Origin of the sequence: Dankookia rubra (assembly GCF_004355005.1) — a bacterium.
Lineage (GTDB): Bacteria > Pseudomonadota > Alphaproteobacteria > Acetobacterales > Acetobacteraceae > Paracraurococcus > Paracraurococcus ruber_A.
Window position 1 is genome coordinate 1 of the sequence record NZ_SMSJ01000020.1, and the last position, 55,484, is coordinate 55,484.

55 protein-coding genes (1 of these 55 running past the window's edge) are annotated in these 55,484 nt (G+C 70.9%); 19 read left to right on the plus strand and 36 right to left on the minus strand.

What is annotated here, in order from left to right:
* The first annotated feature begins 61 nt into the window (after nt 1-61).
* Nucleotides 62-793 carry an ABC transporter ATP-binding protein gene (locus E2C06_RS16135; protein WP_133289645.1) on the plus strand — a complete coding sequence of 244 codons (732 nt, stop codon included), beginning with the start codon at nt 62-64 and terminating at the stop codon, nt 791-793.
* 9 nt (nt 794-802) lie between these two features.
* On the opposite strand, the gene purD is transcribed toward E2C06_RS16135, so the two are convergent.
* Nucleotides 803-2,071 (minus strand): phosphoribosylamine--glycine ligase, encoded by a 1,269-nt coding sequence (gene purD, locus E2C06_RS16140; RefSeq protein WP_133289646.1) that lies wholly within the window; start codon nt 2,069-2,071, stop codon nt 803-805.
* Between the two features lie 74 nt (nt 2,072-2,145).
* Here purD and xseA point away from each other — a divergent pair, with 74 nt between their 5' ends.
* The 3 genes from xseA to E2C06_RS16155 all read left to right on the plus strand — a co-directional run bounded on the left by xseA (nt 2,146) and on the right by E2C06_RS16155 (nt 5,364).
* A complete protein-coding gene (xseA, locus tag E2C06_RS16145; RefSeq protein WP_133289647.1) occupies nt 2,146-3,612 on the plus strand; it encodes an exodeoxyribonuclease VII large subunit in 1,467 nt (488 codons plus the stop codon).
* A 158-nt stretch (nt 3,613-3,770) separates the two neighbouring features.
* Nucleotides 3,771-4,532: a M23 family metallopeptidase gene (locus E2C06_RS16150; RefSeq protein ID WP_241671313.1), complete on the plus strand. Its 762-nt coding sequence runs from the start codon at nt 3,771-3,773 to the stop codon at nt 4,530-4,532.
* Nucleotides 4,533-4,611: 79 nt separating this feature from the next.
* Nucleotides 4,612-5,364, plus strand: a complete 753-nt coding sequence (locus E2C06_RS16155; RefSeq protein WP_133289648.1) for an SDR family NAD(P)-dependent oxidoreductase — start codon at nt 4,612-4,614, stop codon at nt 5,362-5,364.
* A gap of 3 nt (nt 5,365-5,367) precedes the next feature.
* Here E2C06_RS16155 and E2C06_RS16160 read toward each other — a convergent pair whose 3' ends face one another.
* The 13 genes from E2C06_RS16160 to E2C06_RS16220 form a co-directional block, all read right to left on the minus strand.
* Nucleotides 5,368-7,392 carry a TonB-dependent receptor gene (locus E2C06_RS16160; RefSeq protein ID WP_206664559.1) on the minus strand — a complete coding sequence of 675 codons (2,025 nt, stop codon included), beginning with the start codon at nt 7,390-7,392 and terminating at the stop codon, nt 5,368-5,370.
* Nucleotides 7,393-7,454: 62 nt separating this feature from the next.
* Nucleotides 7,455-8,477 carry an amino acid ABC transporter substrate-binding protein gene (locus E2C06_RS16165; protein WP_133289650.1) on the minus strand — a complete coding sequence of 341 codons (1,023 nt, stop codon included), beginning with the start codon at nt 8,475-8,477 and terminating at the stop codon, nt 7,455-7,457.
* Nucleotides 8,478-8,553: 76 nt separating this feature from the next.
* Nucleotides 8,554-9,282 carry an ATP-binding cassette domain-containing protein gene (locus E2C06_RS16170; protein WP_133289651.1) on the minus strand — a complete coding sequence of 243 codons (729 nt, stop codon included), beginning with the start codon at nt 9,280-9,282 and terminating at the stop codon, nt 8,554-8,556.
* On the minus strand, nt 9,282-10,559 hold the full coding sequence (gene devC / locus E2C06_RS16175; protein WP_133289652.1) for an ABC transporter permease DevC: 1,278 nt from the start codon (nt 10,557-10,559) through the stop codon (nt 9,282-9,284). Before devC ends, E2C06_RS16170 begins: the two co-directional genes overlap by 1 nt.
* The gene (locus tag E2C06_RS16180; protein ID WP_165982432.1) at nt 10,556-11,596 is read right to left on the minus strand and encodes an HlyD family efflux transporter periplasmic adaptor subunit; all 1,041 of its coding nucleotides are present in this window, start codon (nt 11,594-11,596) and stop codon (nt 10,556-10,558) included. Before E2C06_RS16180 ends, devC begins: the two co-directional genes overlap by 4 nt.
* Nucleotides 11,597-11,603: 7 nt before the next feature.
* A complete protein-coding gene (locus E2C06_RS16185; protein ID WP_133289654.1) occupies nt 11,604-11,828 on the minus strand; it encodes a hypothetical protein in 225 nt (74 codons plus the stop codon).
* Nucleotides 11,825-12,394, minus strand: coding sequence for a TetR/AcrR family transcriptional regulator (locus tag E2C06_RS16190; protein ID WP_133289655.1), 570 nt, complete (start codon nt 12,392-12,394; stop codon nt 11,825-11,827). The genes E2C06_RS16185 and E2C06_RS16190 overlap by 4 nt, the downstream gene beginning before the upstream one ends.
* 109 nt (nt 12,395-12,503) lie before the next feature.
* Nucleotides 12,504-13,373: a lysophospholipid acyltransferase family protein gene (locus tag E2C06_RS16195; RefSeq protein ID WP_133289656.1), complete on the minus strand. Its 870-nt coding sequence runs from the start codon at nt 13,371-13,373 to the stop codon at nt 12,504-12,506.
* A 10-nt stretch (nt 13,374-13,383) separates the two neighbouring features.
* A complete protein-coding gene (lpxK, locus tag E2C06_RS16200) occupies nt 13,384-14,373 on the minus strand; it encodes a tetraacyldisaccharide 4'-kinase (RefSeq protein ID WP_133289657.1) in 990 nt (329 codons plus the stop codon).
* An 86-nt stretch (nt 14,374-14,459) separates the two neighbouring features.
* A complete protein-coding gene (locus tag E2C06_RS16205) occupies nt 14,460-15,836 on the minus strand; it encodes a 3-deoxy-D-manno-octulosonic acid transferase (protein WP_133289658.1) in 1,377 nt (458 codons plus the stop codon).
* A complete protein-coding gene (locus tag E2C06_RS16210; RefSeq protein WP_133289659.1) occupies nt 15,833-16,588 on the minus strand; it encodes a lysophospholipid acyltransferase family protein in 756 nt (251 codons plus the stop codon). The genes E2C06_RS16205 and E2C06_RS16210 overlap by 4 nt, the downstream gene beginning before the upstream one ends.
* A gap of 137 nt (nt 16,589-16,725) precedes the next feature.
* Complete coding sequence (locus tag E2C06_RS16215) at nt 16,726-17,730, minus strand: glycosyltransferase family 4 protein (protein ID WP_456305183.1); 1,005 nt, start codon at nt 17,728-17,730, stop codon at nt 16,726-16,728.
* A 73-nt stretch (nt 17,731-17,803) separates the two neighbouring features.
* A complete protein-coding gene (locus E2C06_RS16220) occupies nt 17,804-18,613 on the minus strand; it encodes a UDP-2,3-diacylglucosamine diphosphatase (protein WP_133289660.1) in 810 nt (269 codons plus the stop codon).
* A gap of 254 nt (nt 18,614-18,867) precedes the next feature.
* Here E2C06_RS16220 and E2C06_RS16225 point away from each other — a divergent pair, with 254 nt between their 5' ends.
* Both E2C06_RS16225 and E2C06_RS16230 read left to right on the plus strand, forming a co-directional pair.
* Nucleotides 18,868-19,803 carry a diacylglycerol/lipid kinase family protein gene (locus tag E2C06_RS16225; protein WP_133289661.1) on the plus strand — a complete coding sequence of 312 codons (936 nt, stop codon included), beginning with the start codon at nt 18,868-18,870 and terminating at the stop codon, nt 19,801-19,803.
* Nucleotides 19,804-20,158: 355 nt separating this feature from the next.
* Nucleotides 20,159-20,614, plus strand: a complete 456-nt coding sequence (locus E2C06_RS16230) for a hypothetical protein (RefSeq protein ID WP_133289662.1) — start codon at nt 20,159-20,161, stop codon at nt 20,612-20,614.
* 178 nt (nt 20,615-20,792) lie between these two features.
* Here E2C06_RS16230 and E2C06_RS16235 read toward each other — a convergent pair whose 3' ends face one another.
* Nucleotides 20,793-20,993 carry a hypothetical protein gene (locus E2C06_RS16235; RefSeq protein ID WP_133289663.1) on the minus strand — a complete coding sequence of 67 codons (201 nt, stop codon included), beginning with the start codon at nt 20,991-20,993 and terminating at the stop codon, nt 20,793-20,795.
* A 164-nt stretch (nt 20,994-21,157) separates the two neighbouring features.
* Nucleotides 21,158-22,117: a TIM44-like domain-containing protein gene (locus tag E2C06_RS16240; protein ID WP_133289664.1), complete on the minus strand. Its 960-nt coding sequence runs from the start codon at nt 22,115-22,117 to the stop codon at nt 21,158-21,160.
* A gap of 117 nt (nt 22,118-22,234) precedes the next feature.
* On the opposite strand from E2C06_RS16240, the gene E2C06_RS16245 reads away from it, so the two are divergent.
* The 3 genes from E2C06_RS16245 to E2C06_RS16255 all read left to right on the plus strand — a co-directional run bounded on the left by E2C06_RS16245 (nt 22,235) and on the right by E2C06_RS16255 (nt 25,840).
* Nucleotides 22,235-23,824, plus strand: coding sequence for an ABC transporter substrate-binding protein (locus E2C06_RS16245; protein WP_133289665.1), 1,590 nt, complete (start codon nt 22,235-22,237; stop codon nt 23,822-23,824).
* A 125-nt stretch (nt 23,825-23,949) separates the two neighbouring features.
* The gene (locus E2C06_RS16250) at nt 23,950-24,513 is read left to right on the plus strand and encodes a hypothetical protein (protein ID WP_206664560.1); all 564 of its coding nucleotides are present in this window, start codon (nt 23,950-23,952) and stop codon (nt 24,511-24,513) included.
* Nucleotides 24,514-24,598: 85 nt separating this feature from the next.
* On the plus strand, nt 24,599-25,840 hold the full coding sequence (locus E2C06_RS16255) for an MFS transporter (protein ID WP_133289666.1): 1,242 nt from the start codon (nt 24,599-24,601) through the stop codon (nt 25,838-25,840).
* Here the strand turns inward: E2C06_RS16255 and E2C06_RS16260 are convergent.
* The 5 genes from E2C06_RS16260 to thrC all read right to left on the minus strand — a co-directional run bounded on the left by E2C06_RS16260 (nt 25,791) and on the right by thrC (nt 31,633).
* A complete protein-coding gene (locus tag E2C06_RS16260; protein WP_133289667.1) occupies nt 25,791-26,198 on the minus strand; it encodes a hypothetical protein in 408 nt (135 codons plus the stop codon). The two genes, E2C06_RS16255 and E2C06_RS16260, sit on opposite strands and share 50 nt — an antisense overlap.
* Before the next feature lie 15 nt (nt 26,199-26,213).
* Nucleotides 26,214-27,542 (minus strand): TldD/PmbA family protein, encoded by a 1,329-nt coding sequence (locus tag E2C06_RS16265; protein WP_133289668.1) that lies wholly within the window; start codon nt 27,540-27,542, stop codon nt 26,214-26,216.
* Nucleotides 27,543-27,649: 107 nt separating this feature from the next.
* Nucleotides 27,650-28,915 (minus strand): M16 family metallopeptidase, encoded by a 1,266-nt coding sequence (locus E2C06_RS16270; protein WP_133289669.1) that lies wholly within the window; start codon nt 28,913-28,915, stop codon nt 27,650-27,652.
* A gap of 117 nt (nt 28,916-29,032) precedes the next feature.
* A complete protein-coding gene (locus tag E2C06_RS16275; protein ID WP_133289670.1) occupies nt 29,033-30,103 on the minus strand; it encodes an SDR family oxidoreductase in 1,071 nt (356 codons plus the stop codon).
* Nucleotides 30,104-30,223: 120 nt separating this feature from the next.
* Complete coding sequence (gene thrC / locus E2C06_RS16280; RefSeq protein ID WP_133289671.1) at nt 30,224-31,633, minus strand: threonine synthase; 1,410 nt, start codon at nt 31,631-31,633, stop codon at nt 30,224-30,226.
* A 200-nt stretch (nt 31,634-31,833) separates the two neighbouring features.
* On the opposite strand from thrC, the gene E2C06_RS16285 reads away from it, so the two are divergent.
* The 7 genes from E2C06_RS16285 to E2C06_RS16315 all read left to right on the plus strand — a co-directional run bounded on the left by E2C06_RS16285 (nt 31,834) and on the right by E2C06_RS16315 (nt 38,111).
* On the plus strand, nt 31,834-33,360 hold the full coding sequence (locus E2C06_RS16285; protein ID WP_133289672.1) for an FAD-dependent monooxygenase: 1,527 nt from the start codon (nt 31,834-31,836) through the stop codon (nt 33,358-33,360).
* Nucleotides 33,361-33,434: 74 nt separating this feature from the next.
* Nucleotides 33,435-34,424, plus strand: a complete 990-nt coding sequence (locus tag E2C06_RS16290; protein ID WP_133289673.1) for a tripartite tricarboxylate transporter substrate binding protein — start codon at nt 33,435-33,437, stop codon at nt 34,422-34,424.
* 41 nt (nt 34,425-34,465) lie between these two features.
* Nucleotides 34,466-34,711 carry a hypothetical protein gene (locus E2C06_RS16295; RefSeq protein WP_133289674.1) on the plus strand — a complete coding sequence of 82 codons (246 nt, stop codon included), beginning with the start codon at nt 34,466-34,468 and terminating at the stop codon, nt 34,709-34,711.
* Nucleotides 34,708-35,061 carry a type II toxin-antitoxin system PemK/MazF family toxin gene (locus E2C06_RS16300; protein ID WP_241671314.1) on the plus strand — a complete coding sequence of 118 codons (354 nt, stop codon included), beginning with the start codon at nt 34,708-34,710 and terminating at the stop codon, nt 35,059-35,061. The genes E2C06_RS16295 and E2C06_RS16300 overlap by 4 nt, the downstream gene beginning before the upstream one ends.
* A complete protein-coding gene (locus E2C06_RS16305; protein WP_133289675.1) occupies nt 35,061-35,666 on the plus strand; it encodes a DUF938 domain-containing protein in 606 nt (201 codons plus the stop codon). Before E2C06_RS16300 ends, E2C06_RS16305 begins: the two co-directional genes overlap by 1 nt.
* A 38-nt stretch (nt 35,667-35,704) precedes the next feature.
* Nucleotides 35,705-37,297: a GMC family oxidoreductase gene (locus E2C06_RS16310; protein WP_206664561.1), complete on the plus strand. Its 1,593-nt coding sequence runs from the start codon at nt 35,705-35,707 to the stop codon at nt 37,295-37,297.
* A gap of 58 nt (nt 37,298-37,355) precedes the next feature.
* Entirely contained in the window at nt 37,356-38,111 is a 756-nt protein-coding gene (locus E2C06_RS16315; RefSeq protein ID WP_206664562.1) for an SIR2 family NAD-dependent protein deacylase, read from the plus strand.
* Here E2C06_RS16315 and E2C06_RS16320 read toward each other — a convergent pair whose 3' ends face one another.
* Together E2C06_RS16320 and E2C06_RS16325 are read right to left on the minus strand one after the other, a co-directional pair.
* Nucleotides 38,112-40,097, minus strand: coding sequence for an HWE histidine kinase domain-containing protein (locus E2C06_RS16320; RefSeq protein ID WP_133289677.1), 1,986 nt, complete (start codon nt 40,095-40,097; stop codon nt 38,112-38,114).
* A gap of 143 nt (nt 40,098-40,240) precedes the next feature.
* On the minus strand, nt 40,241-41,029 hold the full coding sequence (locus tag E2C06_RS16325; RefSeq protein WP_133289678.1) for a MaoC family dehydratase: 789 nt from the start codon (nt 41,027-41,029) through the stop codon (nt 40,241-40,243).
* Between the two features lie 213 nt (nt 41,030-41,242).
* Here E2C06_RS16325 and E2C06_RS16330 point away from each other — a divergent pair, with 213 nt between their 5' ends.
* Nucleotides 41,243-41,809 (plus strand): DUF1643 domain-containing protein, encoded by a 567-nt coding sequence (locus E2C06_RS16330; RefSeq protein WP_133289679.1) that lies wholly within the window; start codon nt 41,243-41,245, stop codon nt 41,807-41,809.
* On the opposite strand, the gene E2C06_RS16335 is transcribed toward E2C06_RS16330, so the two are convergent.
* The 11 genes from E2C06_RS16335 to E2C06_RS16380 form a co-directional block, all read right to left on the minus strand.
* Nucleotides 41,788-43,050 (minus strand): cation:proton antiporter domain-containing protein, encoded by a 1,263-nt coding sequence (locus E2C06_RS16335; protein ID WP_133289680.1) that lies wholly within the window; start codon nt 43,048-43,050, stop codon nt 41,788-41,790. The genes E2C06_RS16330 and E2C06_RS16335 overlap by 22 nt on opposite strands.
* Before the next feature lie 42 nt (nt 43,051-43,092).
* Nucleotides 43,093-44,577, minus strand: a complete 1,485-nt coding sequence (locus tag E2C06_RS16340; RefSeq protein WP_133289681.1) for a carboxypeptidase M32 — start codon at nt 44,575-44,577, stop codon at nt 43,093-43,095.
* A 64-nt stretch (nt 44,578-44,641) separates the two neighbouring features.
* Nucleotides 44,642-45,346 carry an SURF1 family protein gene (locus E2C06_RS16345; protein ID WP_133289682.1) on the minus strand — a complete coding sequence of 235 codons (705 nt, stop codon included), beginning with the start codon at nt 45,344-45,346 and terminating at the stop codon, nt 44,642-44,644.
* Complete coding sequence (locus E2C06_RS16350; protein WP_133289683.1) at nt 45,343-45,708, minus strand: DUF983 domain-containing protein; 366 nt, start codon at nt 45,706-45,708, stop codon at nt 45,343-45,345. Before E2C06_RS16350 ends, E2C06_RS16345 begins: the two co-directional genes overlap by 4 nt.
* Complete coding sequence (locus E2C06_RS16355) at nt 45,708-46,553, minus strand: cytochrome c oxidase subunit 3 (RefSeq protein WP_133289684.1); 846 nt, start codon at nt 46,551-46,553, stop codon at nt 45,708-45,710. Before E2C06_RS16355 ends, E2C06_RS16350 begins: the two co-directional genes overlap by 1 nt.
* Nucleotides 46,554-46,668: 115 nt before the next feature.
* Complete coding sequence (locus tag E2C06_RS16360; RefSeq protein WP_241671315.1) at nt 46,669-47,334, minus strand: cytochrome c oxidase assembly protein; 666 nt, start codon at nt 47,332-47,334, stop codon at nt 46,669-46,671.
* Between the two features lie 2 nt (nt 47,335-47,336).
* On the minus strand, nt 47,337-47,489 hold the full coding sequence (locus E2C06_RS37605) for a hypothetical protein (RefSeq protein ID WP_165982431.1): 153 nt from the start codon (nt 47,487-47,489) through the stop codon (nt 47,337-47,339).
* The gene (locus tag E2C06_RS16365; RefSeq protein WP_133289685.1) at nt 47,486-48,421 is read right to left on the minus strand and encodes a heme o synthase; all 936 of its coding nucleotides are present in this window, start codon (nt 48,419-48,421) and stop codon (nt 47,486-47,488) included. Before E2C06_RS16365 ends, E2C06_RS37605 begins: the two co-directional genes overlap by 4 nt.
* A 97-nt stretch (nt 48,422-48,518) precedes the next feature.
* Entirely contained in the window at nt 48,519-50,123 is a 1,605-nt protein-coding gene (ctaD, locus tag E2C06_RS16370) for a cytochrome c oxidase subunit I (RefSeq protein ID WP_133289686.1), read from the minus strand.
* A 47-nt stretch (nt 50,124-50,170) separates the two neighbouring features.
* The gene (coxB, locus tag E2C06_RS16375) at nt 50,171-51,097 is read right to left on the minus strand and encodes a cytochrome c oxidase subunit II (protein ID WP_241671316.1); all 927 of its coding nucleotides are present in this window, start codon (nt 51,095-51,097) and stop codon (nt 50,171-50,173) included.
* A 182-nt stretch (nt 51,098-51,279) separates the two neighbouring features.
* Nucleotides 51,280-51,618 carry an ArsR/SmtB family transcription factor gene (locus E2C06_RS16380; protein WP_133289687.1) on the minus strand — a complete coding sequence of 113 codons (339 nt, stop codon included), beginning with the start codon at nt 51,616-51,618 and terminating at the stop codon, nt 51,280-51,282.
* A 178-nt stretch (nt 51,619-51,796) separates the two neighbouring features.
* Here E2C06_RS16380 and E2C06_RS16385 point away from each other — a divergent pair, with 178 nt between their 5' ends.
* Nucleotides 51,797-53,158, plus strand: coding sequence for an Nramp family divalent metal transporter (locus tag E2C06_RS16385; RefSeq protein ID WP_133289688.1), 1,362 nt, complete (start codon nt 51,797-51,799; stop codon nt 53,156-53,158).
* Between the two features lie 32 nt (nt 53,159-53,190).
* Nucleotides 53,191-53,859, plus strand: a complete 669-nt coding sequence (locus E2C06_RS16390; RefSeq protein ID WP_165982433.1) for a transglycosylase SLT domain-containing protein — start codon at nt 53,191-53,193, stop codon at nt 53,857-53,859.
* 53 nt (nt 53,860-53,912) lie between these two features.
* Here E2C06_RS16390 and E2C06_RS16395 read toward each other — a convergent pair whose 3' ends face one another.
* Both E2C06_RS16395 and E2C06_RS16400 read right to left on the minus strand, forming a co-directional pair.
* Nucleotides 53,913-54,551, minus strand: a complete 639-nt coding sequence (locus tag E2C06_RS16395; protein WP_133289690.1) for a class I SAM-dependent methyltransferase — start codon at nt 54,549-54,551, stop codon at nt 53,913-53,915.
* Between the two features lie 103 nt (nt 54,552-54,654).
* Nucleotides 54,655-55,484: the 3' portion of a DMT family transporter gene (locus E2C06_RS16400; RefSeq protein ID WP_133289691.1), read on the minus strand. Its footprint extends 40 nt past the window's final position; only the last 830 of its 870 coding nucleotides appear in the window; its start codon lies beyond the right edge, outside the window; the stop codon is at nt 54,655-54,657.

Consider the following 55,484-nt stretch of genomic DNA (forward strand, 5'->3'; position numbering starts at 1 on the left):
CCCTGGCCTTCTTCATCCGCTTCCGCGGCCGCATCGCCTTCTGGGTCTGAGGCCCTCACCCATGCCCCATATCCTCGCCAACCAACTCACCATCGAATTTCCACTGTATCACATGGGCGCGAGGTCGCTGAAGAAGCGCATCCTCGCCAAGTCGCCCCTGCGGCTGCGGGAGGATGCCTCCCACCGTGTCGTCGTCTCGGCCCTGCGTGACCTCACCTTCCAGGTCGGCCGGGGCGAGCGGGTGGCGCTCGTCGGCGGCAACGGCGCCGGCAAGACCACGCTGCTGCGGACCCTCGCCGGCGTCTACCAGCCGGTCGGCGGGCGGCTGGAGGTCGCCGGTCTGATCGGCTCGCTGATCGATCCGTCGGCCGGGATGGACCAGGAATCCACGGGACGGGAGAACATCGTCCTGCGCGGTCTGTTCCGCGGCCTGTCGGAGGCCGAGAGCGAGGCCATGGCCGACGAGGTCGGCGCCTTCTCCGGCCTCAACGAGTTCCTCGACGTCCCCGTCCGAACCTATTCGGCGGGGATGCAGGTGCGGCTGTCCTTCGCCATGGCGACGGTGATGGAGCCCGAGGTGCTGCTGATGGACGAGTGGTTCCTGGCCGGCGACGCCGCCTTCATGGCCAAGGCGCGGGAGAAGCTGGCCAAGCTGGTCACCGATGCCGAGATCCTGGTCCTGGCGACGCACGACATGGCGGTGGTGCGGGAATGGTGCACCCGCGCGATCCGGCTGGAGGCCGGGCGGATCGTCGCCGACGGGCCGGTGGAGGCGGTGCTGGAGGACGCCTGAACCGGGCTGCTACAAGGCCCGGTAGGCAATGTCCCGCCGGCAGAACCCTTCCGGCCAGTCCAGCGCATCGACCGCGGCATAGGCGGCATCGCGCGCCGCCTGCACACTCCCGCCGGTTGCCGCGATGCCCAGCACCCGGCCGCCATTGGCCAGCACAGCGCCATCCGCCCGCCGGATGGTGCCGGCGTGGAAAACCTGCACGCCGGGGATGGCCGCGGCGCAGTCTAGTCCGCGGATCACCGTCCCCTTGGCATAAGCACCCGGGTAACCCTTCGCCGCCATCACCACGACCAGGCTTGGCCGAGGGTCCCACCGCAGGTCGAAATCGGCCAGTTCGCCGTCGTAGGCGGCCAGCAGCGCCGCCAGCAGGTCGGAGCGCAGCCGCAGCATCAGCGCCTGGCATTCCGGGTCGCCGAAGCGGACGTTGAACTCGATCAGCTTCGGCCCGCCCTCGGTGATCATCAGCCCGGCGAAGAGCACGCCGCGGAAGGGCGTGCCGCGACGCGCCATCTCGGCCAGCGTCGGGCGGATCACCCGGTCCATGATCTCGGCATGCAGTGCCTCGGTGAGGATGGGCGGCGGGGAATAGGCGCCCATGCCGCCGGTATTCGGCCCGGTATCGCCGTCCCCCACCCGCTTGTGGTCCTGCGCCGCACCGAGGGCCAGGGCGGTCTCTCCGTCGCAGAGGGCGAAGAAGGAGACCTCCTGGCCGACCAGGCATTCCTCGATCACCACGGCGGCGCCGGCGGCGCCATGCACGCGGTCCTCCATGATCTCGGCGATGGCGGCCTCAGCCTCCTCGACGGTCTGCGCCACCACCACGCCCTTGCCGGCGGCCAGCCCATCGGCCTTGACCACGATCGGCGCGCCCTGGGCACGGATATAGGCGCGCGCGGCGGCAGGATCGGTGAAGCGGGACCAGGCGGCGGTCGGCACGCCGGCGGCGTCCGCGACCTCCTTGGTGAAGGTCTTGCTGCCCTCGAGCTGCGCCGCGGCGGCGGACGGCCCGAAGCAGCGCAGCCCGGCCGCGGCGCAGGCATCCGCGAGTCCGAGGGTCAGCGGCGCCTCCGGCCCCACCACCACCAGGTTCACCGCCTGCGTCTGGGCGAAGCCGACCAGGCCGGGGATGTCCTCGGCGCCGATCGCCACGCACTCCGCGACCTCGGCGATGCCGGCATTGCCCGGGGCGCACCAGAGCTTGGTCAGCAAGGGGGAGCCCGACAACGCCCAGCACAGCGCATGTTCCCGCCCGCCGCCGCCGACCACGAGGACCTTCATGGCACATCAGCCCTGATCTGAATCATCCGGGGAAGAGCCTCCCCCGCGGGCGGCCCCTAGCATATCCTGCCGGCATGGACACCACGCCGCCGGTCGCCAAGGCCGCCCCGAACATCCCGGAATTCGCCGTCTCCGAGCTCGCCGGCGCCATCCGCCGGACGCTGGAGGACCGCTTCGGCCGGGTCCGCGTCCGCGGCGAGATCACCGAGCTGAAGCGCTACCCATCTGGGCACATCTACCTCTCGCTGAAGGACGAGAGCGCCAAGCTGGAATCGGTGATCTGGAAGACCAGCGTCCCCCGCCTGGCGATCAAGCCGGAGAACGGGGTCGAGGTCATCGCCACCGGCAAGATCGGCACCTATGCCGACCGATCGAAGTACCAGCTCGTCATCGACCGGCTGGAATATGCCGGCGAGGGCGCGCTGCTGGCGCGGATCGAGAAGCTGCGGCTGCGCCTGCTGGAGGAAGGGCTGTTCGACCCGGCGCGGAAGCGCGCCCTGCCGGTGCTGCCGCGGGTGATCGGCGTCGTCACCTCCGAACGCGGCGCAGTCATCCAGGACATCCGCACCACGATCCTGCGCCGCTTCCCGCGCCGGCTCATCCTTTGGCCCGTCCCAGTCCAGGGCAACGGCGCGGCCGAGCAGATCGCCGCCGCCATCCGCGGCCTTGGCGCGCTGCCGCCGGACGGGCCGGTCCCCCGCCCCGACGTCATCATCGTGGCCCGCGGCGGCGGCAGCCTTGAGGACCTGATGGCTTTCAACGAGGAGGTCGTGGTCCGCGCCGCGGCCGAGAGTCCGGTCCCCCTCATCAGCGCCGTCGGTCATGAGACCGACACGACGCTGATCGATTTCGCCTCCGACCGCCGCGCGCCGACGCCGACCGCCGCGGCCGAGATGGCTATTCCGGCACGGGCCGACCTGCTGGCCGACCTGTCGCAGACCGGGGCGCGGCTGCTGCAGGCTGGGCAGTCGCTGCTAGACCGCGCCCGGCGGCGGTTGATGATGGCGGAGCGCGGCCTGCCCGACCTGCCCGGCATCCTCGGCGCCATGCGGCAGCGGCTGGAAGATCGGGGCGAGCGGCTCGCCGTCGCCCTGCCCGGGCTGATCGAGCGGAAGCGCGGCGCCCTCGCCCGCATCGCGCCCCGCCTGCCCCACCCGCGGGAGGGGATGGCGGCGCGCCGCGCCGCGCTCGGCCTGCTGGACGCGCGGCGGAGCGCGGCACTGCACCGGGCGGTGGCCCGGGCGCAGGCGGCGCCGGCGCTTGCGCGCTTCTCCGCCACGCCCGTCGCGGCGCTGGTGCGGGAAAAGCGGGCGCGGCTGGATGGATTGGTGGCGCGGCTTGAGGGCGTCTCCTACCAGGCGGTGCTGGCGCGCGGCTTCGCGCTGGTCTCGGACGCCGAAGGCGCGCCGCTGACAAACGCCGCCGCGGTGCCGGCGGGCGGGCGGCTGGTGGTGACATTCGCGGATGGCACGGTAGGCGCGACGGCGGACGGGGCGAAGCCGAAGCGGAAGGCCGAGCCGAAGCAGGGGGCGCTGCTGTGACGGAGGACAGCGTAGGCCGGGGGAAAGTATCCCCCCGGTCCCCCTTCTATTTCCGTGAGTTTGGCACCCGACAGCTCAGCCTGCGGACTCACAGAAATAGAGGGGAGCGCGAGGGGATAGTTTCCCTCGCTCTTTCTCGCCGTTCCTTGCTCAGCCTGTTGCTGATCCCGGCCACGGCCCGCGCCGCAAGCTACTCCCAGGGCATGCTCGTCACCGGCCGCGTTCCCCCGGGCACCAGGCTGGCCCTCGACGGCCGCCCGCTCCGCGTCGGGCCGCGCGGCGACTATGCCTTCGGCTTCGGCCGCGACCACGGGCCCGAGGCGTTGCTGACCGTCACGCCGCCCGGCGGCCGGCCGGAGGCCCAGCGCCTGGCCGTGGCGAAACGCGAATGGCAGGTGCAGCGGCTGCAGGGCTTGCCCGGCGCCATGGTCACCCCGCCGCCCGAAACCATGGCCCGCATCACTCGCGAGCGCGACCACCTGGCCGCTCTCCGCAAGACCGACAGCGCCGAGCCGCACTTCGCCGCCGGCTTCGTCTGGCCGGCCACCGGCCGCATCAGTGGCGTTTATGGCAGCCAGCGCATCCTGAACGGGGAAGCGCGGGCGCCGCATGTCGGGCTCGACGTCGCGGTGCCGGTCGGCACGCCGCTGCGCGCCGCCGCGGCCGGCCGGGTGCTGCTGGCGATGGACCTGTACTTCACCGGCAACACCGTGGTGATCGACCACGGCTTCGGCGTGCAGACGCTCTATGCCCACCTGTCACGGCTGGATGTCACCGAGGGGGAGCCGCTCGCCTCCGGCCAGGGCATCGGCCTCTCGGGCGCCACCGGCCGCGTCACCGGGCCGCACCTGCATTTCGCGATGAACTGGTTCTCCACCGCGATTGATCCCGCCAGCGCCTTGCCCGCGACGCAGGGATGAGTTTGCACGCCTCCGGCGGGAGGTTGAACTTCGGCGCGCCCCGGACACTTGAAGCCGGACCTGATTCGGGAGGATCCCCATGGCCGACAGCTTCGCCCATTATCCGAGCCTGAAGGACCGCACCGTCCTCGTCACCGGCGGGGCCAGTGGCATCGGTGCCGAGATGGTCGCGCAGTTTGCCGCGCAAGGGTCGCGCACCGCCTTCCTCGACTTAGATGACGCGAATGGCCGGCTGGTGGCGGAACGCACCGGCGCGCTCTTCCTGCATTGCGACCTGCGCGACGTCGCCGCGCTCCGGGCCGCGGTGGCGGAAGCCGCATCGCGGCTCGGCCGCATCACCGTGCTGGCCAACAACGCCGCCCGCGACGACCGCCATGGCTGGGAGACGGTGGAGCCCGACTACTGGGACGAGCGCATGCACACCAACCTGCGCCACCAGTTCTTTTGCAGCCAAGCGGTGGCGCCGATGATGCAGGCGGAGAAGCGGGGCTCGATCGTCTTCTTCGGCAGCGTGTCCTGGATGAAGTCACAGGGCGGCATGCCGGCCTATACCACCGCCAAGGCGGCGGTGCATGGCTTGGCGCGCGGCCTGGCGCGCGACCTCGGCCCCGCCGGCATCCGCTGCAACGTGGTGGTGCCGGGCTGGATCTTCACCGAGCGGCAGGAGCAGCTCTGGGCAACGCCCGAGGCGGTTGCGGCGGCGCTCGAGCGGCAATGCCTGAAGGAGAAGCTCTACCCACCCGATATCGCCCGCATGGTGCTCTGGCTGGCCGCCGATGACAGCCGGATGGTGACGGCGCAGACCTTCGTGGTGGATGGCGGGTCACTGTAACTTCTATAGCGCCGCCGCCACGGTGAAGCGCACCGCCAGCGGCTCGACCGGGTGGAAGTGCCGGTCCTCCACCCCCGCCGCCGGTTCCCCCGGCAGGCGGGAGGCGTACCAGTAGTCGATCTGGCTGGCCTTGGTATTGAACAGGTTGAAGGCGTCCAGGCGCAGGGTGACGCCGTTTTCCAGCCGGTAGCCGGCACGGGCATTGACCAGGGCGGTGGTGCGCGACCGCTCCTGCCCGTCCTCGGTCAGCGGCCGCGGGCCGAAGACCCTGAGCCGCGCCGCGCCGAACCAGCCGATCCCCTCGTCCCAGCTTGCCCCCGCCGCCAGCACCAGGTTGGGCGCGCCGGGCACATGGTTGCCGGCCGGGTCGTATTCAGTGAAGCGCGTCCGCGTCGCCGCGACGTCGAGGTCGAGCGCGAGCGCCGGTGACGCCTGCCAGCGGTTGTTCCATTCGACGCCGATGCGCCGGCTCGCGCGGCTCGGCTCGGTCGTTCCGGCATCACCGAGGAAGAGGATCTCCGAACCCACCTCCAGTACGAAGGCGGCCAGCCGGCTGTCGAGCCCGGGCATCGCCTGGGTGGCGACACCGAGTTCCGCCCCCTTGGCCCGCACCAGCAGCGGCACGCGGGAGGCCGGGGTCAGCCGGTCAGCCGGCTCGACCCGGATTGTGGCGCCGCGCAGGTCGTTGCTGTGGAAGCCGCTGCCGGCATTGAGGAAGACCTCCGTCGCCCACCATGGCCCGAGCACGACGCCGGCCTTCGGGCTGGCAATCCATGCGCCGGCCGCGCCGGAGTTCGCCGCCGTGTCGCTGCGCACCCGTCCGCCCATCCAGTCGGCCCGCAGGCCGCCGGTCAGCCGCAGCCAATCCTTCGGGCGTAAGGTGGTATCGGTGAAGAATCCAAGGCTGTCCTGCCGCACCGCATCCTGCCGCACCGTCGACAGCGCCGTGCGCGCCTGGGTTCGGAACAGGCCGAGGCGGATGTCGTCGTGCCGGGTCTGGACGCCGAAGCGGGTCTCGGCCGCGCGGCCGAAGGCCGCCCAGGGCAGGCTCTGCACCACTTCCCCGCCCAGCACCCAGCGGCGGTCGGTCTGGTGGAACTGGTCGCCATTCACCGGATCGTCGAGGAAGTAGGTGAAATCGTTGTAGAGGTCGAGCGTCGAGCGGATCGCATAGGCGGAGATCCGCATGGTGCCCCAGTCCCCAGTGGTGGCGTAGCGCCCCGAAAGGCTTGCCCTCTGCGCCCGACCGCCATCGGTCGGGTCGATCGCGCCGAAGCGGTTCACCAAGCCGGCGGAGACGCCCCGCGCCGGCACCTGATCGGTCGAATCCCAGCGCCCGCCATAGCCCATCCCGGTCAGGATGAAGCCGTCCAGCGCGGTGCCCTGCCTATACCGCAGGACGCCGTTCAGCCGGCGCAGGTCGTCGCCGTTTCGCCACGGCCCCTGGTAGGTCGCAACCTCCCCGGCCGCCAGCAGCGTGCCGGCACCGAGGTCCTTCGACCCGGCGGCAAGCCCGCGCCAATAGCCGAAGCTGCCAACGGTGCCCTGCACGAAGGGGCGTTCAAGCGCATCCACCAGGTCCAGTCGCAGTGCGCCGGCGGTGGCGAAGTCGCCGTCATCGGCATAGTAGGGGCCCTTGCGCACCCGCAGCCCGCCGAGCAGCTCGGGGATCAGGAAGTTCAGGTCGGCATAGCCCTGGCCGTGCGCGTGCGTCCGCATGTTGACCGGCATCCCGTCCAGCGTGATTGCCAGATCGGTCCCATGGTCGAGGTTGAAGCCGCGCAGGAAATACTGGTTCGCCTTCCCCTCACCGCTGTGCTGGGTGACGACCAGGCCCGGCGCCGCTTCCAGCGCCTCCGCCGTACGGGCGATCGGGCGGGCGAGGAGTTCGGCGCGCGGCACCTCGAGCTCGCTGGCCGCGGCGGCGGGGCCTGCGGCCGCGCCGGTGACCAGCAGGGCCGGCAGCTCGGCCTCCTGTGCCTGCGCCGCCCCCGTCAGCAGCAACGCGCCGAACCACCCCAACCGCAACGCCGCCGTTCCCCGGTTCCCGCGGCGCAGTTAGGCCGGGAGCGGCGCCGTAGGCAACCGGCCTACCGCATCGGCAACGCGTAGATCAGCCCGCCCTGGGTCCAGAGCCTGTTCGGCCCGCGCGCCAGGTCGATCTGCGTGTCGGGGCCGAAGGACCGGTCGTAGATCTCGCCGTAATTCCCCATGGCCCTGACGGCGTTGAAGGCCCAATTGCGGTCGAGCTTCAGCGATTCGCCAAGCTCCGGCGTCACGCCCAGCAGCCGGCGGGTGTTCGGGTTCACGCTGGTCTTCCGCATCTCCTCCGCATTGGCGCGGCTGATGCCCTGCTCCTCCGCCTCGATCAGCGCGGTGGTGTACCAGCGCACCACGTCAAACCATTGCTGGTCATCGCGGCGGATATAGGCGCCGTAGGGCTCCTTGCTGAAGCGCTCAGGCAGGATCACCCAGTCCTTCGGGTTGGCCATGGTCGACTTCACCCCGGCCAGCTGCGACGCGTCGGTGCCGAAGCTGTCGCAGCGGCCGGCCTGGAGCGCGGCCGCGGCCTGGTCGGTGCGTTCGTACAGCACCGGCTTGAAGGGCGTGTTGATGCTGCGGAAGTAGTCCGCCGTCACCTGCTCATTGGTCGTGCCCTGCACCAGGCAGATGGTGGCGTCGCGCATCTCGGAAACCTTGGCGACGCTGTCCTTCTTCACGATGAAGCCATGCCCGTCGTAGAAATAGGTCACCACGTGCCGGAGGCCGAGCGTCACGTCGCGCAGCATGGTCTGGGTGCTGGTGCGGAACAGCACGTCCACCTCCCCCGCACCCAGCGCGGTGAAGCGGGTCGAGGAGGACAGCGGCGTGAAGCGCACCTTTTTCGGGTCGTTGAAGATGGCGGCGGCAAGGCCGCGGCAGAGATCCACGTCCATGCCCTGCCAGACGCCCTTGCTGTCCGGCAGGCCGAAGCCGGCGACGCCGGTGCCGATGCCGCAGACCAACTGCCCCCGCGCCTTGATCGCCTCCAGCGTCTGCTGCGCCGAAGCGGCGCCGGCGTTGAACAGCGTGGCCACCATGGCCGCGGTGGCGAGGAAGGCTCGTCCCAGCATGCTCCGGATCCTTTCGTTGGTGGAGGGATGCTGTCTGCCACGCGGCGGCGGCGTCAACCGGCACGCATGGGCGGAATCAGGCTGCGGGGACGCCTTCTGCCTGTTTCGTAGGCACGATCCGCCCATCCTCCATCGAGACAATGCGGTCCGCGAGGTCGAGGATGCGCGGGTCGTGCGTCACCAGCAGGATCGGCACGCCGCGCCGCTTCGCAAGCTCCCGCAGCAGCCGCACGACCTCGCCGCCGGATTGCCGGTCGAGCGCCGCGGTCGGCTCGTCCGCCAGGATCAGCCCGGGCTCGCCGGCGAGCGCCCGCGCCACTGCCACGCGCTGCCGCTGCCCCCCGGAGAGTTCGCTCGGCAGGCTGGCGCCGCGGTCACCGAGGCCCACGGCCGCCAGCATCGCAGTCGCCCGCTCCAGCCGCCCGGCCTCGGTGGTGCGCGGGTCGAGCTCGATCGCCATGGCGACATTCTGTTGCGCGGTCAGGAAGCCGAGCAGGTTGTGCTGCTGGAAGATGAAGCCGATCTGACGGCGGAGCTGCACGCGTTGCGCCTCGCTCGCCCCCATCAACTCCTGCCCGAGCACGCGGCAACTCCCTTCCTGCATCGCCCTGAGCGCGCCGATCAGGGTCAGCAGCGTGGTCTTGCCGCTGCCGGACGGGCCGGTCAGCAGCACGATCTCGCCGGGGCGGATGGTCAGGTCGATGTCGCGCAGCACCGGCCGGCGCAGTTCGCCCTCACCATAGGCATAGCCGAGGCCCCGGATCTCGACGGGCGCAGGCCTGACGGCGGACGCATGACCGTCCATCAGAACATGTCCGCGGGATTGGCGTCGCGCAGCTTCCGCATCGCCAGCAGCCCGGCGAGGCCGCACATGGTGAAGATCATCCCGAAGACCGCCAGCGCCCGCGGCGCATCCATCGCCAGCGGCAGGAAGGTGCTTTTCCCCACCACGTCGTAAAGAAAGGTGGAAAGCGCGAAGCCCGGCAGGAAGCCGAGCAGCGCCAGGATGAAGGCGGCCGAGAGCACCGCGCGGCCGAGATAGAAGTTGGAATAGCCCATCGCCTTCAGCGTGGCGTATTCCTTCAGGTGGCTGGCGATGTCGCTGAACAGGATCTGGTAGACGATCACCATCCCGACGATCAGCCCCATGATGCTGCCGAACATGAAAATGAAGCCGATCGGCGTCGCGCTCTCCCAGTAGTCGCGCTCGTGCTTCACCAAGTCGGGGCCGCCCAGCACCGTGACGTCGGGCGGCAGCACCTGCCGCAGCCGGGCGACCGCCGCCTCGCGGTCGGCGCCGGGCACCAGCCGGATGGCGATCAGGTCGACCTGGCTGACCTGGCGTTCCTTCACCAGCCGGCGGAAATTCGTCTCCGACATCACCACGTTGCCGTCGGCGCCGAAGGAGGGCCCGATCTCAATCAGCCCGACCACCTCCATCTGCCGGTTGGCGACCTGCACCTCGAAGGGCCCGCGCTCCGCCAGCAGCTTCGGCACGGGGCCGAATTCGGGCCGCGAGCGTCGGTCGAAAACCATGGTGTCCGGCCGCTTCAGCGTCTCGATCAGCGGGGCGAGGCCGGGGAAGTCCATCACCCCCGCCTCGACGTCGAAGCCGACCAGCTGCACCGCGCGGCGCGCGCCGCTCTCGGGGTTCCGCCAGGTCGCCTGCGCCAGGTAGACCGGGACCGTCGCCTGCACCTCGGGCAATGCCAGGGCCTGGCTGGCCCGCACCCGCGGCAGCATCTCCGGCTTGAAGCTGACCTGCGTCATCGGGTGCATCAGGAAGACGTCGGCGCGGAAGCTGGCCAGCAGCGCCGTCGCGCTGTCGAACAGCGCGGAGCGGAACCCGAGCTGCATGAAGACCAGGACGCAGGCGAACATGACGCCGGCGATGGCGGAGGCGAGCCTCGCCTTCTCCGCCCGCAGCTGCCGCCAGGCGAGGCGGAGCGGCAGGTACAGCGCCGCGCCCGGCCGTCCCCGCGGCGCGCGCGGCTCGGGCGGCGGCCCGGCCTCCCCGGTCAGCTCCGGCGCCCAGGGCAGGAATCCGGGCGGCGCCGGCGCTTCGCGCGCCTGGACGTTCATGGCCGGATCGCCACCTGGACCTGCATATTGGTCCGCCGCTCCAGCGCCGCCCGGCCTTCCTCGCCGAGCGCGAGCCGCACCTCGACCGTGCGGGCATCGACGGCGGCGACCGGATCCGTGCCGGCCTGGGTGGTGCGGCGGACCATCCACCCGATCTCGCGCAGGGTCGCGGCGTAGCGGCGCGGCTCGCCGGGCACGACGACCTCGGCCGGGGCCCCCTCGCGCAGCCGCGGCAGGTCGGTCTCGAAGACGTCGGCGACGATGTCGAGCCGCGTCAGGTCAGCGAGATCCAGCACGCCGTCGCTGCCGACCTGGTCGCCCGGGCGGGCATAGATCTTCAGCACGGTGCCGGCGATCGGCGCGGCGATGCGCGACAGCCCGGCATCGGCGCGCGCCCGGGCCGCCGCCGCCTCGGCCGCGGCCAGCTCGGCCTCGGCCACCGCCAGGTCCTCGGGGCGGGGACGCAGCAGGCGGGCCAGGTCGGCCTCGGCCTCGGCCCGCTCGGCGGCGGCGCGGCTGGCAGCGAAGCGGTTGCGCTCGGCGGTGGCGATGTTGCCGGCGCCGGAGGGCAGCAGCGCCTCGGCCCGCTCGGCCTCGCGCCGCGCGCTGGCCTCGGCGGCGTGCAGCGCCTGGATGCGGGCGCGCTGCGCCTCGATCTCCTCCGGCCGCCCGGCGGCGCGGATGCGCTCGAGGCTGGCGCGGGACTGCCGGGCGCTGGCCTCGGCCTGCAGGGCGGCGGCATCCTTCTGCGCGGCATCGGCGAGGATCGCGAGCACCTGGCCGGCCTCGACCCGGTCGCCCTCGGCGACCAGCAGCCGGTCGAGCCGGGCGACGTTGAAGCCGCCGGGCTGGTTCAGCTTGCGGATGCGTGACGCCGGCTCGACCCGGCCGAGCGCGCCAACGCCGACGGGGCCCGCAGGGACGGCAGCGATGGGTGGCGGGGCGCGATCGGCACTGCCATCACGGCTCCAGACCAGGGCGCCGACGCCGATCCCGGCGAGGAGGAGGACGGCAAGCAGGAGCCCCTTGCGGTTCATGCGCGGCTCACTGGCCGGCCTCGGCGGCGGGGGCGCCGAGCTGGGCGATGAACTCCGCCTCGTCCAGCAGGTCGCGCGAGAGCAGAGCCGCATCCTCGGGGCTGCCGCAGCCGAGCAGCTGGGCGAGGACGCCGAGCAGCCCCGGCGGCTCCGTCACTTGAGTAGTGGCGGCGGCGGCGCCGGCCAGCAGCAGGGTCATGGCCGCGCCGGCCAGGGCGGGAACCAGCTTCATGACGCAACCTCCAGCAGGCGCGAGAGCGCGGCGTGCATGGCGTGACGCTCCGGCTCCGTCGGCGCGTAAAGGCCGAAGACCCGGGCCATGAACAGCCCGTCGCCGGCCGCCATGATGGCGTGCCCATGGCCGGGCGGAAGGCCATCCGCCTCAACCGCCTTTCGCATCCGGGCGATCACCGCTCGGATCGGGCCGAGCAAGGCGGGGTCGTGGTGGAAGGCGGCGAGGAAGACCGCAGCGGCGCGGTCGCAACGCTCGTTGATCGCGTCGGGGGTCAGCTCGAAGGCCCAGGCCAGCATGGCGCGGGCGACCCGGCCGGGGCCTTCCGGCTGGCCGGCGACGCAGCTCTCGAAATCGAGTGCCATCCATTCGGCCATACGGCCGAGCAGGCCGGTGATCAGCGCTTCCTTGGAGCCGAAATGATAGAGCAGCCCGCCCTTCGACACGCCGGCCTGCCTGGCCGCGGCATCGAGGGTCAGGCCGCTGACGCCCCGGGCGCGGACAATCGCCTCGGCGGCGTCGAGGATGCGAGTGCGGGCATCGCCGGAGACGGAGCCATCGGGCATGCAACGAGACTATACCGGCTGGACGGTAAGTCAACCGTCCAGCCGGTATAGTCACGTCGATGTATGCGACAAAGATGATGCCGCCGGCCTCCGCCCTGATTGCGCCCGTTCAGCTTTGCTTCGGCCAGCGCCGGTGCAACCAGAGCCATTCCTCCGGTCGCTCCCGGATCCAGGCCGAGAGCCGGTCGTTGATCGCCCCGGTCAGCACCTGGATCGCCGCCTGGCGGTCGGTGTCGAGGGGTAGGGCCAGGGGCGGGTCTACCACCAGCCGGAAGCGACAGGGGCCGAGCCGCTGGATGCGACCGGGGATGACCGGGCAGCGGAAGCGTAGGGCCAGCTGCGCCGGGGCCGCGGCGGTCATCGCCGGCACGCCCAGCAGCGGCACGGCGATGCCATCGTTCAGCTTCTGGTCGGCGAGCAGGCCGAGCACGCCACCCTGGGACAGGAACTTCAGCGCCGCCCGTGCCCCCTGCGCTCCCTTCGGGAAGAGCGGCAGCGGCGCACCACGCACCGCTCGGGCGCGCAGCCTGTTCACCAGCGCGTCCACCTGCGGATTGTCCGCCGCGCGGTAGACGCTGCCCATGCGGATGCCGAGGCGCTCGAGCGCCGGCGGCAGCACCTCCCAATTGCCGATATGGCCGGAGACCATGATCGCCGGCCCACCTTGCGCGGCGATCGGCGCCAGGTGCTCGGCCCCCACGATCTCCCAGTCCAGCGCCGGCAGATGCGGCAGCTCCCCCACCGTGCGGCCGAGATTCTCCCACATGTCGCGCAGGATGCGGGCGCGCGCGGCGGCGTCGCGGTCCGGCAGGGCGAGCGCCAAGTTGGCCCGGGCGACGCGGGAGACCGGCAGCAGCGGACCCAGCCCACGCGCCAGCGCGCCGCCGACATCGGAAGCACGGCGCGGCCCCAGCCGATGCGCCAGGGCGAGGACCGCGCGGACCGCCAGGGTCTCGGCGGCAAATTGCAGACGCCTCACGCGGGGCTGCTCAGGCAGGGATCGGTACCCGCTGCGCCAGGGGGTCGAGCAAGCCCTCGATCGTCGCCGGCTCTTCCCATTCCAGCCGGATCGTCACCACCGTGACCCGGCTGCGGAAGCCAGGGGGGATGCGGACGAAATCCTTCCGCGTGGTGACCGGGATGGCGCGGAGACGGTCGGCCTCGGCCAGCAGGTCGCGCATGTCGCCCTCGTCGAAAGGATAATGGTCGGCGAAGGGCATCCGCCCCGCCAGCACCGCCCCGGCCTCCTGCAGCGTCGAGAAGAACTTGCGCGGGTTGCCGATGCCGCAGAAGGCATAGACCGGCTGGCCCGCCAGCAGTGCCGCCTCCGGCCCCGGCACCAGCTTCGCCCGCAGCACCGGCAAGCGCGGCGGCAGCCGGGCCAGCGCGCCGTATTCGTCTTCCCCGATCAGCACCGCGGCGCGGCAGCGCGCGGCGGCGGCCTCCGGCATCTCCCGCAAGGGCCCGGCCGGAATGATGCGGCCATTGCCGAAGCCGTAGGTGCCGTCGATAATCAGCAGCGAGAGATCCTTCTCGAGGGTGGGATTCTGCAATCCGTCATCCATGACGATGCACTGCGCCCCGCCGGCGACCGCGGCGCGCGCCCCGGCGGCGCGATCGGCCGAGATCCAGGCGGGACGCTCGGCCGCCAGCAGCAAGGCCTCGTCGCCCACAGCCTGGCTGTCATGGGCACGCGGGTCCACCCGGGCCGGCCCCTTCAGGTGGCCGCCATAGCCGCGCAGCAGGAAATGCAGGCCGACGCCACGGTTCGCCAGGCGCTGGCCGAGATCAAGCGCGACCGTGGTCTTGCCCGAGCCGCCGGCAGTGGCATTGCCGCAGCAGATCACCGGCACCGGCGCCGTCCAGCCATGCCGCCGCATCCGGCGCGCGGTGACGGCGGCATAGACTGCGGCGGCGGGGGACAGGAAGAGGGGCAAGAATCCACCACCGTCCCCGGTCCAGAATTCGGGGGCACGCATCAGGCCTTGACCAGTCCTTGGTTCATCCGGCGTTCATCCGACCGGGTCCGTGCCGGCGATGCCAGTCCGGAGCCGCAGCCCAGGCCTCAACGCACCCCGCCCCGCCGGGGTTGGCCGGCCGGCGTCGCTGCCGGATCAGCCTCGGGTCGCGTCGCGGCCGCGTCATCCGGCCCATACCCCGGCCCGGCGCCGAGGATAAGCCCGATCAGCAATCCCGCGAGGAGGTCCGGCAAGCCGGCCTCCGCAGCAAGCGCCGCGGCGGCGGCATTCGCCATGACTCGCCCGCGGTCCGGATCGGATAGCACGGCGCCGGCGGCAGCCGCCAGCGCCCCCGGCTCGGGTGCCACGCGGGCGGCGCCGCCGGCGGCCAGCAGCCGGGCGACCGGCTCCTCGAAGTTGTGGGTATGCGGGCCGAGCAGGATGGGGCAGCCGAGCCGGGCCGGCTCGCGCGGGTTCTGCCCTCCATGCGGGACCAAGGAGCCGCCGACCAGGCAAACCCCGGCCAGGCGGTAAAACAGGCCAAGCTCGCCGAGGGTGTCGGCGAGGTAGATCGCGGTTTCCGGCGCCGGCAGGATGCCTTCCGCTCGACGGGCGACCGGCAGGGGCGCCAGTTCGGCGGCGATCGCCGCGCCGCGGTCCGGGTGGCGCGGCACGATCACGGTCAGCAGGCCGGGATGGCTCGGCGCCAGCAGTGCATGGGCGCTGGCGACGATCGCCTCCTCCCCTGGCTGGGTGCTGGCGGCGAGGAAGACCGGCCGGTCGTCAACCGCCTCGCGCAACGCCGCCAGCGCGGCGACATCGGCGGGCAAGGGCGGCGAGGCATCTTTCAGGTTGCCCGGCGTCAGCACCGCTGCCGCACCGAGCTCGCGGAGCCGCGCCGCATCCGCTGCGGATTGCGCGGTGACCAGGCGGAAGGCGCCGAGCAGCCGCCGCCCGAGGCCCGGCGCCAGCAGCCGCCAGCGTCGGGACGAGCGCGCGCTGAACCGCGCATTCACCAAAGCGAGCGGCACCCCGCGCGTGGCGGCGGCCGAGATCAGGTTGGGCCAGAGCTCGGATTCCACCAGCACCGCGCAATCCGGCCGCCAGCCATCGAGGAAGCGCTCCACCCAGCGCGGGACGTCGAGCGGCACGAAGCGGTGCAGCAGCCGACCGTCCAGTCCGCCCGGCAGGCGCTGGGCCAGCAGCACGGCGGCGGTCACGGTGCCGGTGGTGACCAGCAGGGTCAGGTCGGGCGCGCGCGCCGCCAGCGCCTCCAGGAGCGGGATGACCGAGAGCGTCTCGCCGACGCTGGCGGCATGCAGCCAGAGCAGCCGGCCGGGCGGCCGGGCGACACCCTCGCCCCGGCGCTCGCCGAGCCGGGCGGCGACCTCCTTGCCGAGCCGGGCCCGCCGGCGGAGGTGCAGCGGCAGCAGCGGCGCCACGGCGCCGGCCGCCAGCCGCCAGAGCGCGAGGCTGACGGTCATGCCATCGCGGCGCGGGCGGCCGCCGGCGCCGTGACCCAGGCATCCGCCGCGGCGCAGGCGGCGGTCAGCCCGGCCTCGATGGCCGGGAGGGCGGCGAGCGGGTCGTCGCGGTCCACCGGCACCGCCGGCTGCACCACCAGGACGCCGCGGCCGAAGGGCAGCGGCAGGACCATGCGGTCCCAGCTCCCCAGCACATGCGCCCGCGTGGTCCGCGCGGCGCAGGGCAGCACCGGCAGGCCGGAAACGGCCGCCAGCTGGGCGACGCCCGGCGCGGCGACCCGGCGCGGACCGCGCGGCCCGTCCGGGGTGATCGCCACCATGTCGCCCTGGGCCAGCATCCGCAGCAGAACCCGCATGCCCGTGGCCCCGCCCTTGCTGGCGCCGCCCTTGGCGGCGGCGCCCCCGGCACTGGTAGAAGCGTGGACCATGTCGAGGTCGAAGCGCCGCACCACCTCGCCGATGAAGCGGCCATCGCGGTGGCGGGATACCAGGACATGCGCCTTCATCCCCACCATCTCCGGCAGCCGGGCGCGCGCCTGCTGCCAGAGCATCGGCATCATCGGCAGGCGTTCGTGCCAGAAGGCGGCAATGACGCTGCGGGGCCGGCCTTCGGCGTCGCGGAAGGCGGCGCGCAGCGAAGCCTCTCCCAGCAGGGTCCAGCGCGTGGTGCGGTAGACGCAGGCCAGGTACAGGCCGAGCGCCCGGGCAAAGGCCGCCTGGACGGCGGCGGAGCGGATCAGCCGCCGGAACATGGATGCGCGCGCATATCGAGAACCGGCGGGTAGCACGGGCGGGCGCCCGGGAACAGGCGGGCCGGCCCCCGGGGGAGGCGTGTCGCCGGCGAAGCGGCGTCACGCCTCCGGGCGGTTCCGCCCTTCGGCCATCCGCATCAGCCGATCGGCACCAGCTGGCGGCGGAAGCCGGCGGCGCAGCCCTCCCAGGAATAACGCTCGGCGTGCCGCCGCGCCGCCGCCCGCTCGCAGCCGAGCGCCGCCAATGCCGCCGCCCGCAGATCCTCGTTCACCACCCCGGCGCCAGAGCCGGGGATGACGTCGAGCGGCCCGGTGACCGGATAGGCGGCGACCGGCGTGCCGCAGGCCATCGCTTCCAGGATCACCAGGCCGAAGGTGTCGGTCCTCGAGGGGAAGACCGAGACATCCGCCCCGGCATAGCAGCGGGCGAGATCGGCGCCCTGCTGCCAGCCGGCGAAATGCGCAGCCGGGAAGCGCCGGGCAAGGGCCGCTCGCTGCGGCCCGTCGCCCACCACTACCTTCGACCCCGGTAGGTCGAGTGCCAGGAAGGCCCCGATGTTCTTCTCGACGGCGACGCGGCCGGCATAGAGGAAGACGGGGCGCGGCAGGCCGGCCCAGGCCTCGCGCGGCTCCAGCGCGAACTGCGCGAGATCGACGCCACGGGTCCAGGGGCGGATCTTGGTGAAGCCGCGCGCGGCCAACTCGGCGCGAAGCGAGGGCGTCGCGGCGAAGGTACCGTTCCCGGCTTCATGGAAGCGGCGCAGCCAAGCCCAGGCGAAGCGCGGCGGCAGGCCGGTGCGGGCCTGGAGGTATTCGGGGAACTTGGTGTGGAAACTGGTGGTGAAGGGCCAGCGGCGCTGCAGGCAGAGCGACCGCATCGCCATCCCGAGCGGGCCCTCGGTGGCGATATGCACCGCGGTCGGCCGGTACGCATCGACCATCCCGCGCAGCGCGCGGGCCGGAAGCAGCGCCAGACGGATCTCCAGATAGCCCGGCATGGGCAGGGTGCGGAAGCGGTCCGGGCCGATCACCTCCACCGTGTCGCCCAGCGCCTGCAGCCGCGCGGCGACGGTCGACAGCGTGCGCACGACGCCATTCACCTGCGGCGCCCAGGCATCGGTGACGATCAGCAGCCGCAGCATCTCGGTATCGGGCAGCACCGTGGGCGCGCCTTCCGGCGCGTCGGCGAGATCGATGAACATGGCGATCTTCCGTTCAGGCCGCGGCCACGGCCGGGCTTCCGAGCCGACGCCAAACGGAAAGCCGGTTGTCCGCCGCCCAGTCCAGCAACTCGAACCGTCCGTCGGCATGCTCGACCAGCGCGGTGCAGCTTTCCACCCAGTCGCCGTCGTTCATGTACATGACGCCCTGCACCATCCGCATCTCGGCATGGTGGATGTGACCGCAGACTACGCCGTCCAGGCCGCGCCGCCGCGCCTCCGCGGCCAGCGCCACCTCGAACCGGTCGATCGCCTTGACCGCACCCTTGACCTGACGCTTCAGCCATTGCGACAGCGACCAATAGGGATAGCCGAGGCGGCGCCGGGCGCCATTGAAGACCCGGTTGAGCGTCAGCGCCCAGTCATAGGCCCAGTCGCCCAGATGGGCGAGGAACTTGGCATAGCGGATCACGCCGTCGAACTCGTCGCCGTGGATCACCAGGTAGCGCCGTCCGTCGGCGCCCTCATGCACCGTGTCGCGCGCCATCCGCACTCCGGCGACCTGGAAGCCGAGACCGAGCCAATCACGGAACATCTCGTCGTGGTTACCGGGGATGTAGGTTACCGCGACGCCGCGCCGCGCCATGGTCAGGATCTCGCGCAGCACCTCGTCGAACTCGGCGGTCCAGTACCAGGACTTGCGGAGCCGCCAACCGTCGAGGATGTCGCCGACGAGGTAGAGCTGGTCGCATTCCGTCCGCCGCAGGAAGTCGAGCAGGAAGTCCGACCGGCAGCCCCTGGTCCCGAGATGCACGTCCGAGAGGAAGATCGTGCGGTATCGGCTTTTCGGATCGGTGGTCTGCATCGCACCTGCCTTCGGTGGCCGGCCTCGTCGCGGGAAGGATACCGCGCCGGGCAACCGGCCGTTGCGCGCCCTCGCAGTAACGCAGGGGAACGGCAGCGGTCGTGAATCTTGCGTGACGCGGGGCCGCAAGCGGGCGCCGGGTGAAAGATTTCATCCCGCCGCAATATCGGCGACGCGGGGCTGTCGCCGAACCTCCGCAGTGAGGTGACCCGCCCAACCCGGCAGGCACCGCCACCCCGATCGCCAGGAGCCGCATGCTCATCGTCTTCAACCCTGCCGCCGGCAGCCGCCGCCGTCGCCGCCTGGCCCGCGCGCTCGGCACCCTGGCCGAGGCCGGCATCCTCGCCCGGGTGGCGGAGACGCTGCATCCCGGCCATGCGACGCTGCTGGCACGGGGTGCGGCGGGCGAGGGCATCGGGGTGGTGGTCGCGGCCGGCGGCGATGGGACGATCGCCGAAGTCGCGGCGGGCTTGGCCGGCAGCGCGGCGCGGCTCGGCATCCTGCCCTTTGGCACGGCCAACGTGCTGGCCTGGGAGCTCGGCCTGCCGCCACGCCCGGAAGCCGCGGCGGCGGTGCTGTCCGGCGGCCAGGCGCGGCGGCTCTGGCCGGGGCTGGCCCGGTTCGCCGACGGGTCGGAGCGGCTCTTCGTGCAGATGCTCGGCGCCGGCTTCGACGCGGAGGTGGTGGCGCGGCTCGACCCCGGCCTGAAGCGGAGGATCGGGCGCGGCGCCTACGTCCTGCAGGGGATGCGCGAGCTGGGACGGTACCGCTTCCCGCGCTTCAACGCCGTGCTCGACGGGCAGGCGGAGGAGGTGGTGAGCGCCATCGTCTCCAAGGGCCGGCTCTATGCCGGGCGGTACCTGCTGGCACCGGCGGCACGGCCGGGGGAGGCCGGCTTCGAGGTAGTGCTGTTCCGCGGCGGGGCAATGGGCGCACGGCTGCAGGCGGCACTCTGCGGCGCCGCGCTGCCGCTCGACCTGCTGCCGCGGATGCCAGGCGTGGAACTGCGTCGAGCGTGGCGGGTCGAGCTGCGGGACGGGCCCATGGCCGGATACGCGGCAGGGTCCATCGGCAGGACGGTCCCGGTCCAGGCGGATGGCGATCCGGCGGGAATGCTGCCGGTGATGCTGGAGAGTGCCGCGGGGCCGATCGAGGTCATGCTGCCCTGCGCACGTGTCGCAGAGCGATAGGGGACAATTCAATCCGCAGATTATATCACTGCTTCGACATGGAAAGCTGGCCCGCTCCAAGCCGCCTCAAGACTCAAAAACGTACTTTCGCAACAAAAACGAGGACGGCACTTCACCATTATCCTTAGAGGTTAGCAGTCACCCCCGTTCGTAGGATCTCCTCCGGCAGTATGAGATTTTCGTTTTTTAAACAATATCAGAAACGAGAATAACACCCACGAAATCGGTGATAACTGGCGGCTTGCTGATGCTGGTAGCCGATGGCCCAGCCCTGGCTCGATCAGCGGTCCCTATCTCAGGGCCAGGGCCGGAGCGAATTTCCGTCAAGATTCCGGTCTGACCCTGAAGACGCCCAGTGCCGACATGGACCGGGCCATGGGTTACTGCCACCACCGGAAAGCTTGGCTTCGACGGGGCCGGCCAGGCGCCTTGGGCAGCCTCAGGCTGGGGCTTTGGCCAGGGCCTCCGGGCCGAGGTTGAATTCGGCTATCGCAGCAGCGGGGTCGGCAAGACTTCGGCCGTCGGCTACTCCGCGCATGCCCAGCTTACCGGTACGACCAGCACCTCGGCGGTAATGGCCAAAGTCTTCTACAACGTGCCTCGGCTGGGTTGGCGGCTGGGCGTGCCGGTGACGCCGCAGGTCGAACTCAGTGCCGGCTATGCCTGGTCGGCTTACGACCGGATCATGATCCGTAGCGGCAATGACGAGTCGATGACATCGGCGTCGACGGGCGCTTCGCCTGACCAAGCGATTCTCGGCCTGGACCGGGACCTCTCGAGCCTGGTGCGGAGCCTCTCGCTCTCGGCCTAGACCGCTACTTCGCCGTGCTGGACCCGCAGGTGGAACATGGCGTCCGAATCGGCCGGGCCGGCTTCCGTCACGCCAAACTCGAGATCACCAATCACAACCACGCATTCATCATTGGGCTGCGCTATGCCTTCCGTAGCCCGGGCATGCCGTCGGCGTGCTCGCCCAATGCCGGCCGTGCCTAGGCTTGGCCACGCCCTTGGGCCTCACGGCGGAGCGCGACCGCGGTGGCGGCGAGGCCCGCGGCCAGCGAGACCGCGCCGAGCGCCGGCGCCGCGAGCAACGCCGCGGGCGCCAGCACGGCGGCGGGGCCGAGAGCCAGACCGACCGCGGCAAGCCCACCAACAGCGGCCAGGACGGCCAGGAAGCACAGGGCGATCATGGGCGGAACCTCTCCGGCTGACAGCGATGCGGCAGCGCGCTGCCACGATGATGCCATGATTTGGCCCAAGTCCACCCTAATTGCGAGCGCGCCGTCCGGGCCAGTAGCCCAGACGGCGCAAACGTGACCGAAATGCGGCAGTCGAAACGGCCGGAAGGTTCGGCTCAGCCGGTCTGCTGAATGGCCGAGAGCATCCAGGGGCCACCCTGGGTGCGAACGAAGGTCCACAGCTCCGTCGCGGTGACGCGGCGGTTCGGGTCACCCTCCACCACCGCGCCGTCACTGATCCGGCGGGTGACGTCGACCTGGGAGAAGCGCATCGCCACGGTCGCGTATTCCCGGGCACCTTCACGCCAGGCCTCAGCCAAGTCGCCCTTCTCCAGCACCACGTCGCGCGTCTCGTTGCGCCAGCCGCGGCGGGCCAGGTCGGCCAGGTCGCCGCCGAAATACTGCATCATCTCTGGCGTGGCGACTGCGCGCATCCCCTGCTCGTCCTGCCGCGACCAAGCGGCATTGACCACCTTCAGGACATTCTCGAAGGCCTGGAAATCGGCCGGGGTCAGTTGAATCGGCGCACCCGCTGGGGCGGCACCACCGCCCCCGCCGCCATAGATCGGGCGTGGGCCATGCTGGGCCTCGCGCGCCATGCCCGCGGGCATCCCGGCCAGGGCCGGCTGCTGGCGCCGGCGGAACCAAGCCATGGCAAAACGGACCAGCAGCACCACCAGGCCGATCTGCAGCAGCAGGCCGAGGATGCTGGCGAAGCCGCTCAGGCCGCCGAACAGCCCATGGCCGAACAGCAGGCCACCGATGCCGGCGCCGATCAGGCCGCCCATCAACCCGGCCATGAGCGGCGAGCGGGAGAAGAAGCCGCCCGCCGGGTTCGGCTGGAAGGGCCGCGAGGGCTGGGCATAGGGCGCGCCGGGCCGCGACGGCTCGGTGATCGTCCGGTCCATCTGGCGGGCCGTCCCTGGCGCCGTCTGGGTCGAGGGCGGCGGGCTATAGGTGCGGGCACCGCGGCTCCCCATCGAGGAGCCGCCGCCCGGCCGCGCATCGGCGATCGCCGGCGCGAGCGCAAGGGCCGCGGCAGCGAAGGCCGCGAGCAAGAAGGCGGGACGACGCATGGTCTGGATTCTCTCCGGCATCATGTTACTTGGCGTCCATATAGGGTGCCGCCTGGAGGATTGCGACAGGGCCGGCAAGCCTTCACCCTGCCCCCGTAGCGGCTGGGAAACAACGGGATGGCGCAGGCGTGGATCAGGGCGGCGGCCCTGAGTGGGCTCCTGCTGGCGGCAGGCACCGCCGCGGCGCAAACGCCGGCCAAGGTCTTCCGGTTCGCCACCAGCACGGATGCGGCGACGCTCGACCCGCATGCGACCAACGCGCTCTTCACCTACCTGATCGTCTCCCAGGTCTATGAGCCGCTGACCCATCGCGGCGACGACCTGACGCTGCATCCCGGCCTGGCGGTGCGGTGGGAGCAGGTGGATCCCACCCGCTGGCGCTTCCATCTGCGTGACGGGGTGAAGTTCGCCGGCGGCGAGAGCTTCGGGGCGGAAGATGCCGCCTTCTCCATCGCCCGCGTCCGTGCGCCGACCAGCAATTACGGAATCTACGTCGACACGGTCTTGGGCACCGAGGTGGTGGACCGGCTTACCCTCGACGTCATCACTCGCACGCCGGACGCCACCATCCCCGACAAAATGAGCCGCGTGCTGGTGATGGACAAAGGCTGGTCGGAGGCCAACCGGAGCGCCGCGCCGCAGAATTTCGGCCAGCGGGAGGAAACCTTCGCCAGCCGCAACACCAACGGGACCGGCCCCTTCGTCATCGCCCGGCGGGAGGTCGACCAGCGCACGGTGATGGCCCGCAACCCGCAATGGTGGGGGATCGAGGCCAAGGCGGCGCCGGGCAACGTCACCGAGTTCCACTACGTCGTGCTGAACTCGGATCCGACGCGGGTCGCCGCCCTGCTCTCGGGCGAGGTCGACATGGTGCATGTCGTGCCCGTGCAGGACATCGAGCGCATCCGCCGCGACCCGCGGCTGCGGGTGCTGGAGGGCCAGGAGAACCGCACCGTCTTCCTGGCGATGAACCAGGAGGCCGATGACCTGTCCTCCTCCGACATCCGCGACCGGAACCCCTTCAAGGATGTCCGCGTCCGCCAGGCCGTCGCCCATGCCATCGACGTGGAAACCCTGAAACGCCGCACGCTCCGCGGCCAGGCGGTGCCGACCGGGTCGATGTGGACGCAGTTCGTCAACGGCTGGACGGCGGAGACCGACAAGCGGCTGCCCTACGACCGCGACCGGGCGAAGGCGCTGCTGGCCGAGGCCGGCTACCCCCTGGGCTTCGCCATCGGCTTCGACTGCCCGGTCGGCACCTATGACGAAGCCTGCCAGGCGATCACTGCCATGCTGGCCCAGGTCGGCATCAAGGCCAGCCTGAACCTGGTGCCGAACAGCCAGTTCATCGGCCGCATCCAGCGCCGCGAAAGCCAGTTCTATGCGCTATCCTGGGGCGTGCCGACCTTCGATGCGCTGTACACGCTGCGCGCGGTCATGGCGTCCCGCGCGTTGGGCGGCAGCGCCAGCTGGAATGCCGGCGGCTATGCCAATGCGGAATTCGACGCGCTGGTGCGCCGGGTGGAATCGGAGACCGATGCCGAGACCCGTCGCGGCCTGATCGCCCGGGCGCATGCTCTCCACAATGCCGAGCTCGGCCACATCCCGCTCTACCACATGATGATTCCCTGGGCGGTGCGACAGGGCGTCGGCGTGACCCACCGGGCGGACAACCAGGTGCAGGTGCGGGAGATCCGGCTCGACTGAGCGCCGCGACCGCGCCGGCTGGTCCAAGCGCGACCGGCCTGGCAAATCCGCTACCCTGCCATTTGTCTTTTGGCGGTGGGGAGCGTCCGGTCGCAGTCTCTGATGCCCCGACAGGGGAAGCTGCCATGAGGACGATCGTGCTGCTGTCAGCGACGATGTTGTCAGCAGGCCTGCTGCTGCCCGCCACGCCATCGGCGGCACAGCCGGGCAAGCAAGCCGACGAGAAGCTGATTACCAGCGCCAGGTCTGCGGGGCCGAAATCCGTTGCCCTGAACGCCACCGTGGTCGCCATGGAAGCCGACGGCACCCTGCGAACGCTGCGCCAGGGCAGGAACGGCTTCACCTGCATCCCGGACGATCCCGCCTCTCCCGGCCGCGACCCGATGTGCCTCAATACCAACGGGATGGAATGGCGGCATACCTGGATGAACAAGACGCTGCCGCCCGACAAGGTCGGGATCGTCTTCATGCTCGTCACCGGCGGCGATGTCAGCAACACCGATCCCTTTGCCACCAAGCCGGAAGCGGGGCGGCGGTGGATCAGCACCGGGCCGCATATGATGGTGGTCGGTGGGCCGGCGGTGAATGCCACGGCCGGCTATCCCCGCACGCCCGACCCGGACCCGGGTAAGCCCTTCATGATGTGGATCGGCACACCTTACGAGCATGCGATGATCCCGATCCGCTGAAAGACGGGCGCGGCGGCGCCGCGCCAACCGAACCCCGGCGATGGCGGCAGCGTTGGCGCGGCGCCCTCCCGGAGCCGCGCCGCCGATGTCCCTGCAGAGCATCCCCGGCGCCCGCGCGCTGGACGGGCTGAACTTCGCCCTGGCCGATGTCCGGGACGGGCTCGGCCCCTATCTCGCAGTCTATCTCCTGGCGCTCGGCTGGGACCCGGCGCAGACCGGCCTCGTCCTCGCTACCTCCGGCGTCGCCGGGCTGCTGGCCCAGGCACCGGCCGGGGTTCTGGTGGATGCGATGTCGGCGCGGCGGGCGGTCCTGGCCCTGGCCGCCCTTATGGTCACCACCACCTGCCTGCTGATCCCGGCTTTTCCCGGCTTCTGGCCGGTGGCGGCGCTGCAGGCGGCCAGCGGCATGGCCGCCGCGGTCTTCGCCCCGGCGATCGCCGCGCTCACCTTGGGACTGGCGGGCCGCGCCGCCTTCAGCCGCCGCACCGGGCGGAACGAGGCATTCAACCATACGGGCAACGCTGCCTCCGCCGCTGCGGCGGGCGGGCTCTCGCTCTGGTTCGGGCCAGTCGCGGTGTTCTGGCTGCTGGGCGGGATGGCATTGGCCAGCATCGCCGCCGCCCTGGCGATCCCGGCCAGCAGGATCGACGAGCGGCTGGCGCGCGGTGCCGACGAGAATGGCGGCGAGCACGTCTCGGCCTGGCGGACGCTGCTGACCTGCCGGCCGCTGCTTGTCTTCGCGCTGTGTGTCGCGCTGTTCCATCTGGCCAATGCGGCGATGCTGCCGCTGGTCGGGCAGAAGCTGGCGCAGCAGGACCTCAACCGCGGCACGGCGCTGATGTCGGTCTGCATCGTCGCGGCGCAGCTGGTGATGGTGCCAATGGCGGCGCTGGCCGGCGCCCGGGCCGATGCCTGGGGCCGCAAGCCGCTCTTCCTCGCCGGCTTCGCCGTGCTGACGCTGCGTGGCGTGCTCTACACCCTGTCAGATGATCCCTGGTGGCTGGTCGGGGTGCAGGCGCTGGACGGGGTCGGCGCCGGGCTGTTCGGCGCCCTGATGCCGATGATCACCGCCGACCTGACGCGGGGCACCGGGCATTTCGGCGCCGGGCTCGGTGCCGTCGCCACCGCGCAGGGTCTCGGCGCCTCGATCTCCAATGCCGCGGCCGGCTGGGTGGTGGTGCAAGCCGGCTATTCCGCGGCCTTCCTCGCCCTGGCCGCGACCGCGGCGGCTGGGGCGCTGCTGTTCTGGTGGGCGATGCCGGAGACGGCCGCGACGGCTACTGCGGCTTCAACGAGGCCAGAGTGGTCTCCTTCTCCGCTTCGCTGAGCGGGACCATCTGCTGCCAGACCGCGGCGGCCCAGGCCTGCGCATGGCGCGACAGGCGCTCCAGGTCGTGCTCGTCGAGGCCTTCGACGTATTCCGCGACACTCTCGCCCTCGTCGTCCCAGCCGGAGGCGATGTCGACGACGACGGCGGTCGCGTTCATCGCCTCGTCATCCAGGTCTCCCGCCTCGAAGGCGCCCATCTCCACCAGCTCAGGCACTTGGTGAGCGGTGACGACGGCAAGCGCCGCCGCCTCGCGCAGCGGCAGGCGGCCGTTCTCGTTCACCACCAACTCGGCCAGTGCCGCGATCGCCTCGCGCTCCATGTGTTCGCGCGCCTTGCGCCATTCCTGGATAGCCATGCGCCGCTCCCCTGCTCAGCCGCCGGCCATCGTCAGGCCCTCGACGCGGATCGTCGGGCTGTCTGTGCCGCGGCGGAATTCCAGGTCGTCCGCCGGGATCAGGTTCAGCAGCATCTCCTTCACATTACCGGCGATGGTGATCTCGCTCACCGGCTCGGCCAGGGCGCCGTCGCGGATCATGAAGCCGGCGGCGCCGCGACTGTAGTCGCCGGTCACGCCATTGACGCCCATGCCGATCAGCTCGGTGACGTAGATGCCCTCCCGGATATCGGCCATCAGCGCCGCTGGCGTCACGCTGCCGGGCTCGAGCCAAAGATTGGTGGTGGAGGGCGAGGGCGGGCCGCCGGTGCCACGGCTGGCATGCCCGGTCGAGACCATACCGAGTTGCCGGGCACTGCGCCAATCGAGGATCCAGGTGGTGAGGATGCCATCCTCGACGATGGCGCGACGGGTGCCCTTCATGCCCTCCCCATCGAAGGGGCGGCTGCGCAGGCCGCGCCGCCGGGTCGGGTCGTCGACCACCGTCAGCCCGGCCGCCATGACCCGCTGACCGAGCCTGTCGCCCAGGAAGGACGTGCCACGGGCGACCGCGGCGCCGTTGATGGCGCCCGAGAGGTGCCCGAGCAGCGAGGTGGCGACGCGTGGGTCGTAGATCACGGGGATGCGGGCGGTCTTCGGCCGGGTCGGGTTCAGCCGCGCCACCGCCTTCTCCCCGGCGCGACGACCGAGCATGGCGGCGTCCTCCAGGTCCTCCAGGTGGACGGTGCTGGAATAGTCGTAGTCGCGCTCCATCGCCGTCCCCTGCCCGGCCAGCGCGGTGACCGAGATGGAATGGCTGGTGCGGGCATATTCGCCGGCGAAGCCGTTGCTGGCGGCCATGGCGATGGCGTAGCGGCCCCAGCCGGCGGAAGCCCCTTCCGAGTTGCTGACGCCGGCGACGGCGAGCGCCGCATCCTCGGCCGCCGCGGCGCGGGCGATCAGCGCCGCGGCGTTCGGCTCCTCGGCATCCGCCAGGTCGAGATCGACCGCGACCAGCCCGTCCGGCGCGTCGGCGAGGCCGGCATGGGGGTCCTCCGGCACCACCCGTGCCATGGCGACGGCGCGCTCGGCCAGCGCGGCGAAGCCCTTCGGCGAAGGGTCGGTCGAGGAGACGATCGCCTGGCGCTGGCCGAGGAAGACGCGGAGGCCGAGGTCGAAACCCTCGGACCGCTCGAGCTGCTCGATCGCGCCGAGCCGGCGGGAGACATGGAGGGAAGCATTGCTGACCAGGATGGCGTCGGCGGCATCCGCCCCGGCCCGGCGGGCGGCAGCGACGAGGTCCTGCAGGGTATCGGCGTGGGTCATCCTGGTCTCCTCGGAGCCATGGCGGATGCCGGCTCCTCCGCGTGATCGGGGCGGCAAAGCGCTGCCGCCCCCGCTGGGTCAAGCGCGGGCCCGGCCCGCCGGATGGGTCAGGCCGCGAGCCCGTTGGCGATCTCCTGCAGGCCCGGCACCTTGCCAGCCGGGCCCAGCGCCGCGAGCGTCGGCGGCGCGCGGAAGGCCGCGCGTGCGGCTTCCTGCACGTCCGCGATGGTGACGGCGGCGATGCGGGCCTTGGTCTCCTCCACGGGGATGATGCGGCCATGCACCTGGATCTGCCGGGCGAGCTGTTCCGTTCGGCTGCCGGTGCTCTCCATCGACATGAGCAGGCTGGCGCGGAACTGCGCCTTGGCGCGGTCCAGCTCGTCCTGCGTCACGTCGGTCTGCACCTTGCGCAGTTCCTCGACCGTCACCGGGACAAGTTCCTCGGCCTCCTTCTCCCCGGTGCCGGCATAGACCGCGAAGAGCCCGCCGTCCTGGAAGGGATGGGCGAAGGAATAGATCGAATAAACCAGGCCGCGCTTCTCGCGGATCTCCTGGAACAACCGGGACGACATGCCGCCGCCGAGCAGCGTCGAGAGCAGCAGGGACGGGTAATACAGGCGGTCCTTGTAGCCCGCGGCCGGGAAGCCGAGAACGATATGCACCTGCTCGAGGTCGTCCTCCTCGCGGAACTCGCCGCCCACGTAGCGAGAGGCCTCGGGCGGCGGCGGCGCCACCTGCGGCAGGTCGGCGAAGTGGCGCTGCACGAGGTCGAGCATGGCCTCGTGCTCCACCGCACCGGCGGCGGCGACCACCATGCGCTCCGGCCCGTAGTGGTGGCGCATGTAGCTGGTCAGCGCCTCCCGCTTCATCCCCTTGATGACCTCCTCGGTGCCGAGGGTCGGGCGGCCCATGGGCTGGCCGGGATAGGCGGTGGTCTGGAAGTGGTCGAAGATGATGTCGTCCGGCGTGTCGTTCGCCTGGCCGATCTCCTGCAGGATGACGCCCCGCTCCCGCTCCAGCTCTTCCGGGATGAAGGTGGAATGGGTCAGGATGTCACCGATGATGTCGGCAGCCAGCCCCACATCCTCCTTCAGCACCTTGCAGTAGTAGGCGGTGTTCTCGCGGGAGGTATAGGCGTTCAGGTGGCCGCCCACATTCTCGATCTCGCGGGCGATCGCCAGCGCGTCGCGCTTCTCGGTGCCCTTGAAGGCCATGTGCTCGAGGAAGTGGGAGACGCCGTTCTCGGCCGCGCTCTCGTGCCGGGTACCGGCGGCGACATAGGCACCGAAGGAGACGGTCTCGACCCGCGGCATGTGCTCGGAGACGACGGTCAAGCCGTTGGGCAGGCGGGTGAGGCGGACGGCGTCGGACATGCGGTTTCCTCAGGGGAGATGGCAGCGGCAGCGGCGGCGACCATCCGGTCAGGGGGGCATCAGCCTGACATGTAGTACCGCGCAACGCCCAGCGCGACCGTTGCGCGGAAGCGGACCTTATCGGCCCGGGATGATGCGGGCCTGCCGCAGCCGGGCGAAGAGGTCGAAAAAGGCTTCGTCGGTCGGCTGGTAGTCGAGGAAGCCGAGCTTCCGGCTGCGGCCCATGTCGGTCACCACCTCAATCGGCCGGCCGAGATCGGCATCGGTGTGCCAGGCCGAGGCCAGCCGGCCGAGATCGGGCTCGGCCAGGCCGTGCCGCGCGGCGAGGTCCGCCCAGACCGGCCCGGCATCGGCCAGTTGCCGCTCCAACGGCGTCGGCTCGCCGGGGTAGGCCGCCGGCGCCAGCCCGAACCAGCCGGCGATCCGCCCCCACATCCAGCTCCAGCGGAAGACGTCGCCGTTCACCACGTTGAAGGCGAGGTCGCGCGCCGCCGGGGTGGTCGCCGCCCATTCCAGGTGGCGCGCCAGCAGCCGCGCATCGGTCATGTCGGTCAGCCCGTTCCACTGCGCGGCGGAGCCGGGGAACAGGAAGGGCCGGCCCGTCTCGCGGCAGACCGTGGCATAGGCCGCAAGGGTGACGCCCATGTTCATCGCGTTGCCGAGGGCATAGCCGATGATGGTGTGGGGCCGGTGCACGCTCCAGCCGAAGCCGTCGCGGGCGGCGGCGGCGAAGACCGCGTCCTCCTGCGCGTAGTAGAAGTTCTCGACATCGAGCCGCGGCTGCTCCTCGCGGAATGGCGTCGCCGGCAGGCGGCCCTTCCCATAGGCCTCGAAGGGGCCGAGGTAGTGCTTGAGCCCGGTGACCAGCGCGACGTGCCGCACCGTCCCGGCCGGCCGCAGGGCGTCGAGCAGGTTACGCACCATGGCGGCGTTGACGCGGATGTTCTCCGCCTCGGTTGGCTGCCGCATCCAGGTGGTGAGGAAGACATGGCTCGGCCGCGCCCCGTCCAGCGCCGCCCGCAGCCCGGCGGGGTCGAGCAGATCGGCGGCGACCGGCCGCAGCCCGTCGATGTCGGCCGGGGGGCGTCGCGCCAGCCCGGCCACCTCCCAGCCCTGGCCCAGCAGGTGCCGCGCCAGGTTGTTGCCGACGATGCCGCTGACGCCCACCACCAATGCCGATCCGTGCATGCCATCCGCCTTCCGCTATGGCGGCATCAACGGCGTGGCCGGCACATCGGTTGGGCGGCGGGCCAGGAGAAATCGGCAGGGCTGCCGCCCGGCCGGGCGAGGCCGGCCGGTTCGGGCGGGTCAGGCCGCGCGGTTGCGCCGGGCATGGGCGCGGACGAAATCCTCGACCGACCCGAGCCCGAGCGGCAGCACCGAGAACCGCTCCTCCCGTGCATAGAGATCGGCCAGCCGCGGCGGCAGGGGCGGGCGGAAGCCCACCGCGCGCTCCACCGCATCCGGGAATTTCGCGGGATGGGCGGTGGCGGCGACCACCACCGGGATGCCGGGGTCGGCCGGCGCATGCGCCCGCGCCGCGGCGGTGCCGACCGCGGTATGCGGGTCCGCCAGGTAGCCGGCCGTCTCCCGGAGGTGGCGGATCTCCTCCAGCGTGCCCTCGTCGGACAGGGCGAAGCCGTGGAACAGCCCGGCCGCCCGGCGCCAGGCGGCATCCGGCACCGGCATCCGTCCCTCGGCGCGGAAGCGGCGCATGGTCTCGGCCGTTGCTGCGGCGTCGCGGCCCAGCAGCTCGAAGAGCAGCCGCTCGAAGTTGGAGCTCACCTGGATGTCCATGCTGGGCGACAGGCTCGGCTCGACGCCTCGCACCGTCATGTCGTTGGCCGCCAGGAAGCGCGCCAGGATGTCGTTCCGATTGGCGCCGACGATCAGCCGCTCCACCGGCAGCCCCATCTCCCTGACAGCCCAGGCGGCGAGCACATTGCCGAAATTTCCGGTCGGCACGCTGAAGGCCACCGGCCGGTCCGGCGCGCCCAGGGCGAGTGCGGCATAGGCATAATAGGGGATCTGCGCCGCGACCCGGGCCCAGTTGATGGAATTGACGGCGGCCAGCCGCATCTCCTCCCTGAAGGGCGCGTCGCCGAACATCGCCTTCACCAGGTCCTGGCAGTCGTCGAAGCTGCCCTGGACCGCGAGGTTGGCGACGTTGTCCGACAGCACGGTCGTCATCTGCCGGCGCTGCACCTCGGAGGTCCGCCCCTCCGGATGGAGGATGACGATGTCGATGGCGCGGCGGTCGCGGCAGGCCTCGATCGCGGCCGAGCCGGTGTCGCCGCTGGTCGCTCCGACGATGGTGATCCGCTCGCCCCGCCGGGCCAGCACGTGGTCGAAGAGCCGCCCGAGCAGCTGCATCGCCATGTCCTTGAAGGCGAGCGTCGGCCCGTGGAACAGCTCGAGCGCGAAGGTCCGGGTGTCGAGCTGGACCAGCGGCGCGACGGCGGGGTGGCCGAAGCCGGCATAGGCCAGGCCGGTCATGCCGCGGAGCGTCTCGAGCGACAGCGTCTCCCCGGCAAACAGATGCATCAGCCGGGCCGAGAGCTCCGGGTAGGGCAGGCCGCGCAGGGCGCGCCATTCGGTGCCGGAGAGGTTCGGCCAGCTCTCCGGCAGGAAAAGGCCGCCATCCTCGGCGAGGCCGGCGAGCAGGACGCCTTCGAAGTCACGGGGGGCGGCCTGGCCGCGGGTGCTGAGGTAGCGCATGGGGCGCGGACCCTAATGCAGATCGCCGGGGGGCGGAACCGGCCGGAGGCCGTGGGGCTGCTGTGCCAACAACAAACCAGGGCAGCGTGCCGGACCGCAAGTCCGACGTGCCGCTCGGGACCTTGGCGGGAGCAGTCGGCAGGCGGAGGATGGGGCCCGTTGTTCATTCGCCGCGGATCGGTCCCCGGAAAGGACGCAGAATGCCCGCAACGGTCCCGCCTGCCCCCCAGGTCCTCATCGCCGGCGCCGGCCCGACCGGCCTTGTGCTTGCCCTCTCCCTGCTCCACCACGGCATCCGGCCCCGCATCCTGGACAAGGCCGCCGGGCCAGGCACGGCCTCCCGCGCCATGGTCGTGCAGGCGCGGACGCTGGAGCTCTACCGCCAGCTCGGCCTCGCCGAGGCGGTCATCGACCGCGGCATCAAGGTGGAGGCGCTGCACCTGCGCGAGACCGCCGCCGAGGTCGCCCAGGTCTCGCTGCAGGACCTTGGCAAGGGGCTGAGCCCCTATCCCTTCGCCCTCAGCTTCCCGCAGGACGATCACGAGCGTTTCCTGGTTGAGCGCTTGGCCGCTGCCGGCGTCGCGGTCGAGTGGGACACCGAGCTGGCGGGCTTCGCCGAGACCCCGGACGGCATCCGCGCCACGCTCCGCCGCGGCGGCTCTGAAACCGAAGCCGCGGCGGGCTATATCTGCGGCTGCGACGGCGCGCATAGCCGGGTGCGCCAGGTGCTCGGCCTCGGCTTCCCCGGCGGCACCTATGGCCAGCTCTTTTACGTGGCGGATGTCCGGCTCGCCGGGCCGTTCCAGCCGGACCTCTCGGTCAACCTCGCCACGCAGGGCTTCGCGCTGATGCTGCCGGTCCGCAGCCGCGGCATGAACCGGCTGATCGGCGTGGTCCCCGCATCGCTCGGCGACCGCCCCGGCCTTGGCTTCGAGGACCTCCGCGCCGAGGTGGAGGCGCTGCTCGACGTCCGCGTGGAGCAGGTGAACTGGTTCGCCACCTACCATGTCCATCACCGCGTCGCGGCCCGCTTCCGGCAGGGCCGCGCCTTCCTCGCCGGCGATGCCGGGCACATCCACAGCCCGGCCGGCGGCCAGGGGATGAACACCGGCATCGGCGACGCGGTGAACCTGGCCTGGAAGCTGGCCGAGGTGCTGCATGGCCGGGCCGCCCCCGCCATGCTCGATACCTACGAGTCGGAGCGCATCGGCTTCGCCCGCAGCCTGGTCGAGACCACCGACCGCGTCTTCCGCGGCGCGGTCTCGACCGGACTCGGCGGCCGGCTGGTCCGGCGCTGGCTGCTGCCGCGGCTGCTGCCGATCGCCGCCGGCTTCGAGGCCGGCCGGCACGCCTTCTTCCGGCTGATCTCGCAAATCCGCATTGCCTATCCGGACAGCGCGCTCAGCGAGGGCAAGGCCGGCGGCGTTGCAGCCGGGGACCGCCTGCCCTGGGTGGCCCCGCTCGACAACCACGCGCCGCTCGACGGCGGGGGCTGGCGCTTGCAGGTGCATGGCGCCGTCTCTCCCGCCCTGGCCGCCGCCGCCGCGGAGCGCCGGCTGCCGCTCGATGCCTTCCGCTGGACCGCGGCGGCAGGCCGCGCCGGGCTGGCGCGCGATGCCGCCTACCTGCTGCGGCCAGACGGGCATGTCGGCCTGGCCGAGCCCAGGCAGGATCCCGGGCGGCTGGCGGCCTATGCCGTGCGCCACGGCCTGAGCTTCGCATCGTAGGATTCGTGACGTGACCTTCGTGATGTGACCGGGCGTATGGCGCGCGGTATCGGTCAGCGTCGAGGGATGTTCCCATGCGCCGCCGCACCGCCCTGCTGCTTTCGCTGCTGCCGGTTCTCCTGCCGGGCCAGGCCAGCGCCCAGGCGACCTCGCCGCTGTCGCGCTTCGGCGGCCCGGCCATTCGCCTCGTCGTTCCCTTCGCCCCCGGCGGCGGTGCCGACACCGCGGCGCATATCCTCGCCCCCTCCCTCGCCGCCGCGCTCGGCCGGCCGGTGCTGGTGGAGAACCGCCCCGGCGGGCGCGGCATCCCCGGCGCCGATTTGGTCGCCCGCGCCAATCCGGACGGCCAGACGCTCGGCCTGACCAATACCGCCCCGCTCGGCATGGCGCCGCTGCTGGAAGCCCTGCCCTATGATCCCGACCGCGACTTCACCCATGTCGCGCTGATCGCCGAGACGCCGAGCGTGCTGCTGGTGCCGGCCGACAGCCGCTTCCAGACCTTCGATCTCTACCTCCGCGCCGCGCGGTCCTGGGCGCGCGGCCTGACCTATGGCAGCCCCGCCACTGGCAGCCTGCAGCACCTTCAGGGGGAAATGCTGGCCAAGGCCGCCGGGGCGCGGCTGACACATGTCGCCTATCGCGGCACCGGGCCGGCGCTGCTGGACCTGCTGAACGGCCAAGTGGACAGCATGATGGCGCCGCTCGCCAGCGCGATCGGCGCGGTGACGTCCGGCCGGGCCCGGGCACTGGCGGTCAGCGGCCCGGCGGCGGAGCCGTCGCTGCCTGGCGTGCCGGCCTTCGCTGCTCTTGGCTTCCCGCAGCTGACCGCGACGGCCTGGATGGGACTGAGCGGCCCGCGCGGTCTGCCGCCGACGTTGGTCGAGCGACTGAACGGCGAGGTCAACCGGATCATCGCCCTGCCGGAGGTGGCGGCGCAATTGCGCGCGGCCGGACTGACCCCGCCAGACCGGCCGCTGGACGCCGCAGCCTACCGGCAGCTGGTGGCGGATTTCGCCACGACTTGGCGGCCTGTGGTGGCAGCATCAGGGATGTCGGCGAAGTAAGACTTGAGCGCATTACGCCCACGCACTACGATCCTGCCGTCATGGCCTCCCCCCTTTCCATTCGGCTCGACGACAATGTTCTCGTCACCCTCGAAGGTGCCGCCAAGGCGCGCGGCATCGGCCTCGCCACCTATCTGCGCGAACTGGCCACAGCCGAGGCGCGGCGCATCCGCCGCGAGCGGATCCGCGAGCAGAGCCGGCAGGCTGCGGCCCATGTCGCCGGCTCACCGGAGGCGCAGGGATTCGTCGCCGACTGGGGCATCCCGACGGCAAAGGTCGAGCCTTGAGCCTGCCACTGCGGGCGGGCCAGATCGTCATTGCCGACTGGCGCGATGCGCTGCCAAGGGCGCCCAGCCGGCTCCGCCCCGCCATCGTGGTCGAGGACAGCGAGCTCTTCGACCCGGCCTACCCCAACGTCGTGCTGGTGCCGATCACCGAGGACGCCAGGCTCGGCATCGCCGACCTCAGCGTGTCCATCCCGCCTTCGGCGGAGAACGGCTGCACCAAGCTCTGTTTCGCTCTCGCGACGCATGTGACCGCGACCTCCAAGTCGCGCATCCGGCCGACGGAGTCCGCCATCACCCCCGACCAGCTCACCGCCATTCGCGCCCGCATCGGCATCGCGCTCGGCCTGTGATGCAGGACGCCCGCCGCTCCGCCCCCGCCGTCGCGCGCAACCGCGATCCGATCCTCGCCGTGCTGCGCCGGCACCTGCCGGAGACGGGCACCCTGCTGGAGGTCTCCGCCGGCACCGGGGAGCATGCGGTGCATTTCGCCGCCGCCTTCCCCGGCCTGATCTGGCAGCCGACCGACCCGGACCCGGCCGCCCGCGCCAGCATCGCCGCCTGGACACGCGCAGCAAAGCTGAACAACCTCCGCCCGCCGCTGGCGCTCGACACTGCGGCGGAGAACTGGCCGGTGGCGCGGGCCGATGCGGTTCTCTGCATCAACATGATCCACATCGCGCCCTGGGCGGCAGGGCTCGGCCTGCTGCGCGGCGCCGCGCGCATCCTGCCGCCGGGCGGAAAGCTGATCCTCTACGGGCCGTATAGGCAGGGCGGCGCGCACACCGCGCCATCGAACGCGGCCTTCGATGCCGGCCTTCGCGCCCAGGACCCGGACTGGGGCGTCCGCGCCCTCGAGACCGTTGCTGCCGAGGCCGCCGCCGCGGGCTTCGGCCCGCCCGAGATTGTCGAGATGCCGGCAAACAACCTGATGCCGATCTTCCGCCGCGCCGGCTGATGCGCCACCCTCCCCGCCAAGGGGAGAGAGACGCCGCCATGGACACCGACTACCTCGTCATCGGCGCCGGCTCGGCCGGCTGCGCCGTTGCCGCGCGTTTGGCCGAAAGCGGCGCCCGCGTCACGCTGCTGGAAGCCGGGCCGCGCGACCGCCATCCCTGGATCCACATCCCCGCCGGGATGATCAAGCTGCTGCAGAACCAGAAGCTGGTGAACTGGGGCTATGTCACCGAGCCGGAGAAGGGCTCGAACGACCGGGAGATTCGCTGGCCGCGCGGCCGCACCCTCGGCGGCTCCTCCTCGATCAACGGCATGCTTTATGTCCGCGGCAACCCCGCCGATTTCGACATCTGGGCACAGATGGGCTGCCGCGGCTGGTCCTATGACGAGGTCCTGCCCTTCTTCCGCAGGTCGGAAACCTACAGGCAGGGCGGCGACCCGGAGTATCGCGGCCAGGACGGCCCGCTGCAGGTGGAGGACTACCGCACCATCCTCCCCCTCACCCACCGCTTCATCGAGGCGGCGCAGCAGGCCGGCCATCCCTTCCGCCGCGACCTGAACGGGAAGGAGCAGGAAGGCGTCGGCTATTCGCAGATGACCCGCATCGGCCGCTGGCGCGGCTCGACCGCCCGCACCTACCTGGCGGCTGCCAAGGGGAAGGTGCGGGTCGAGACCGAGGCGCAGGTCGCACGGCTGCTCTTCGACGGCCGGCGCTGCACCGGCGCCGAGTTCCGCCAGCGCGGCACGCTGCGGATCATCCGCGCAGCGCGGGAGGTCATCGTCTCCGGCGGCGCGGTGAACTCGCCACACCTGCTGCAGCTGTCGGGCATCGGCCCCGCGGACCACCTGCGCGCACTCGGCATCGAGGTGCTGCAGGACATGCCCGCGGTCGGCGCCAACCTGCAGGACCACTATGTCTCCCGCGTCCAGCACCGGGTGCGCGACATGCTCAGCACCAACCAGCTGGCGCGCGGCGTCCGCCTGGCCGGCGAGGTGGCGAAGTTCTTCACCCGGGGCAACGGAGCCCTCACCTTCGGCGTCACCACCGCCCAGGTCTTCGCCCGCTCGCGCGAGGGCCTCGCCAGCCCCGACCTTCAGTTGCTGTTCACCCCGGCCAGCTACGCCGCGGGCAAGTTCGGCGTGCTGGAATCCGCCCCCGGCATGACCTGCGCCATCTGCCCGGTGAAGCCCGACAGCCGCGGCAGCGTCATGGCAAAATCGCCCGACCCCTTCGACCGCCCGGCCATCCGGCCCAACTACCTCGCGGCACGCAGCGACCAGGACCTGCTGGCGCGCGGCATCCGCATGGTGCGCGAGATCTTCGCCCAGCCGGCCATCGCCAGGTACAGCGTCGAGGAGATCCTGCCCGGCCCCGGCGCCGCCTCCGATGACGAGCTGCTGGCATTCAACCGGCAATACGGCACCACCATCTACCACCCCGTCGGCACCTGCCGGATGGGGGAGGACCCCGCCGCCGTGGTCGACAGCCGACTGCGGGTGCGCGGCATCGCCGGGCTGCGGGTCGCGGACGCTTCCGTTATGCCGACCTTGACTACCGGCAATACCAATGCTCCGACGATCATGATCGGCGAGAAGGCGGCGGCGATGATCCTCGAGGACGCGGCGGCGTAGGAAGCAAGCGCCGGGGATGGCACTCCTCCGGCGCCCTTCGTTTTCCGGGAGACGAACAATGATGGACGAGGGTATCGCCACGCTGAAAGGCATGATCGAGGCGGCAAGGCGGATCATCGTCTTCTCCGGCGCCGGGATCAGCACGGAATCGGGCATCCCCGACTTTCGCAGCCCGGGGACGGGGACCTGGGAAAAAATGAAGCCGATCTACTTCGACGAGTTCCTTCGCTCGCCCGAAGCCCGACGCGAGGCCTGGCGGCGCCGCTTCGAGAGTGACGCCACCCTGCGTGCCGCGGAGCCCAACCGCGGCCACCGTGCGGTCGCCCGGCTGGTGCGGGAGGGCAAGGTCCATGCGGTCATTACCCAGAACATCGACGGCCTCCACCAGGCCTCCGGCATCCCCGACGACCATGTGATCGAGTTGCACGGCAACACCACCTACGCCACCTGTCTCACCTGCGCGACGCGGCACGAGATCGCAGACATCCATGCCGCATTCGCCCAGACCGATCAGGTGCCGGACTGCCGCACCTGCGGCGGCCTGTTGAAGACCGCGACGGTCAGCTTCGGTCAGTCCATGCCGGAAGGCCCGATGCTGCGGGCACACGAAGCGGTGCAGGCGACCGACCTCTGCCTCGTCCTCGGCTCCTCCCTCGTGGTCTATCCGGCCGCGGGCTTCCCGGAGATGGCCAAGCGGCGCGGCGCCGGGCTGGTCATCCTCAACCGGCAGGAGACCGGGCTGGACCCGATCGCCGACCTGGTAATCCATGCCGGCATCGGCGACGTGCTGGGCGGCGCCGTCGGGGTGAACTGATCAGGCGAGCATGACGGCCTCGGCCCGCGCCAGCACGCGCGCCGCTGGCAGCACGATCTCGCAGCGCAGGCCCTTGGGATCCCAGCACAGCGACAGCGTCCCGCCGAGCTGCCGCGTCAGCGTCGCCTGCAGCACTCGGCTGCCGAAGCCCCGCCCGGCCGGCGCCACCGTGACCGGCGGTCCGCCGCGTTCCCGCCAGACCAGGCGCAGGCGCTCCGGCTGCTCCGCCAGCACCTCCCATTCCAGCGTCAGCACGCCATGAGGGCGCGACAGCGCGCCGTACTTCGTCGCATTCGTCGCCAGCTCGTGAATCGCCATGGCCAGCGGCTGCACTGCGGTCGCGGTGATCGTCACCGCCGGCCCGCGCAACTCGGCCCGCGGCCCGCCCTCCGCCCCGCTGAGGAAGACCGCCAATTCCTGCCGCGCCAGCAGGTCGAGCTCGACGCCATGCCATTGCGTATTGGACAGCAGGGCCAGCGCCTGGGCCAGCGCGCCGATCCGCCCGTCCACCTCGCGCACGAAGCCATCGAGGCTGGTCGCCCGGCTCAGCCGCAGGACCGCCCGCGCAGTGGCGAGCACGTTCTTCGCCCGGTGGTCCACCTCCCGCATCAGCAGGTCGCGGCGCAGCTCCGCCTCGCGCTGCTCGGAGATGTCCTGCACCAGCACCACCACCCGGCCCGGCTCCCCCGGCAGCGGGGCGGAGGAGACGCGGACCGGCAGGCGCAGCCCGTCGGGCCGCAGGTAGTCCTTCTCGAAGGGCTGCCACCAGCCATCCGCCTGCGCCTCCCGCCGCGCATTCTCGGACAGCGCCACATGCTCGGGCGCGGTCACCCGGCGCCAGTCCCAGTCCCCCGCCTCGAAGGCCTTCCGGTCGGTGCCGGTCATCTCCAGCAGCCTGTCATTCGCCACCAGCATCTTGCCGCTCGCCAGATCGAGCACCGCCATGCCTACCGCCCGGCTCTCGAATACCGCGCGGAAACGCTGCTCGGCCGCCTGCCGCGCTTCCGCCGCCGCCCGTGCCGTCGCCTCCCGCCGCAACGCCGCCTCGGCCGCCTCGGCCGCCCGGGCGCCGCGCAGCGCCAGCCAAGTGACCAGCAGCAGCGTCAGCGCCGCCGCCGCGGCCACCGCTCCGTAGACGCGAAGGTTGCCGTGCCAACGATCGAGCAGCGAGTCGGCATCGGCGCCGAAGCTGACATAGATCGGCCAGGTGCCGACCCGGCGATAGGAATAGACCCGCCGGCGCCCGTCCAGGCTCGAAACATCGGTGAAGGTTGCGCGGGCCTGCCCCTCGCCGACCCGACGGAAGACCGGGCTGGTCGGCGCCACGCGGTCGGGTGCCCCCGGCAGCGCCGGCTGGCGCACCAGGATGGCGCCGTCGGCGCGGAACAATGCCGCGGCATGGCGGAAGGGTGGCGCCGCCTCGGCATAGAAGCGTGCGAAGTAGTCCGGGCTGAGCGCGACATGGATGGTGCCGGCGAAGTTGCCCGCGGCGTCGCTGCGCCGCCGGCTGACGGCGAAGGAGGCGATGGTGGTGGCCCGGCCGGTGAAGGCCGCGCTGACATGGCTGCCGGCATCCGCCCGCTCGCGTTGTACCCTGAAGAACTCCCGGTCGGCGATCGACACCGACGGGTCCCAGGCCTGGCTGCCGGCACGGACCTGCCCATCGGCGTCGGCCACCCAGACCGAGACGATCTGGTCGAATGACGACGCCATGCTCCGCAGCAGATCGCTGGTCGCCGGTGCGGCCACCGCCTCGGCATCGAGGCGGCCGACATGGTCGGCGACCCAGGCCAGGATGAGGTTGGCGGTATCGAAGACCTTGGCCGCGTGTTCCTGCATCACGGCCGAGGTGCGGTCGACGGCGTCGGTGCCCTCCCGCAGCACCTCGCCACGGTTCCACCAGGCTGCGGCAGCGAAGACCAGCATCGGCACGAGCAAGGAGGCGGCCATGACGGCGCGATGCAGGCGAAGGGCAGGGGACGTCACGCTCGGTCAGGACTCCTGCGATGACGATCAAGGGAGTACCCAGGGCCGCCGGGAACCATTATCCTTATGATCAAACTGCGCTGCTCCCGCAACGTCGAATGACCCGCGATGCATGCTTCGCGACGGGCACGGGAATGGCCGCCCTACCCTGCCACCTGCCGCGGCCGCCAGATCGCCGTGTGCAGGACCTGCGTCACGGGGGCGCCTGCGCCATCCACCACCAGCACGTCGAGCTCGACGATTCGATGCCCCTTGCGCTCCGTATTGTCGGTCACCCGCGCGCGCGCCGTCAGGCTTTGCCCGACCCGCGGCGCGGCCAGCATCCGGACCCGGCTGCCGACATGGATCCAGGGGCCCAGCACCACATTCTGCACCAGCGCCTGGTTGCAGAGCCGCAGCACCTGCCCCGGATGCACCAGCCCCTCCCGGGCATAGATCGGGTCCACCTCCCGCACCGCGGCCAGGTAGTCGGCGGCGAGCGCCGGCGTGACCTCGAGCGGCGCGGTGCCGAGGACCATGCCGCGGGCGAGCGTTTGCTCGCTGGCCGGGGGCCGGCTCGCGGGCGGCGCGCGCCAAGGCCAAGCGTCGGGATCGGGCAGGGCGGCGGCGGCCGGCAGCGCCGCATAGCCGGTGGCGCAGGTCGCCTCGCCGTGGCGGACCGTCAGGGCGAGACCGTTGCCGGCCTCAGCTGCTTCCACCACCACGCGGTCGCCGTCATAGACCGGCGACTGGAAGCGGCATTCGGCGGTGCCGCGCTCCAGCCAGGCACGGCCCCAGCGGCGGACCGCGGGATGGCAGGCATAGGCATAGACCTCGACTCCCGGGACCAGCGCGCCGGTGAAGCCGAAGCGGCGCGCGACGGTGTCGTCGTGGATCTTGTTCTCGGACTGGGCCGAGAGGTTGTGGGCGAGCACCTCGTAGGGCTGGGACATGGCGTTTCCTCCGCTTTGCCGGAAGCGTGGCGGCTCGGGCGGGGTGCAGCAAGGTCGGGGAGAAGGTATTTTCCCCGAGCCCCTCATCCATTTTTCAGAGCCTGGCACCCTCCGCCTGGCGAATGCCAGGCCCACAAGAAGGACGGGGTTTGGGGTGGGAGTACTTCAAACTTCCCACCTTGCCTCGCCAGCTGCCTGGAAGCACCGTCCCGCATGGACACCGAACCCACGCACAGCCCCGGCGGCAAGGTCCGCCTGAAGGTCGCAGCCCATATCGTCTCGGCCGCCGGCTTCGACGGGCCGGGGAATTGCTACCGCTACTGGCTGGAGCGCCGGTGGGACGGCAAGCCCTTCGGCAGCCCGGGCTATGCCGTGCAGATCGGCATGAACCCCTCCGTCGCCAATATCGACTTCGACGACCCGACGGTGGCGCGCTGCGTCGAACGCGCCCGGCGCTGGGGCTACGGCGCCCTGGTGATGCTGAACGCCTTCGGCTACCGCGCCACCGACAAGATGCGGCTGCTGGAGGTCGCCGACCCGGTGGGCCCAGGCAATGACGACGCCATCCTGCGCTACGCGGCTGGGGCCGGCGTCGTCGTCGTCGGCTGGGGCAAGCCGCCCGAGCCGCTGAAGGCGCGCGGTGCCGAGGTGGCGGCGCGGCTGCGCGCGATCGGGGTGAAGCCGCTGTGCTTCAAGGTGAACGGCGACGGCAGCCCGAAGCACCCGCTGTACGTGGCGCTGGATGCGCCGCTGGTGCCCTACCCGACGCCACTCGGCTGAGCCGGCGCGGCGGCCTGCACCACGGGCGCCGGATTGCGCCCGGCCAGCCGGTCGGCCAGCCAGAACATCGCCGGGTTCAGCGCAATGGTGAGCAGCGCCACTGCCAGCACCAGGTCGCGCCCGACCTCGGGCAACACCTTCTCCGTCACGCCGAGCCCGGCCAGGATGAAGCTGAACTCGCCGATCTGGGCGAGGGAGGCGGCGATGGTCAGCGCCTCCCGTCCCGACATCCCGCGCACCCGCGCCATGGCCCAGGCCACAGCCGACTTGCCGAGCATCACGACCAGCACCGCGCCGGCGAGGCCCAGCGGCTCCCGCAGCAAAACGCCCGGGTCGAACAGCATTCCGACCGAAACGAAGAACAGCACCGCGAAGGCGTCGCGCAGCGGCAGCGTCTGCTCCGCCGCTTTCAGGCTCAGTGCCGATTGGCCCAGCACCAGGCCGGACAGGAAAGCGCCGAGGGCAAAGGATACACCAAAGGCGACGAAGGCGAGGTAGGCGACGCCGAGCGCCGCGACCAGGGCGGCGAGGGAGAACAGCTCCCGCGACCGCAGCGCGCCGACCATCGACAGCGCCGCCGGCATGACCCGGCTGCCGACCAGCAGCATGAACGCGACGAAGGCCGCCAGCTTGCCGAGGGTGACCAGCAGGGAAACCAGCACACCCCCGTCCCCCACTCCCATCCCGGCCAGCATGCCCGCCGGCGTCCGCCCATCCAGCAGCGCCGCGGCGACGGGCACCAGAACCAGGGCGAGGACCATCGCCAGGTCCTCCACCACCAGCCAGCCGATCGCCACATGCCCCTCGCGCGAGGCCGTATCTCCGCGTTCCTGCAGGCTGCGGAGTACCACGACGGTGCTGGCGACCGACAGGCAGATGCCGAAGACCAGTCCCTGCCCATTGGTCCAGCCGAGCAGCCGCGCCAAGCCCCAGCCCAGCAGCGTCACCACCGTGACGCCCGCCAGCGCGCCGGGTACCGCGACGCCCCTCACCTGCACCAAGTCCTGCGGGGAGAAGTGCAGGCCGACGCCGAACATCAGCAGGATAATGCCAATCTCCGACAGTTCCCCCGCCAGTTCCAGGTTGCCGATATAGCCCGGGGTATGGGGCCCGATCAGCACACCGGCGACCAGGTAGCCAACCAGCGGCGGCAGCCGCAGCTTACGCGCGGTCACGCCCAGCAGCAACGCCACGGTCAGGGCGGCGACCAGGGTCGTGATCAGCGGGGTGGAGTGCGGCATGCCCCTATGTGCGGGATTCCGGGGCGCGATGCACGCCGCGCGTCATGCTTCCAGGTAACGGCTCTGCAGGTGGGCGGTGAAATCCGCCGGGTCGAGCGGCTTGCCAGTAGCGAAGCGCAGGAGGTCCTGAAAGCCGAGCCGGGCGCCCTGGCCATGCACCCGCTCGCGCAGCCAGCTCATCAGCGGCCGCAGGTCGCCAAGCGCCAGCGCGTCGTCGAGTCCAGCGACGTCGTGCCGTGCCGCGCACATCAGTTGCGCCGCGGCCATCGCGCCTAGGGTGTAGCTGGGGAAATAGCCGAAGGCGCCGTCATGCCAATGGATGTCCTGCAGGCAGCCCCGCGCGTCGTCAGGTGGGGCGATGCCGAGCAGGGCGCGGAAACCATCGTTCCAGGCGCCGGGCAGGTCGGCCACCGCCAGGTCGCCGCCGATCAGCGCGCGTTCGAGCCGGAAGCGCAGGATGACATGCGCGGGATAGGTCAGCTCGTCGGCATCGACCCGGATGAAGCCGCGCGAGACATGCCGCCAGTGCGCCGCAAGGTTGGCTGTGCTGTAGGCGGCCGGGTCGCCGCCGAAACTGGCGCGCAGCTCACCGCCGAGAAAGCCGAGGAAGGCATCCGACCGGCAGGCCTGCATCTCGACGATCAGGGACTGCGACTCGTGCGCTGCCATCCCTGCCGCCTCGCCGACCGGCTGGCGTGCCCAAGGCTCCGGCAGGCCGCGCTCGTATTGCGCATGTCCGGTCTCGTGCAGCACGCCCATCAGCGCCTTGGCAACGTCCTGCTCGGCATAGAAGGTGGTGATGCGCACATCGGTCGGCGTGCCGCCGCAGAAGGGGTGCAGGCTCTCGTCCAGCCGCGCGTGCGCATAGTCCAGCCCGACGCGCTGCGACATCCGCTGGCACAGCGCCTTTTGCGCCGCGACCGGAAAGGGGCCGGGCAGCGGGATGGCGGCGGGGCGGCGGGCCTGGATTGCCTCGGCCCGCGGCAGGGCATCCTTCAGGAAAGCCTCGTAGGCGGTGAAGACCGGCTCGACCTCGGCGGCCGTCACGCCGCGCTGGTAGCCTTCCATCAGCGAGTCGTAGGGCGACAGGCCGGTCAGCGCCGAGAGCGCCTGCGCCATCTCCCGCTGCAGCCGCACCACTTCGGTCAGCGCCGGGCGGACCAGGGGGAAGTCGGCCTTCGCCTTGGCCTCGCGCCAGATGTTCTCGCAAGCGCTGTTGGCCCGCGCCATCGCCTCGACCAGCTGGGTCGGCAGAGCGGAGGCGCGGAGATGGGCGCGGCGCATCAGGTCGAGGTTGGGGGCGTCCCATTCGCCGGTGGCCTCGGCGCCGTCGAGGTCGTCGGCGACTTCCGGCGCGGCCAGCAGATCGTGCGTCAGGCCGGCCAGCGTCGCCAGTTGCTCGCCACGTGCCACGGCGCCGCCGGGCGGCATCATGGCGCTCGCATCCCAGTGCAGCATGGCCTGCGCCTCACCCAGCGTGGCGATGCGGGCAAAGCGGGATTTCAGGCGGTCATAGGCGGCGTTCATACCGGATCCCTCGTGCTGCGATGACGGGTTGGAATGGACGGTGGTCATGCGCGACCGGCCGCGGCTACAGACCGGGCCGCGCCGGCTCCGAGGCGGGCTGCCGCTTTCGCAGCATGAAGGCCGCCACCACGCCGACCAGCGCCGCCGCCAGCCCGAACCAGGTGATGGCATAACCGAGATGCGGGTTGTTCGGCCGCGGCAGGGTGGTGGGCGCCGCCGGCAGCGTGGCGGGCGGCGTGCCGGGCGGCGACAGCGCCACCAAGCCGAAGGGGGCGGGCGGCGACAAGCCGAGCGCCGCGCCGATCGCCGCGGTATCGAGAATGTAGAAGCGCCGTCCGGCCGGATCGTCCTTCGGGCTGTTCCAGTCGCGCTCGTCGGGCGGGCGGACATAGCCGGTGACGGAGACCTTGCCCTCAGGCCGGCCCACCGGCCGGTCGCGCTCGATCGGCACCCATCCGCGATCCACCAGCAGCGGCGGCGCGCCCTCCCGCAGCAGGGGTACCAGCAGGTGGGCGCCAAGGGTGGTGCCGCGAACCTCAAGGCCCAACAACGCCTCCCGCCCATGGTCGAAGCGACCGGTGGCGACGACCTTGGTGTAAGGGGTGGGCGCGGAGCCGAGCGGCACCGGCGGCCCGGCCTCGGAGGCCGTGATGGTCGCCAGCATGTCAGTCTTCCAGACAAGACGTCGTACTTGCCAGATGCCGAGCGCCAGGAGCACGGCCAGAACCGGCAGGGCAACCAGCACCGGCGCCCAACGCTTGAGGATCACGGGGCGGGAACACGCAAGCGGTGGCGGTACTGCAGCGCGACCAGCAGCGCCTTGGCAACGCGCATCACCGCCAGCGACAGCACCAGGATCACCACCGGCCAGACCAGCGCATGCACCCAGAACGAGGGCTGGTATTTGATGTCAACCACCAGCGCCATGATCACCACCAGCGCGCCGACGATGAAGATGCCGGCCATCGCCGGGCCATCCCCAGAGTCATGAGCCCGAAGGTCGAGGCCGCAGGCCAAGCAGGCCTCCCGCACCCTCAGCAGCCCGGAAAACAAAGGGCCGCTGCCGCAACGCGGACAGCGGCCCAGCAGTGCGGCCGGCGCCAGGGGCGCCGGTCCGGTGGCATCGTCCATCAGTGCTGGGCGATCTCGCCCGCACCGAGGAAGTAGATGCAGACGAAGAGGAACAGCCACACCACGTCGACGAAGTGCCAGTACCAAGCCGCCGCCTCGAAGCCGAAATGCCGCTGCGGGGTGAAGCCGCCCTTGATCGCGCGGATCAGGCAGACCAGCAGGAAGGTGGTGCCGATGATGACGTGGAAGCCGTGGAAGCCGGTGGCTAGGAAGAAGACCGAAGGATAGACGCCGCCGGTGAAGTGGAACGGGGCCTCGGCATACTCGATCGCCTGGAAGGTGCTGAAGCTGATGCCGAGCAGGACGGTGATCGCCAGGCCGGCGACCAGCCCCTTGCGGTCGCCGTGGAGCAGCGAGTGGTGCGCCCAGGTCACCGTGCAGCCCGACAGCAGCAGGATCATGGTGTTCAGGAAGGGCAGACCGAAGGGATCGAAGGTCAGCACGCCCTTCGGCGGCCAGACCGCGACCGCGGCACCGGAGACATGTTCCGGGTAAAGCGCGAAGTGGAAATAGGCCCAGAAGAAGGCGACGAAGAACATGACCTCGGAGGCGATGAACAGGGTCATGCCATAACGCAGGCCGATCCGCACCACCGGGGTATGCAGGCCGGGCGTCCGCGACTCGATCAGGACGTCGCGCCACCAGAAGAACATGGTCGCCAGAACGCCGGCGATGCCGAGGTAGAGCATCCAGTGAATGCCCTCGTGCGCCAGCAGGATGATGCCGAGCACCAAGGCGCCGCCGGCGAAGCTGCCGACGATCGGCCAGGGCGAGGGATCCACCAAGTGGTAGGGGTGCTTGTGCAGCGGGGCAGGCTCCGCCGCGATCTCAGTGGTGCTGGCCATGTCTCGTCCTGGTCCGATCTCTCAGGCGAGGCCCCGAAAGGCCCTGTCGCCGGGTATGCACATCAATCCCGGAAAATCCCGCCCCGATCAAGCCCATGCAGGCCATCCGGGCGGCTCATGGGGTGGCCCGCGGCGCGGCGCCGACATGCGGCCCGGCATTCGCAAGGGCTCCGCTGCGGTCGGCGTCGTCCAGGCTGCGGAAGAAGCTGTAGCTGATGGTGATGGTGTGGATGTCCCGCGTCGCCGGGTCCTTGGCCATCTGCGGGTCGACCCAAAAGGCGAGCGGCATGTCCACCTGCTGGCCCGGCTCGAGCGTCTGCTGCTCGAAGCAGAAGCAAGCGGTTTTGTGGAAATACTTGCCCACCGTCGCGGGCGTGACGTTGTAGGTGGCGACGCCGGTCACTGGCGCCACGGCGGTGTTGCTCGCCTGGTAGAAGGCCATGCCCTCCTCGCCAAGGCGGAGTTGCATCGGTCCCTGGGATGGCGCGAAGCGCCAGGGCAGGCCGGGGGCGGTATTGGCGTTGAAGCGGATGGTCACCACCCGGGCAGGCATGTCCTTGGCCGCGCCGGGCGCCGCCGGGCCACCGACCTGCACCGTGCCGCCATAGCCAGTGGCGCGGCAGAACATGTCGTAGAGCGGGACGGAGGCATAGGCGAGCCCCAGCATGCCGCATACGAAGGCGCCGACACCGATCGCGGTGCGGCGGTTGCGGCGTTGCAGGGCTTCGGCGCGGGTCTGTTCCATGGTGCGGCAGGTGGCGGCCTGGTGGGGATCGGGCAAGGTCAGCCGCGCAGCACGCGCGCGGTGCTGATAAAGAAGAACAGGATGACCAGCGCGACCAGCACGCCGAGCACCGCCCAGTTCTTCTGCCGGCGGCGGCGGTTGAAGGCGGCGCGCTCCTCGGGCGTCATAGAAACCGTCTCGGCCGGGCTCATCCGAGGATCATCCGGTCGACGGCCAGCGCGATGAAGAGCAGGCCGAGATAGGAGAGCGAGTAGCGGAAGGCCTTCCGGGCCGGCGCGTCGCCGGTCAAGCTGCGGCCGGCCACATCCTGCCGGTCGCGGAACACAAGAACCGCGTGGCGGAGGAATTCGGCGCCCAGCAAGACTGCGGCTGCAGCATAGACCCAGCCGGCGAAGCCCAGCAGCGTCGGCAGCAGGGTCAGCGGCAGCAGCACCAGCGTATAGATCAGGACCTGCTTCCGGGTTTCCTTCGCACCATGCGTGACGGGCAGCATCGGCACGCCGACGCGTTCGTAGTCGGCATGGGCGAAGAGGCTGAGCGCCCAGAAATGCGGCGGCGTCCAGAAGAAGATGATGGCGAAGAGGATGATCGGCTCGAGCGTGATGTGGCCGGTCACCGCCGCCCAGCCGATCACCGGCGGGAAGGCCCCAGCGGCGCCGCCGATGACGATGTTCTGGCTGGTCCGGCGCTTCAGCCACATGGTGTAGACGAAGACGTAGAAGCCGATCGACAGCGCCAGCACCGCGGCGGCGACCCAGTTGGTTGCCAGCCCCATGATGAGGACCGAGGCGGCGGCGAGCGCCACGCCATAGGCCAGCGCGGCGCCCGGTTCGATCCGCCCGGCCGGGATGGGCCGGGTGGCCGTGCGCTTCATCCGCGCATCAATGTCGCGGTCGTACCACATGTTGATGGCGCCGGCCGCCCCAGCGCCGAGCGCGATGCAGAGCACCGCGGCAACCGCAAGGGCAGGAGCCAGATGGCCCGGGGCCACCATCAGCCCAACGATGCCGGTCAGCACTACCAGAGAGATGACCCGCGGCTTCAGCAGCGTCACCCAATCGCGGACTTCGGAAAGGTCCTGCGGGATGCTGTCCGAGGCGGAGGAGGCGGTCAGGTCGCTCATGGTCGCAGATCTGGGTCCTGAATGGACGGAACGCCATGCCCTGCGGCATGGCGTTCCGGTTACGCAGTGCGGGGCGGTCGGGACCGCCCCGGAAACGTCAGCGGACGCGAGGGAGTTCTTCGAAGGTGTGGAAGGGCGGCGGGCTGGACACCTGCCATTCCAGCGTCGTCGCACCCTCGCCCCAGTAGTTGTCGGCCAAGCGATCCTTCGCGGTGAAGGTCCGATAGACGACATAGAAGAAGACGAGCATGGAGGCGGCCGAGATGTAGGACCCGAGCGACGAGACCATATTCCAGCCCCAGAAGGCGTCCGGATAGTCCGGGTAGCGGCGGGGCATACCCTGCGCGCCCAGGAAGTGCTGCGGGAAGAAAATCAGGTTGGCGCCGATGAACAGCATCCAGAAGTGCACCTTGCCCCAGAACTCGGGGTACTGGTGCCCGCTCATCTTGCCAATCCAGTAATAGAACCCGGCGAAGATTGAGAAGACCGCACCGAGCGACAGCACGTAATGGAAATGCGCCACCACGTAGTAGGTGTTGTGCAGCACCACGTCGGCGCCGGCATTGGCCAGCTTCACGCCTGTGACGCCACCGAGCGTGAACAGGAAGATGAAGCCGATCGCCCAGAGCATCGGCGTCTTCAGCTGGATGGACCCGCCCCACATGGTGGCGATCCAGGAGAAGATCTTCACGCCCGTCGGCACCGCGATGACCATCGTCGCCGCCATGAAGTAGGCGCGCGTGTCGACGTCGATGCCGGAGGTATACATGTGGTGCGCCCACACCACGAAGCCGACCACGCCGATGGCGACCATGGCGTAGGCCATGCCGAGGTAGCCGAAGACCGGCTTGCGGCTGAAGGTCGAGACGATGTGGCTGATGATGCCGAAGCCCGGCAGGATCATGATGTAGACTTCGGGGTGGCCGAAGAACCAGAACAGGTGCTGGAACAGCACCGGGTCGCCACCGCCTTCGGGCTTGAAGAAGGCCGTGCCGAAGTTGCGGTCGGTGATCAGCATGGTGATGACGCCGGCCAGCACCGGGACCGCCAGCAGCAGCAGGAAGGCGGTGACCAGCATCGACCACACGAACAGCGGCATCTTGTGCAGGGTCATGCCCGGCGCGCGCATGTTGAAGATTGTGGTGATGAAGTTGGCCGCGCCCATGATCGAGGACGCACCCGCCAGGTGCAGCGCGAACAGCGCCAGGTCCATCGAGGCACTGGGATGGTACTCGTTGCTGGACAGCGGGGTATAGATCGTCCAGCCCGCGCCGGCACCCTCGCCCACGAATAGCGAGGCGCCGAGCAGCATGAAGGCCGGCACCAGCAGCCAGAAGCTGATGTTGTTCATGCGGGGGAAGGCCATGTCAGGCGCGCCGATCATGATCGGCACGAACCAGTTGCCAAAGCCGCCGATCAGCGCCGGCATGACCACGAAGAACACCATGATCAGGCCATGGGCGCTGACGATGGCGTTCCAGGTCTGGCCGTCCGAGAAGAACTGCAGGCCGGGATTCTGCAACTCCATTCGCATCAGCACGGACAGCGCCACGCCGATGACGGCGGCGAAGACCGAGAAGATCAGATAGAGGGTGCCGATGTCCTTGTGGTTCGTGCTGAAGAGCCAGCGCGCCACAAAGCCAGGGGCGTGGTCGTGATGGTCGTCGTGCCCGTGATGGGCGTGGTCAGTCGCGGTGGCCATGGATCCGTCCCGCCAAGAGGTCAATCAAGGTCAGCCGAACCCCGGGGCTACCGGGGCAGGGCCGCAAGCTGCTGCGTCGCCGGGGCCGGCAGCACGGCCACCGGGGCCTCGCCGCTATCGGCCTTGGCATACTTCTTCTGCGCCGAAGCGACCCAGGCCTGGAATTCGGCGGCCGGGACTGCCTGGACCTGGATCGGCATGAACCAGTGGTTGGTCCCGCAGATCTGGTTGCACTGACCATAGAAGGTCCCGGCGCGGTCGGCCTTGAACCAAGTCTCCAGCGTCCGGCCGGGGATGGTGTATTTCTGGACGCCCAGCGAAGGGACGAAGAAGCTGTGAATCACGTCCTGGCCGGTGGTCAGCACGCGAACGGTGGCGCCTACCGGAATCACAAGCGGCTCGTCCACCGTCAGGTTCCGCAGCTGGTCGGACTTCAGGTCCTCGGTGGGAATCGGCCGGCTGTCGAAGGCGAAGTTGCCGTTGTCCGGGTAGGCATAGTGCCAGTACCACTGCCGGCCCTGCACGTTGATCGTCAGGTCGGCGTCGCGGGCCCGGTCCTGGTAGTAGATCAGCCGGAAGGACGGGATGGCGATCACCACCAGGATGAGCACCGGGATCACCGTCCAGGCGATCTCGATCATCGTGTTGTGGCTGGTCCGCGACGGGGTCGGATTGACCGATTCGCGGTACTTGAAGACCACCCAGCCGAGCAACGCCATGACGAAGGCGGTAATGGCGATGATGATCCACAGCACCAGGGTGTTGAAGTCGTGGACCGCTTCCTTCACCGGGCCGGCCGCCGGCTGCAGGCCGATGCCCCAGGGCGTCGGCGCACCGAGCGAGCTATGCGTCTCGCCCACCAGCCCGCCGGAGGGCGCGGCATTCTGCGCCGAGGCCGATCCGATGACAGAGAGTGCAACGAAGAGGCCGGCGTATGCGAGCCCCGATGCCTTAGCGAACAATCGCCCGATCACACGTCGCTTCCCATTCCCGTCCGGGTCGACGACACGCGCCGCCCTATCGCATTCCCGCCGGGCCGCAGGACGGCCCGCACGCCGTGCCACCAGGGGTGGAACGGACGCGGCCGGACCATAAGTCCCGGCATCGCACCGCACAAGTGAGGCGCCCCGCCGATGTAGCAAGGGCACGGCTTTTTTCAGCCAGCCCCATCGGCCCCGACATCGCCCTCGGCATCGACCTCGGCCACGTGGTCGACCATGTCCGACAGCATCGACCGGATATGCTCGTCCTGCACCGCATAGAAGACCTGCCGGCCGCGCCGGTCCGCCTGCAGCAGCCGTGCCGCGCGCAGCAGCCGCAGGTGGTGGGAGACCAGCGAGGCCGAGATGCCCAGGCGCTCCGCCATCTCCCCCACGGCCGCCGCGTGGTCGAGACAGGCGAGGATGATCTTCAGCCGCGTCGGGTCGCTCATCAGCCGGAACATCTCCGCCAGTTCGACCACCTGATCGTCGCCGATCCTCACCCGTCCGCGCATCGTCGCTGCATCCTGTTCCCGGCCCGGCCACACTTGCGCGCCGCCGAGCCCGACCACAAGCGGGCCTTGACAGGACGGGGCCTCGGGGGCACCTCCGGAGTGACGTTTAACCCGCTGAAAAACAAGGGCCATTCTAACAGTTGAAGACCTGTTCAGCCATGCCGAACGACAGCGCCGCATGCTGACCCGGCCGGACCAGGCCGCGGACCCGGCCGAGGCGGCGGCTTCGCCCATGGGCCCTTTGCCCGAGGGGCGCAGCCTGCCGGAGATGCACCGCAGCGTGGTGATCCCGAATGCCGCGGGATGGCTGCGCCGGCTCATGGCCTTCATTGGCCCGGGCTACCTGGTCGCGGTCGGCTACATGGACCCGGGCAACTGGGCGACCGCCCTCGCCGGCGGATCGGCCTTCGGGTACACGCTGCTCAGCGTCGCGCTGCTGTCCTCGCTCATGGCGATGCTGCTGCAGGCGCTCTGCGCCCGGATCGGTATCGCCACGGGGCGGGACCTCGCCCAGCTCTGCCGCGACCGCTTTCCCCGCCCGGTCAACCTGGCACTCTGGGCGCTGGCGGAGATCGCCATTTGTGCCACTGACTTGGCCGAGCTGATCGGCACCGCCATCGCGCTGCAGCTGCTGTTCGGCATCCCGCTGCTGGCCGGCGTGCTCCTGACCGCGCTCGACGCGCTGCTCATTCTCTGGCTGCAGCACCGCGGAGTGCGATGGCTGGAAGCCCTGGTGGCCGGGCTCATCTTCCTGGTCTTCGGCTGCTTCGGCATCCAACTGGTCTGGGCGCAGCCCGACTGGGCCGCGGTGCTGAACGGCTATCTTCCCAGCGCCTCGATCGTCACCGACCAGCAGCAGCTCTACATCGCCATCGGCATTCTCGGCGCCACGGTGATGCCGCACAACCTCTACCTTCATACCGCCGTGGTGCAGTCCCGGGCTTACGGGAACGGCGGTGCGGCGAAGCGGGAGGCGATCCGCTTCGCCACGATCGACAGCTCCGCGGCGCTCTGCCTCGCCCTCCTGGTCAATTCCGCCATCCTGATCACCGCCGCCGCGGTCTTCCATGCCGGCGGGCGAACAGAAGTCGCCGAGATCCAGGAGGCTTACGAGCTGCTGACGCCGATGGTCGGCACAGCCGCCGCGGCGACGCTGTTTGCCGTGGCGCTGCTGGCCTGCGGGCTCAACGCCACGGTGACGGCGACGCTGGCCGGCCAAGTGGTAATGGAAGGTTTCCTCGGCCTGCGCCTGCCGGCGGTGGTCCGCCGATTGGTCACCCGGCTGGTGGCGATCGTGCCGGCGGTGATCGTGACCTGGTCCTACGGCACTTCCGGCACCGCGCAGCTGCTGATCCTGTCGCAGGTGGTGCTCTGCCTGCAGCTGCCCTTCGCGGTGATCCCGCTGATGCTCTTTGCCTCGGACCGGACGCGGCTCGGACCCCTGGTCGCGCCACGCTGGCAGCTGGTGCTGGGCTGGGCGACCACGATGGTCATCGTGGCGATGAACCTCAAGCTGCTATGGGACGTGGTGGCGGGTTGACGGACCGGGGCCGGCGGGCAGAGACCGCCGGCATGCGCGCTGCCCTCACCGGCCTCCTGCTCCTCCTCGGCCTAGCCGCGACGGCGCGCGCGGAAGGCCCGGACGACCCATGGACTGCCTGCCGCCGCGCCATCCTGGCGGCAGAACCCCGCTCCGGCCTGCCGCCCGGCCTGTTGCTCGCCATTGCCCTGGTCGAGAGCGGCCGCAGCGACCCGCGCAGCGGCCGGTTTGAGCCCTGGCCCTGGTCGCTGAACGTCGAAGGCGAGGGCCGCACCCCGCCGAGCCGGGCCGCCGCGGCGGCGGAGGTGGCGGCGCTGCAGGCCGAAGGGCGACATTCGATCGATATCGGCTGCATGCAGGTGAACCTGCTGTACCATCCGGGGGCTTTCCCGGACGTCCCCACCGGCCTGCGGCCAGAGGCGAATATCCGTTATGCCATCACCTTCCTGAAATCGCTGCACGGCCGCTTCGGCAATTGGGCCGAGGCCATCGCCAACTATCATTCCGCTGATGCGGAGCGCGGCGCCAACTACCATCGCCGCGTGATGCTCGCCCGGCTCGGTGCGGCCTGGGCCGCCGGCGGGGGGACGGTGCCGATCGCCGCTGCCGCCGGACTCTGCGCACCGGGGCTGCGGCCGGTGCTGAAGATCAAGCCGCGCGCGCCGCGGCCTTCGCTCGGCTGCCGGAAAGCCAGCCGTTAGCACGCATCACCGCAGGGCCGGACTCCGCAAGCACTGGGCCGGAGCGGCCCAGGTCAGGCCGGCTGAGGTACCCGCACCAGGGTGAACAAGCCGAAGGGCGGGCATGACACGATTTCTGCCGCCATCTGCGGATCTTCCAGCAGATCGCCGAGCACGAAATCCGGGTGCCAGCCGAGCACACGGGACAGCGGAGCCAGCGTCCGTTCCGCCCACCACCGCAGGCCGCCTTGAGCGGCGAAATGGTTGACGAACAGCAGCTGGCCGCCCGGCCGTACCACCCGGCGCATCTCCCGCACCAGGCGGCGCGCATCGGGCACCACGGTGGCGGTGAACATCGCCACCGCAATGTCGAAACTGTCATCGGCGAAGGCCATGGATTCGGCATCCATCTCCGCCAGGCCGACCACGTTGCGGAGCCGTCGCGTGGCCACGCGCTCCTTCGCCCGGAGCAGCATGTCGCGCGACAGATCAATGCCGACAACGCGCTTGCGCGGGTCATACAGCGGCAAGGCAAGCCCGGTACCGACACCTACCTCAAGCACCCGCGTGCCCGGCAAGCCATTGACCGCGGCCACTGCGCGGCGCCGACCAGGGCCGGAGACGGAGCCGAATACCTCGTCATAGACGCCCGCCCAGCGGCGGTAGGCCTCCCGCACGGAATCGGCGTCGAGCGCCGCACGGGGGTGGCCCATCCGGGCGTCCTGGAGCAGCCTCGCCTCGCGAATGGGTTTGGACCTTTTGTAAATACCGGGAGTTCACGGGCTAGACCACCAGCGGCGGCAAGGCAAGGGCCGATCAGGCGCGCGCCGGCCGATCCGGAAGCGCCACCAGCACCCCGCCGAGAGCGATGACAGCGGCGCCGGCCAGCGTCGTCAGGTCCGGCCAATCAGCGAAGACAAGCACGCCGGCCACCGTCGCCCAGATCAACTGGGTATAGGACATCGGCGCCAGCAGGCTGGCGGGTGCCCGGGAGAATGCCAGCACCAGCAGCCCATGCCCGACCCCACCGAGCAGGCCGAGCCCGATCAGCATCGCCCATTCCGGCGCGGTCGGCGGGATCCAGACAAAGGGCTGCACCAGGCTGGCGACGACCGCGCCGGCGAAGCCGGTATGCAGGATGGTGGTGCGGGGGTCGTCGATCGCCGCCAGCTTGCGGGTCAGGATCGAGTAGACCGCGAACATCGCCGCGGTACCGAGCGGCAGGATGGCGGCCCAATGCACCGGCTCTCCGCCGGTCAGGAAGGGCGGCCGCAGCGCCACCAGTACGCCGAGGAAGCCGATGCCGACGCCCGTCCAGCGGCGCGGCCCGACCCGTTCCTTCAGCCAGAGCGCTGCCAGGGCGACGGTGAACAAGGGCGAGGCGAAGCCGATCGCGGTGCAGTCGGTGAGCGGCAGGTGCACCAGGGCGGAGGAGAACATCAGGTTGCTGCCGGCCAGCAGCAGGCTGCGGACGGCTTGTAGCCCGGGTGTCTTTGACCGCCAGGGCAGCCGGCCGGTGACCAGGCGGAAGAAGGCCGCGGCGGCGATCAGACTGAAGAAGAAGCGCGCCCACATCAGCTGCGGCACGGCGAAATGCGCCGTCAGCAGCTTCAGCATGGTGTCCATGCAGACGAAGACGGCAAGGG

Coding starts and splice junctions, on each gene's coding strand:
- xseA (WP_133289647.1), top strand. CDS start 2,146: ATGGACACCACGCCGCCGGTCGCCAAGGCCGCCCCGAACATCCCGGAA.
- E2C06_RS37605 (WP_165982431.1), bottom strand. CDS start 47,489: ATGAGCCCGGCCGAGACGGTTTCTATGACGCCCGAGGAGCGCGCCGCC.
- E2C06_RS16215 (WP_456305183.1), bottom strand. CDS start 17,730: ATGCTGCGGCTGCTGATCGTCACCGATGCCTGGGCGCCGCAGGTGAAT.
- ctaD (WP_133289686.1), bottom strand. CDS start 50,123: ATGGCCACCGCGACTGACCACGCCCATCACGGGCACGACGACCATCAC.
- E2C06_RS16210 (WP_133289659.1), bottom strand. CDS start 16,588: ATGTTCCGGCGGCTGATCCGCTCCGCCGCCGTCCAGGCGGCCTTTGCC.
- E2C06_RS16185 (WP_133289654.1), bottom strand. CDS start 11,828: ATGAAGCTGGTTCCCGCCCTGGCCGGCGCGGCCATGACCCTGCTGCTG.
- E2C06_RS16380 (WP_133289687.1), bottom strand. CDS start 51,618: ATGCGCGGACGGGTGAGGATCGGCGACGATCAGGTGGTCGAACTGGCG.
- E2C06_RS16170 (WP_133289651.1), bottom strand. CDS start 9,282: ATGGACGGTCATGCGTCCGCCGTCAGGCCTGCGCCCGTCGAGATCCGG.
- devC (WP_133289652.1), bottom strand. CDS start 10,559: ATGAACGTCCAGGCGCGCGAAGCGCCGGCGCCGCCCGGATTCCTGCCC.
- E2C06_RS16265 (WP_133289668.1), bottom strand. CDS start 27,542: ATGACCCACGCCGATACCCTGCAGGACCTCGTCGCTGCCGCCCGCCGG.
- E2C06_RS16325 (WP_133289678.1), bottom strand. CDS start 41,029: ATGTCCCAGCCCTACGAGGTGCTCGCCCACAACCTCTCGGCCCAGTCC.
- thrC (WP_133289671.1), bottom strand. CDS start 31,633: ATGCGCTACCTCAGCACCCGCGGCCAGGCCGCCCCCCGTGACTTCGAA.
- E2C06_RS16390 (WP_165982433.1), top strand. CDS start 53,191: ATGCGCGCTGCCCTCACCGGCCTCCTGCTCCTCCTCGGCCTAGCCGCG.
- E2C06_RS16395 (WP_133289690.1), bottom strand. CDS start 54,551: ATGGGCCACCCCCGTGCGGCGCTCGACGCCGATTCCGTGCGGGAGGCC.
- E2C06_RS16310 (WP_206664561.1), top strand. CDS start 35,705: ATGGACACCGACTACCTCGTCATCGGCGCCGGCTCGGCCGGCTGCGCC.
- E2C06_RS16155 (WP_133289648.1), top strand. CDS start 4,612: ATGGCCGACAGCTTCGCCCATTATCCGAGCCTGAAGGACCGCACCGTC.
- E2C06_RS16340 (WP_133289681.1), bottom strand. CDS start 44,577: ATGAACGCCGCCTATGACCGCCTGAAATCCCGCTTTGCCCGCATCGCC.
- E2C06_RS16285 (WP_133289672.1), top strand. CDS start 31,834: ATGCCCGCAACGGTCCCGCCTGCCCCCCAGGTCCTCATCGCCGGCGCC.
- E2C06_RS16220 (WP_133289660.1), bottom strand. CDS start 18,613: ATGCAGACCACCGATCCGAAAAGCCGATACCGCACGATCTTCCTCTCG.
- lpxK (WP_133289657.1), bottom strand. CDS start 14,373: ATGCGTGCCCCCGAATTCTGGACCGGGGACGGTGGTGGATTCTTGCCC.
- E2C06_RS16235 (WP_133289663.1), bottom strand. CDS start 20,993: ATGATCGCCCTGTGCTTCCTGGCCGTCCTGGCCGCTGTTGGTGGGCTT.
- purD (WP_133289646.1), bottom strand. CDS start 2,071: ATGAAGGTCCTCGTGGTCGGCGGCGGCGGGCGGGAACATGCGCTGTGC.
- E2C06_RS16350 (WP_133289683.1), bottom strand. CDS start 45,708: ATGGACGATGCCACCGGACCGGCGCCCCTGGCGCCGGCCGCACTGCTG.
- E2C06_RS16290 (WP_133289673.1), top strand. CDS start 33,435: ATGCGCCGCCGCACCGCCCTGCTGCTTTCGCTGCTGCCGGTTCTCCTG.
- E2C06_RS16250 (WP_206664560.1), top strand. CDS start 23,950: ATGAGGACGATCGTGCTGCTGTCAGCGACGATGTTGTCAGCAGGCCTG.
- E2C06_RS16330 (WP_133289679.1), top strand. CDS start 41,243: ATGGACACCGAACCCACGCACAGCCCCGGCGGCAAGGTCCGCCTGAAG.
- E2C06_RS16165 (WP_133289650.1), bottom strand. CDS start 8,477: ATGCTGGGACGAGCCTTCCTCGCCACCGCGGCCATGGTGGCCACGCTG.
- E2C06_RS16260 (WP_133289667.1), bottom strand. CDS start 26,198: ATGGCTATCCAGGAATGGCGCAAGGCGCGCGAACACATGGAGCGCGAG.
- E2C06_RS16385 (WP_133289688.1), top strand. CDS start 51,797: ATGCTGACCCGGCCGGACCAGGCCGCGGACCCGGCCGAGGCGGCGGCT.
- E2C06_RS16255 (WP_133289666.1), top strand. CDS start 24,599: ATGTCCCTGCAGAGCATCCCCGGCGCCCGCGCGCTGGACGGGCTGAAC.
- E2C06_RS16355 (WP_133289684.1), bottom strand. CDS start 46,553: ATGGCCAGCACCACTGAGATCGCGGCGGAGCCTGCCCCGCTGCACAAG.
- E2C06_RS16240 (WP_133289664.1), bottom strand. CDS start 22,117: ATGCGTCGTCCCGCCTTCTTGCTCGCGGCCTTCGCTGCCGCGGCCCTT.
- E2C06_RS16190 (WP_133289655.1), bottom strand. CDS start 12,394: ATGCCCGATGGCTCCGTCTCCGGCGATGCCCGCACTCGCATCCTCGAC.
- E2C06_RS16295 (WP_133289674.1), top strand. CDS start 34,466: ATGGCCTCCCCCCTTTCCATTCGGCTCGACGACAATGTTCTCGTCACC.
- E2C06_RS16270 (WP_133289669.1), bottom strand. CDS start 28,915: ATGTCCGACGCCGTCCGCCTCACCCGCCTGCCCAACGGCTTGACCGTC.
- E2C06_RS16180 (WP_165982432.1), bottom strand. CDS start 11,596: ATGAACCGCAAGGGGCTCCTGCTTGCCGTCCTCCTCCTCGCCGGGATC.
- E2C06_RS16205 (WP_133289658.1), bottom strand. CDS start 15,836: ATGACCGTCAGCCTCGCGCTCTGGCGGCTGGCGGCCGGCGCCGTGGCG.
- E2C06_RS16315 (WP_206664562.1), top strand. CDS start 37,356: ATGATGGACGAGGGTATCGCCACGCTGAAAGGCATGATCGAGGCGGCA.
- E2C06_RS16335 (WP_133289680.1), bottom strand. CDS start 43,050: ATGCCGCACTCCACCCCGCTGATCACGACCCTGGTCGCCGCCCTGACC.
- E2C06_RS16305 (WP_133289675.1), top strand. CDS start 35,061: ATGCAGGACGCCCGCCGCTCCGCCCCCGCCGTCGCGCGCAACCGCGAT.
- E2C06_RS16135 (WP_133289645.1), top strand. CDS start 62: ATGCCCCATATCCTCGCCAACCAACTCACCATCGAATTTCCACTGTAT.
- E2C06_RS16245 (WP_133289665.1), top strand. CDS start 22,235: ATGGCGCAGGCGTGGATCAGGGCGGCGGCCCTGAGTGGGCTCCTGCTG.
- E2C06_RS16275 (WP_133289670.1), bottom strand. CDS start 30,103: ATGCACGGATCGGCATTGGTGGTGGGCGTCAGCGGCATCGTCGGCAAC.
- E2C06_RS16365 (WP_133289685.1), bottom strand. CDS start 48,421: ATGAGCGACCTGACCGCCTCCTCCGCCTCGGACAGCATCCCGCAGGAC.
- E2C06_RS16225 (WP_133289661.1), top strand. CDS start 18,868: ATGCTCATCGTCTTCAACCCTGCCGCCGGCAGCCGCCGCCGTCGCCGC.